The organism is Microbulbifer elongatus, assembly GCF_020524885.1.
GTDB lineage: Bacteria > Pseudomonadota > Gammaproteobacteria > Pseudomonadales > Cellvibrionaceae > Microbulbifer > Microbulbifer elongatus_A.
In genome coordinates this window covers 344018-401688 of sequence record NZ_JAIVKJ010000002.1, presented here as the reverse complement: position 1 = coordinate 401688, position 57671 = coordinate 344018, and the positions used below count along the sequence as shown (strand labels likewise).

At 57.5% G+C, this 57671-nt stretch carries 43 protein-coding genes and 1 tRNA gene (2 of these 44 running past the window's edge); 22 read left to right on the top strand and 22 right to left on the bottom strand.

The features are described 5' to 3' along the window. The 11 genes from LC059_RS09085 to LC059_RS09035 form a co-directional block, all read left to right on the top strand. A protein-coding gene (locus LC059_RS09085) for a lysoplasmalogenase (protein WP_226703531.1) crosses the window boundary here: on the top strand, positions 1-625 show its 3' portion. It extends 65 nt beyond the left edge of the window; only the last 625 of its 690 coding nucleotides appear in the window; its start codon lies off the left edge, out of view; its stop codon occupies positions 623-625. A 61-nt stretch (positions 626-686) separates the two neighbouring features. Beyond that, a complete protein-coding gene (gene yrfG, locus LC059_RS09080) occupies positions 687-1349 on the top strand; it encodes a GMP/IMP nucleotidase (RefSeq protein WP_226704111.1) in 663 nt (220 codons plus the stop codon). A gap of 251 nt (positions 1350-1600) precedes the next feature. Next, the gene (locus LC059_RS09075; protein WP_226703530.1) at positions 1601-1981 is read left to right on the top strand and encodes an RNA-binding S4 domain-containing protein; all 381 of its coding nucleotides are present in this window, start codon (positions 1601-1603) and stop codon (positions 1979-1981) included. Between the two features lie 283 nt (positions 1982-2264). Continuing rightward, positions 2265-3785 (top strand): S1C family serine protease, encoded by a 1521-nt coding sequence (locus LC059_RS09070; RefSeq protein ID WP_226703529.1) that lies wholly within the window; start codon positions 2265-2267, stop codon positions 3783-3785. A 37-nt stretch (positions 3786-3822) separates the two neighbouring features. Then, the gene (locus tag LC059_RS09065) at positions 3823-4275 is read left to right on the top strand and encodes a DUF4124 domain-containing protein (RefSeq protein ID WP_226703528.1); all 453 of its coding nucleotides are present in this window, start codon (positions 3823-3825) and stop codon (positions 4273-4275) included. Between the two features lie 132 nt (positions 4276-4407). After that, positions 4408-5286 carry an Hsp33 family molecular chaperone HslO gene (gene hslO / locus LC059_RS09060; protein WP_226703527.1) on the top strand — a complete coding sequence of 293 codons (879 nt, stop codon included), beginning with the start codon at positions 4408-4410 and terminating at the stop codon, positions 5284-5286. Positions 5287-5818: 532 nt separating this feature from the next. Continuing rightward, positions 5819-7366 carry a phosphoenolpyruvate carboxykinase gene (locus tag LC059_RS09055; protein WP_226703526.1) on the top strand — a complete coding sequence of 516 codons (1548 nt, stop codon included), beginning with the start codon at positions 5819-5821 and terminating at the stop codon, positions 7364-7366. 186 nt (positions 7367-7552) lie between these two features. Beyond that, positions 7553-8233: a D-Ala-D-Ala carboxypeptidase family metallohydrolase gene (locus LC059_RS09050; RefSeq protein ID WP_226703525.1), complete on the top strand. Its 681-nt coding sequence runs from the start codon at positions 7553-7555 to the stop codon at positions 8231-8233. Between the two features lie 29 nt (positions 8234-8262). After that, entirely contained in the window at positions 8263-8997 is a 735-nt protein-coding gene (locus tag LC059_RS09045; protein WP_226703524.1) for a D-Ala-D-Ala carboxypeptidase family metallohydrolase, read from the top strand. A 124-nt stretch (positions 8998-9121) separates the two neighbouring features. Beyond that, positions 9122-10246: an AI-2E family transporter gene (locus LC059_RS09040; protein ID WP_226703523.1), complete on the top strand. Its 1125-nt coding sequence runs from the start codon at positions 9122-9124 to the stop codon at positions 10244-10246. A 223-nt stretch (positions 10247-10469) separates the two neighbouring features. Then, complete coding sequence (locus LC059_RS09035; protein ID WP_226703522.1) at positions 10470-11018, top strand: DUF3833 family protein; 549 nt, start codon at positions 10470-10472, stop codon at positions 11016-11018. Between the two features lie 12 nt (positions 11019-11030). On the opposite strand, the gene LC059_RS09030 is transcribed toward LC059_RS09035, so the two are convergent. From LC059_RS09030 to glnA, 6 genes are all read right to left on the bottom strand, one after another. Then, on the bottom strand, positions 11031-11828 hold the full coding sequence (locus tag LC059_RS09030; RefSeq protein ID WP_226703521.1) for a hypothetical protein: 798 nt from the start codon (positions 11826-11828) through the stop codon (positions 11031-11033). Positions 11829-11957: 129 nt separating this feature from the next. Beyond that, complete coding sequence (locus LC059_RS09025; protein ID WP_226703520.1) at positions 11958-12296, bottom strand: zinc ribbon domain-containing protein YjdM; 339 nt, start codon at positions 12294-12296, stop codon at positions 11958-11960. 151 nt (positions 12297-12447) lie between these two features. Further along, on the bottom strand, positions 12448-13866 hold the full coding sequence (gene glnG, locus LC059_RS09020) for a nitrogen regulation protein NR(I) (RefSeq protein ID WP_226704110.1): 1419 nt from the start codon (positions 13864-13866) through the stop codon (positions 12448-12450). A gap of 49 nt (positions 13867-13915) precedes the next feature. After that, positions 13916-14998, bottom strand: a complete 1083-nt coding sequence (gene glnL, locus LC059_RS09015; protein WP_226703519.1) for a nitrogen regulation protein NR(II) — start codon at positions 14996-14998, stop codon at positions 13916-13918. Between the two features lie 309 nt (positions 14999-15307). Continuing rightward, a complete protein-coding gene (locus tag LC059_RS09010) occupies positions 15308-15982 on the bottom strand; it encodes a DUF4124 domain-containing protein (protein WP_226703518.1) in 675 nt (224 codons plus the stop codon). A 209-nt stretch (positions 15983-16191) separates the two neighbouring features. Beyond that, complete coding sequence (gene glnA, locus LC059_RS09005; protein ID WP_226703517.1) at positions 16192-17598, bottom strand: glutamate--ammonia ligase; 1407 nt, start codon at positions 17596-17598, stop codon at positions 16192-16194. 386 nt (positions 17599-17984) lie between these two features. Here glnA and thiI point away from each other — a divergent pair, with 386 nt between their 5' ends. Next, entirely contained in the window at positions 17985-19448 is a 1464-nt protein-coding gene (thiI, locus tag LC059_RS09000; RefSeq protein WP_226703516.1) for a tRNA uracil 4-sulfurtransferase ThiI, read from the top strand. Positions 19449-19541: 93 nt separating this feature from the next. Here thiI and ppc read toward each other — a convergent pair whose 3' ends face one another. Beyond that, complete coding sequence (gene ppc / locus LC059_RS08995; RefSeq protein ID WP_226703515.1) at positions 19542-22199, bottom strand: phosphoenolpyruvate carboxylase; 2658 nt, start codon at positions 22197-22199, stop codon at positions 19542-19544. 229 nt (positions 22200-22428) lie between these two features. On the opposite strand from ppc, the gene LC059_RS08990 reads away from it, so the two are divergent. Then, positions 22429-22515: transfer RNA gene (locus tag LC059_RS08990), tRNA-Leu, on the top strand. A gap of 194 nt (positions 22516-22709) precedes the next feature. On the opposite strand, the gene LC059_RS08985 is transcribed toward LC059_RS08990, so the two are convergent. From LC059_RS08985 to LC059_RS08970, 4 genes are all read right to left on the bottom strand, one after another. Next, positions 22710-23222, bottom strand: coding sequence for an energy transducer TonB (locus tag LC059_RS08985; protein WP_226703514.1), 513 nt, complete (start codon positions 23220-23222; stop codon positions 22710-22712). Beyond that, entirely contained in the window at positions 23215-25302 is a 2088-nt protein-coding gene (locus LC059_RS08980; protein ID WP_226703513.1) for an alpha/beta hydrolase family protein, read from the bottom strand. Before LC059_RS08980 ends, LC059_RS08985 begins: the two co-directional genes overlap by 8 nt. A 56-nt stretch (positions 25303-25358) precedes the next feature. Next, positions 25359-28148 carry a TonB-dependent receptor domain-containing protein gene (locus tag LC059_RS08975; RefSeq protein WP_226703512.1) on the bottom strand — a complete coding sequence of 930 codons (2790 nt, stop codon included), beginning with the start codon at positions 28146-28148 and terminating at the stop codon, positions 25359-25361. An 83-nt stretch (positions 28149-28231) separates the two neighbouring features. After that, positions 28232-33364 carry a hypothetical protein gene (locus LC059_RS08970; protein ID WP_226703511.1) on the bottom strand — a complete coding sequence of 1711 codons (5133 nt, stop codon included), beginning with the start codon at positions 33362-33364 and terminating at the stop codon, positions 28232-28234. A 420-nt stretch (positions 33365-33784) separates the two neighbouring features. On the opposite strand from LC059_RS08970, the gene LC059_RS08965 reads away from it, so the two are divergent. From LC059_RS08965 to LC059_RS08950, 4 genes are read left to right on the top strand one after another with little or no spacing between them, the layout of a single operon-like run. Next, on the top strand, positions 33785-34639 hold the full coding sequence (locus tag LC059_RS08965) for a MipA/OmpV family protein (RefSeq protein WP_226703510.1): 855 nt from the start codon (positions 33785-33787) through the stop codon (positions 34637-34639). A gap of 2 nt (positions 34640-34641) precedes the next feature. Next, positions 34642-35007 (top strand): DUF3019 domain-containing protein, encoded by a 366-nt coding sequence (locus LC059_RS08960; protein WP_226703509.1) that lies wholly within the window; start codon positions 34642-34644, stop codon positions 35005-35007. Beyond that, positions 35007-35759 carry a response regulator transcription factor gene (locus LC059_RS08955; RefSeq protein ID WP_226703508.1) on the top strand — a complete coding sequence of 251 codons (753 nt, stop codon included), beginning with the start codon at positions 35007-35009 and terminating at the stop codon, positions 35757-35759. Before LC059_RS08960 ends, LC059_RS08955 begins: the two co-directional genes overlap by 1 nt. Then, positions 35759-36958, top strand: a complete 1200-nt coding sequence (locus tag LC059_RS08950; protein ID WP_226703507.1) for a sensor histidine kinase — start codon at positions 35759-35761, stop codon at positions 36956-36958. The genes LC059_RS08955 and LC059_RS08950 overlap by 1 nt, the downstream gene beginning before the upstream one ends. 38 nt (positions 36959-36996) lie before the next feature. On the opposite strand, the gene LC059_RS08945 is transcribed toward LC059_RS08950, so the two are convergent. Both LC059_RS08945 and LC059_RS08940 read right to left on the bottom strand, forming a co-directional pair. Then, positions 36997-37554, bottom strand: coding sequence for a hypothetical protein (locus tag LC059_RS08945; protein ID WP_226703506.1), 558 nt, complete (start codon positions 37552-37554; stop codon positions 36997-36999). A gap of 2 nt (positions 37555-37556) precedes the next feature. Further along, positions 37557-38759, bottom strand: coding sequence for a TIGR03032 family protein (locus tag LC059_RS08940; RefSeq protein WP_226703505.1), 1203 nt, complete (start codon positions 38757-38759; stop codon positions 37557-37559). A 297-nt stretch (positions 38760-39056) separates the two neighbouring features. Between LC059_RS08940 and LC059_RS08935 the strand changes: the two genes are divergently transcribed. Together LC059_RS08935 and typA are read left to right on the top strand one after the other, a co-directional pair. After that, positions 39057-41543, top strand: a complete 2487-nt coding sequence (locus LC059_RS08935; protein WP_226703504.1) for a transporter substrate-binding domain-containing protein — start codon at positions 39057-39059, stop codon at positions 41541-41543. 414 nt (positions 41544-41957) lie between these two features. After that, positions 41958-43766 (top strand): translational GTPase TypA, encoded by a 1809-nt coding sequence (gene typA, locus LC059_RS08930; RefSeq protein WP_226703503.1) that lies wholly within the window; start codon positions 41958-41960, stop codon positions 43764-43766. 67 nt (positions 43767-43833) lie between these two features. Here typA and LC059_RS08925 read toward each other — a convergent pair whose 3' ends face one another. The 5 genes from LC059_RS08925 to LC059_RS08905 form a co-directional block, all read right to left on the bottom strand. Beyond that, positions 43834-46368, bottom strand: coding sequence for a TonB-dependent receptor plug domain-containing protein (locus LC059_RS08925; protein WP_226703502.1), 2535 nt, complete (start codon positions 46366-46368; stop codon positions 43834-43836). Between the two features lie 361 nt (positions 46369-46729). After that, a complete protein-coding gene (locus tag LC059_RS18055; RefSeq protein ID WP_226703501.1) occupies positions 46730-47194 on the bottom strand; it encodes an outer membrane protein in 465 nt (154 codons plus the stop codon). Between the two features lies 1 nt (position 47195). After that, complete coding sequence (locus tag LC059_RS08915) at positions 47196-47504, bottom strand: hypothetical protein (protein ID WP_226703500.1); 309 nt, start codon at positions 47502-47504, stop codon at positions 47196-47198. 262 nt (positions 47505-47766) lie between these two features. Next, positions 47767-48333 (bottom strand): glutathione S-transferase family protein, encoded by a 567-nt coding sequence (locus tag LC059_RS08910; RefSeq protein WP_226703499.1) that lies wholly within the window; start codon positions 48331-48333, stop codon positions 47767-47769. Between the two features lie 156 nt (positions 48334-48489). Beyond that, positions 48490-49236, bottom strand: coding sequence for a VIT1/CCC1 transporter family protein (locus LC059_RS08905; protein ID WP_226703498.1), 747 nt, complete (start codon positions 49234-49236; stop codon positions 48490-48492). 228 nt (positions 49237-49464) lie between these two features. Between LC059_RS08905 and LC059_RS08900 the strand changes: the two genes are divergently transcribed. Next, positions 49465-50592 (top strand): GGDEF domain-containing protein, encoded by a 1128-nt coding sequence (locus tag LC059_RS08900; protein ID WP_226703497.1) that lies wholly within the window; start codon positions 49465-49467, stop codon positions 50590-50592. Positions 50593-50739: 147 nt separating this feature from the next. Then, entirely contained in the window at positions 50740-51174 is a 435-nt protein-coding gene (locus LC059_RS08895; protein ID WP_226703496.1) for an Hsp20/alpha crystallin family protein, read from the top strand. A 48-nt stretch (positions 51175-51222) separates the two neighbouring features. Here LC059_RS08895 and LC059_RS08890 read toward each other — a convergent pair whose 3' ends face one another. Then, complete coding sequence (locus LC059_RS08890; protein WP_226703495.1) at positions 51223-51612, bottom strand: acyl-CoA thioesterase; 390 nt, start codon at positions 51610-51612, stop codon at positions 51223-51225. Positions 51613-51848: 236 nt separating this feature from the next. Between LC059_RS08890 and LC059_RS08885 the strand changes: the two genes are divergently transcribed. After that, positions 51849-53528 carry an NAD-dependent malic enzyme gene (locus LC059_RS08885; RefSeq protein WP_226703494.1) on the top strand — a complete coding sequence of 560 codons (1680 nt, stop codon included), beginning with the start codon at positions 51849-51851 and terminating at the stop codon, positions 53526-53528. Positions 53529-54047: 519 nt separating this feature from the next. Here the strand turns inward: LC059_RS08885 and LC059_RS08880 are convergent. The 3 genes from LC059_RS08880 to LC059_RS08870 form a co-directional block, all read right to left on the bottom strand. Beyond that, entirely contained in the window at positions 54048-55940 is a 1893-nt protein-coding gene (locus LC059_RS08880; RefSeq protein WP_226703493.1) for a DUF885 domain-containing protein, read from the bottom strand. A gap of 138 nt (positions 55941-56078) precedes the next feature. After that, positions 56079-56933, bottom strand: coding sequence for a mechanosensitive ion channel family protein (locus LC059_RS08875; RefSeq protein WP_226703492.1), 855 nt, complete (start codon positions 56931-56933; stop codon positions 56079-56081). 173 nt (positions 56934-57106) lie between these two features. Next, positions 57107-57671 carry the 3' portion of an NAD-dependent epimerase/dehydratase family protein gene (locus tag LC059_RS08870; RefSeq protein WP_226703491.1) on the bottom strand. It continues 452 nt past the right edge of the window, so only the last 565 of its 1017 coding nucleotides appear in the window; its start codon lies off the right edge, out of view — the gene reads right to left on this strand; the stop codon is at positions 57107-57109.

Here is a 57671-nt window from a genome sequence, read left to right as displayed (position 1 = left end):
GTTTCTGGTGGGCAGTGCGCTGTATATGGCGCTGGATGCCTCGGGAGTAGACGCTTCATGGATGGCCGGACTTAAGATCGTACCGATCCTCTCCCTGATTTGGCTCGCGGCCAGGCATCTCAACGGAGTCAGTCGCACCCTGGCATTCACGGCACTGGGTTTTTCCGCTACTGGCGATGTACTGCTGGCCATCCCGTTCCACAACCACTTTGTCTTTGGCCTGGGCGCCTTCCTGCTGGCCCAGCTGACCTACGCGGGCAACTTCCTGCGCGCAACGGAGTTTGGCAGCCGACGCTTCGCACTCCGCGGGGTGGCCATCGTACTGGCGGCGCTGTTGCTGGCCCGACAGGTACTCCCCGGCGCTGGTGAGCTGGCGCTGCCGGTGGTGTTCTACATTATCGCAATCGTGTTTATGGCGCTGTCGGCGGCGGCCCACCGCAGTGGCTCCTCATTGCTGTTCGCGGGCGCGGTGACATTCATGGTTTCCGATGCGCTGATTGCCATCAACCGCTTCGTGGATCCGGTCCCGATGGCAGGCACCTGGATCATGCTGACTTATTACGGGGCCCAGGCCCTGCTGGTGACCGGCCTGATCCGCGCAGATTTGGCGGACCGCTGGGCTTAGGGGCATAATGACCGGCGTTTTTTTGTACAGCCGCCCCCGGGGCAGGTAAGTGGATAGATTTATGCTGGACTGGAGCCGGATCGATACGGTGCTGCTGGATATGGACGGCACCCTGCTGGATCTGCATTACGACAATCATTTCTGGATGGAGCACCTGCCGCGGCGCTATGCGGAGGCCAACGGTATTCCGGTGGCGGAGGCGCAGGCGCTGGTTATCCGCATGACTGACGAGTTGCGCGGCACTCTGGACTGGTACTGCCTGCACTACTGGTCGGATGTGCTGAAGCTGGATGTGCAGGCGATTTACCGGGAAATCGAGGATCGCATTGCGCTGCGTCCGCATACAGACAATTTCCTGCGCAGCCTGCGCGAGATGGACAAGCGCGCGCTGCTGGTGACCAACGCACACCCGGATGGCCTGAGCCACAAGCTGGAGATCACCGGTATCGATCAGTGGCTGGATGAAATCATTTCTTCCCACGATCTGGGGCACGCGAAGGAAAGTACACTGTTCTGGCACTCACTACAGGAACGCCAGCCTTTCGATCCATCCCGCACCCTGTTTGTGGACGACAACCTGCATGTACTGGGCGCCGCGCGGGAATACGGTATCGAACACCTGCTGTGTATCCGCCAGCCGGACAGCAAAAACCCCGCGCGGGAGATTACCGAGTTTCCGGCGATTTTTGATTTTGACGAGATTGTGGGGGCCCGCAACTCGTAGCCCAGGCTTACGTTTTACCCAGTTGTGGCGGCCGGGCACTGGGTGGCGCTTTTCAGGACCGCTGTAGACCCATCCCTGGGCGCTGCGGCGGCGACGTGGCCCAGCCGCTTCAACGCGGCGCCTTCGGCCCTGTCGCCGACGCTCCTGAAAAGCGCCACCCAGCGCCCGACCTTCGCTTCAACTCATGCACTTCGAACCGACTTGAATCAGTCCTCGGGTCTTTTCAAATTCATCATTGATGTAGAGTTTTGATGGAAAAAGTACGTATCGACAAATGGCTCTGGGCCGCACGCTTCTTCAAAACCCGCAGTATTGCCAAGCAAGCAATCGAGGGCGGCAAGGTGCATGCGGAAGGCCAGCGAGTAAAAGCCAGCAAAGAAATCACAACCGGCGCCCAGCTGACCATTCGCCAAGGCTGGGATGAAAAAGTGGTGGAAGTAATCGCACTCTCCGACCAGCGCCGCGGCGCGGATATTGCGCAGACGCTGTACCGGGAAACGGAAGACAGCATTGCTAAACGGGAACAGTTTGCGGCCGATCGCAAAGCCAACAATGCGAACATTTCGCACGAGCGCCCCAACAAAAAGCAGCGGCGGCAGATTCATCGCTTCCTGCGGGAATCGCAGGACTGACTCAATCTTTCCACCCCACAAAAGCCGGACCCGGTTCGAGCCTCCGAAGCTACGGAGCAAAGAACTGCAGCGCTAAGGCTGGGTACCGGGTGGCCCTTTTCAGGAGCGTCGGCGACAGGGACGTCGCCGCCGCAGCGCCCAGGGATGGGTCTACAGCGGTCCTGAAAAGGGCCACCCGGTGCCCGGCCGCCACGGCGGGTCAATCAGAGCCGCTCGAACCACAGAGCACAAAGCCGCCAAAGTGCTAAACTGCCCCAAACTAACGAATAACCAAGAAGCCGCGATGAAACACCTGCTGACTCTCTGCCTGCTGATTCTCTGTTTCTCCCAGGCCGCCAGTGCCGACAACCGGGAACGTGAGCAGCTCAAGCGCTCGATCATCAAGATCTACACCACCGCCGCCGCCCCCGACTACTTCAATCCCTGGGCCCTGCTCAATGCCCAGCAACTGTCCGGCTCCGGCGCCGTGATCAAAGGTCAGCAAATCCTCACCAACGCCCATGTGATCGCCAATGGCAGCTTTATCCAGGTACAGCGCCACGGCGACGCACAGAAGTTTCGTGCGCGGGTCAAATTTGTATCCCACGACGCCGACCTGGCCCTGCTGACCGTCGACGATGAGAGCTTCTTCGAAGACACCCGCCCGCTGGCGCTCGGCGAACTGCCGGACCTGCAGGAGGAAGTGACCGTTTATGGCTACCCCATCGGCGGCAAGTCTCTTTCGATTACCCGTGGCGTATTGTCCCGCGTGGAGCACCAATACTACGCACACGCCGAGAGCTACCTGATGGCCGGGCAGATTGATGCCGCGATCAACCCCGGTAATAGCGGCGGGCCGGTGATCTCTGACGGGCGTATCGTCGGTGTCGCCATGCAAACCAACCACAGCAAGGGTGCGGAGAACCTCGGCTATTTTGTGCCGCCCAGTGTGATCAACCACGTGCTCGAAGACGCCAAAGACGGCGTGCACCAGGGCTTCCCCGAGTTTGGCGCGGTAACCCAGAGCCTGGAGAGCCCGGCGATGAAAGCCGCCGCCGGTCTCACCGAAGATCAAGAAGGCGCGCTGGTGGTGCGGGTATTTGAGGACTCTCCGGCGGCACAGGTGCTGGAGCCCGGCGACGTGCTGCTGCAGGTTGACGGTTTTGATATCGCCGCGGACCGCACCATCGAGTGGCGCGAAAACCAGCGCACCAACTACCACTATGCGGTGGACAAGTACCACGTGGGCGACAAGCTGCCGGTGCGCATCGCCCGCGCGGGTGAGATCCTGGATGCGGAAATCACTCTCGAGGCAACTCCGCCCTCGCGCTCACTGGTACAGGGGGAAAAGTTCGACCAGCGCCCTCGCTATTACATCTACGGCGGCGTGGTATTTGTGCCGCTGAACATGAACCTGATCAAGCGTTGGGGCAGCAACTGGCACTCCAAGGCGCCCATCGAGTATCTCTACGCGCGCAACCAGTGGTCCAGTCCCGACCAGCATGAACTGGTTGTTGCACTCAAGGTATTGCCGGCGCCGGTTAACCTCGGCTATCACGACTGGAAAAACTGGATCATCGAGTCGGTTAACGGCGAAAAAATTCAGGACTTCCAGCAGTTTGCACAGCTGATGGAAGCATCCCAGCAGGGCTTTGTGGAACTGAAAGACAGCGCCGGCTACCGCATGGTGCTCGATTCCTCCGCAGCTGGTGAACAACAGCCGTTTATCCTGCAGACATACCAGATTCCCGAGCGCCACTCCCAGGGGCTGTTCAGTACCCTGGCCGAACGCGAAGCGCCAGAAGAGTTGGGACAAGTGCAGTAATCCCGCAGCACAAAAGTTTTCATTGGGGGAAACAGGGATGTTGAAGCAACTGATCGCACTGGGCTCTATCGGCTTTCTGGGCTGCGCCCTGCTGGCAGTCAATGCCAGCGCAGGCGAGCTGTACCGCTGGGTAGACGCGGACGGCAAGGTGCACTTTGGTGACCGGCCGCCAGTGGAGGCCAAAGCAGAATCGCTGGAAGGGCAGCTGAAACCGATCAACAGCGCCGACCCCACCCGCAAGCAGAATTTTCCCGACAGCCGCCGCGCCGATCAGCTCGAGCGTGACTACGCCGCGCGCATGCAGTCCGAGCAGTCGAAAGCCCGCCGCCAACAGCAAGCTGCCTGTGCGCAGGCGCGCAAGCAGCTCAGTATCCTCAAGGGCCCGGTGTACTTTGTGGATGAGCAGGGCAATGAATCCACCATCAGTGAGCGGCAGCGTGTGGTCGAAGCGCGCAAGCTGGAGGCGCAGATACGCCAGTATTGCGGCTAATGGGTCCAACCGGAGGGCCCAACGAAGCCCTCGACCATCCCACCCCGACTGTCGCTATCCTATAAGGCCATCGTATTTGGGCGCGACAGGCACTAGAATCGCCCCCCAAATTTTTCTGCGAGGCACTCTCTCATGTCGGATCAGTTGGAACGCTTCATCTTCTCCAAGCACGATATTCGTGGCCAGCTGGTCACGCTTACCGATGCCTACCGAGAGGTGCTGGAGCACAATCCACTGCCACTACCGGTCAAGCAACTGCTGGGAGAATTCCTCGCCGCCGCCTGCCTGCTCTCCACCACGCTCAAGTTTGAAGGCATCCTGATGCTTCAGGCCCGGGGCGAGGGCGATGTGCCGCTGCTGGTCGCCGAGTGTACCCACCACAGCGATGTGCGCGGACTGGCACGCGTGGCAGAGGGCGCGGAGATCAAGGAAGGCGCTACCCTGCGCGAGCTGGTGGGCGAGCGCGGCGCACTGGTGATTACCGTGGATCCGCAGGAGGGCGAGCGCTACCAGGGCATAGTGCCACTGGAGAAAGACACCCTGGCGGAATGCCTGGAGGACTACTTTACCCAGTCTGAACAATTACAGACCCGCTTCTGGATCGAGTCCAGCGCAGACACTGTGGGCGGCATCATGCTGCAGGTACTGCCCGGTAATAACGCCGCCACCGAGGTGGAGAACAAAGACGCCTGGGAGACCGGGGTCCACCTTGCCTCTACGGTGACCGCCGAGGAGCTGCACAATCTGCCCCACGACGAGCTGCTGGTGCGCCTGTTCCACCAGATGGAGCCGGCGAGCCTTGGCACTGCGAATATCCGCTTCAAGTGCAGCTGCTCGGCAGAGCGCAGCGCCCGTGCGCTGATCGCCATGGGGCCGGAAGAGGTATATCAGTTGCTGGAGGAGCAGGGCGGCGAGATCACCGCGGACTGCCAGTTCTGCAACCGCACCTACCACTTTGACCGCGACAAGATCGAAGAGCTGTTCAACGCGCCGCCGCATACGCTGCACTGAATTAAATTTTGTGGCGGCGACGCTACCGGGTAAACCTGTGTGAGACACGAGCTAGGCGCCCCCCCTCAACCCATCCATGGGGCTCTTCCGCGAGGTCCCTCTCGCGGAAGGTCTCACAAAGGTTTACCCGGCATCCTCGCCTTCGCCCGAACGGCAACGAATCTTTACTCCTCGGAACGCGCCACAAGGGCGCGTTTTTCGTTTCCGACCTGCCCAATTTCATTCCTCAACGCACCCCCACACCAACCGGCGTTGAGTGTAGTAAAAACTACAGGACACCCAATATTCCCCGAAATTATGAAGTAAAAAAACTACATCACTATTTTGAATGAATTTTCGCGATTTTTTTCCCTGATAACGCCTTTTTAGCTCAAAAATTATACAGTTTTTCCTGTGAACAGAATTTGAAGTTTGCCATAATGCGCGCGCCAGCCTGCCTGGTCGCGGATTTGCTCGCGGGAGCATGTCGCGAGAATGGGCGGCACCCCCTACTATTTATTTCAGTGATACAACTTTCATGGGTAATAAGCGAATGGCACAGCAAAACGAGACGGTGCAGGCGTTCTCCAACCTTTCAGCAGCTCAACTGGTCGAGCAGGCGCTGCAGCGCGGCGAAGGCCATCTCACCCACACTGGTGCACTGCTGGCTGTGACCGGCGCCCGCACTGGCCGCTCTCCGGCAGACCGTTTTGTGGTTGAAGAGCCTTCCACTTCCGACAGCATCGAGTGGGGCAGTGTGAACCGCGCATTCCCCGCCGAGAAGTTTGACGCCCTGTGGGCGCGCGTCGAAGACTTCGTTGCCAGTCACGACAGCTTCGTTCAACAGCTGCACGTTGGCCAGGACGAAGACCACTATATCCCCGTGAAAGTCACCACCCAGACCGCCTGGCACAACCTGTTCGGTCGCAACATGTTTATTCGCGCGGAAAAGTACAACCCCAAGGGCAAGGAGGAGTGGCGCATTCTGCACGCGGCCAACTTCGAGTGTGACCCGTCCCGCGACGGCACCAATTCCGAGGGCTGCGTGATCATCAACTTTGCCCAGCGCAAAGTGCTGCTGGCTGGCATGCGCTACGCCGGTGAAATGAAGAAGGCCATGTTCTCTGTACAGAACTTCCTGCTGCCGGAAAAAGACGTGATGCCGATGCACTGCGCGGCCAACGTGGGCGAAGACGGCGATGTGTGCCTGTTCTTCGGCCTGTCCGGCACCGGCAAGACCACCCTGTCCGCGGACCCGGAGCGCTACCTGATCGGCGACGACGAGCACGGCTGGGCCAAGGGCGGCGTGTTCAATATGGAAGGTGGCTGCTATGCCAAGACCATCAACCTGAGCCAGAAGAACGAACCGGTAATCTGGGACGCAATCCGCTTCGGCGCCATTGTTGAAAACGTGGTGACCGACGACGCAGGTGTACCGGACTACGACGACACCAGCCTGACCGAAAACGGCCGCTGCTCCTACCCGCTGGAGCACGTGGAAATGCGCCAGTTGGAAAACCGCGCCGGCGAACCGAAGAACGTGATCTTCCTGACCTGTGACGTTACCGGTGTACTTCCCCCGGTATCCGTACTGTCCAAGGAAGCGGCGGCTTACCACTTCCTGTCCGGTTACACCGCACGTGTGGGCTCCACCGAGCTGGGCGCAGAGGCGGGCATTCACCCCACCTTCTCTACCTGCTTCGGCGCACCGTTCATGCCGCGCGCACCGCGTGAATACGCCGACCTGCTGATGAAGCGAATCGAGGACTTCGGCTCCAAGGTGTACCTGGTAAACACCGGCTGGACCGGCGGCTCTGGCGAGAAGGGCAAGCGCTTCCCGATTCCGGTAACCCGTGCGGTGGTTGCAGCCATCCAGAGCGGCGCCCTGGAAAATGCCGAGACCGTTCACCTGGAGACCATGAACCTTGAGATTCCGGTGGAAGTACCGGGTGTGGACAAGTCCTACCTGAATCCGCGCGACGCATGGGCCGACTCCAGCGCCTACGACGCCGCCGCCAGCAAGCTGGCCGCGCTTTTTGCGGACAACATCGAGAAGTTCGCCGTCAGCGACGAGATCAAGGCAGCGGGCCCCAAAGCGTGATGCACTAACTCCCCAGGTGGTGGCAACACCGCAACCGAAAGGCGATCTCCGGATCGCCTTTTTTGTGCCCGTCGCTCGCGTCACAGCTGGCTATAGTCTTAAGAGAGCCCTTGATTCAGGGGGAGTAAACGGACGTTAAGCCACACACCAGTTCAGTCACCCAACTAAGGCAATCAGGTTGTAGGCATGCCATTGGGCAACCCTTTCAACAGAGTAAAACGGCGCTACGAACACCTACCACCAAACCAGCAAACCAACTGGTGGGTCGTCGTGGGCGTCGCTCTGTTGCTGCTATTGCTACTTCTCCTGCTGTGGATCTACCTCTACTTCAAAGCCCTGGAAAAACCCTACGACGAGCTGAAAGGCTACCGGGTGGCCACCCATGCCAGCCTCAATCAGTTCCTGCGCGATCGCAGCAACCGCCAGGAGTTCGCACAGCTGGCGAGCTATCTGGATCAGGCGGGTGTGGCGGATGCCATCGAGCCGGAAACGCTATTGCGCCAGGGATCTGACTGGCTGGACATCAACGAGCCGCCCTTTGCGATCCCGCCAAAGGACTACTGGCCAAATATGGTCGCCACCCTGAAACTCATCCGCGACGAGCTGGTGCCCAGTATCGGCCCGGTGGATGTGGTGTCCGCCTTTCGCACCGACCGCTACAACCGCAAAGCCGGCGGTTCAAAAAAGAGTAAACACAAGACTTTCTGCGGACTGGACCTGGTACCGCGTTCGAATATCAGCCGCAGGGAGCTGATCGAAGAGCTGCGTAACCTGCAGGCGCGCCTGGGGCCAGAGAGCCATATGGGCCTGGGAATATACAGCGGGGTGCGCTTTCACGTGGATACCTGCGGGTTTCGCCGCTGGTAACTGTTTAAGATGTTTGAGTAGTCAGCAGTATGGATATCAAGGAAAGCGAAGACCACGAGTTTATCGACATCCACATCGAGCGGCGGCGGGTTATTTGGATCGTCGCCCTGGTTCTGATCGCCTCTCTGGTATTGCTGGTGCTCACCGTCGAGAAAGTGCGCGAGCTGGCCGAGCGTATCGTCAGCCCGGTGGAATATATCGAACCGGTACCGGAACCGGAAATACTCGATCCCGATGTCCCTCTCATATACAAAATCAAGGGCTACACCGCAGCCAGCGCCATCGCCTTCGAAAAATTTCTGGACGAAGGCGACCACCGCGCGCACTTCGACAAACTGGAACACTTCCTGAAAATCAATGATGTGGCCGATGTGGTACCGTCGTATGAACTGATGCGCCAGGGTACCGACTGGCAGAAAATAGGCGAGCCGCCGTTTGCCATTCCCCCGGAAGAAAACTGGGAGACCATGGTAGACACTCTCAAAGTACTGCGGGATTACATTATTCCCGCGATTGGCCCGGTACACGTACTGTCCGGTTGGCGAACTTCAGAGTACAACGCCAAGGCCGGTGGCGCGCGCACCAGTAAACACATGCATTTCTGTGGTCTGGATATGATTCCGGAAGACGAATACACGCGCAAACAGCTACTGCCCAAACTGCGCCGCATCCACAGGAAACACGGGCGCAAGTGGAACATGGGTCTCGGTATCTACAGCGGTATCCGCTTTCACGTCGATACCTGTGGTTATCGTCGTTGGTAAACCACGCATCACTCTGTTTTCATACGCTGTTCTGATAAGCTGTTTTCGCCGCTCCAACTGGCCGCATTGGCGGCCAGCGTTAGCGCGCTGATGCCAACCGATAACAACAATCAAGGACGCCCGGGTGCAGGAAAGACTGGAAAGACGCTCGTTTATTTTTACGCTGTTGCTGGTAACCGTCGCCTTCGGCTTCCTGTTGAAGCCCTTTTTCACGGCCATCTTCTGGGCCTGTGCGGTGGCGCTGATCTTTCACCCCCTGTACCGCTACCTGCACCATCGGTTCCCCTCTTGGCCCAACCTGACCGCGCTGGCCACACTACTGCTGTGTATAGTGGTGGTTGTGATTCCGGTGCTGGCAGTGGCGAGCTCATTCATCAGCGAGGTCGCTAACCTTTACCAGAAGGTGCAATCGGGTGAAATCAATCTCGGCGCCAAGGTAGAGCAGGTACGTTCGGCCTTCCCGGGAATTAACGCGACGCTCGAACGTGCAGGGCTGGACTTCGACGGCCTCAAGGAGCGCCTGCTCGGCGGACTGATGACCGCGGGCAGCCTGATCGCCAAGAATGCGCTGGCGCTCGGTCAGAATACTCTCAACTTTTTTGTCAGCCTCGGCCTGATGCTGTACCTCACTTTCTTCCTGATTCGCGATGGGAACTCACTGGTTGCCCTGCTGATCCGAGCGCTGCCGCTGGGCGATGAGCGGGAGAAACTGCTGCTGGCGAAATTTGCCGAAGTCACTCGTGCCACCATCAAGGGCAACCTGGTGGTCGCGGTTACACAGGGTACTCTGGGTGGACTTATCTTCTGGGCGCTGGGGCTGCCCGCGCCGCTGCTTTGGGGTGTTGTGATGACAGTGTTGTCGCTACTGCCGGCAGTGGGCGCGGCTATTATCTGGTTTCCCGCGGCGCTTTATCTCTACGCCACCGGCGATATGGTCAAAGCGACCGTGCTGATGATCTATGGTGTGACAGTGATCAGCCTGGTGGACAATATTCTGCGTCCGATTCTGGTTGGCCGCGACACCAAACTGCCTGACTACATTGTGCTGTTTTCCACAGTAGGGGGCCTACTGATGTTCGGCATCAGCGGTTTTGCTATTGGCCCGCTACTGGCCGCGCTGTTTATGGCCTTCTGGGAAATTTTCATGCGAGAATTTATTGCTGGAAACGAGCCGCTCATTCCACCCGACGAACAGTCACCACTGGAGCTACCCGACAAGTCGGGCCCTGCGAACTCCCCAGACGCCTGACCCCAGGGACCACTCTATCGAGTGCCTACCCCCTCTACCCCCTTGGGCACTCAAACGTTCTTCGGGCCCGCCAGCTGCGGCGGGCCACGGTTAGTCTCCGACTTCAGCCGCGAACCTATCTTGCCACCACCTACACTCATCCAAACTCCCTCAACCTTCGTAACGTGTAACTGGTCGTTCGCATCCATCCGTGAACTAACTTCACTGCTAGAGTCTTCACAACATGTACAGACAACTGCTTTCCCTGCTTCTTATCGCCATTCTGAATACCGCATGCAGCGGACCCGGCATTGAGCGCCACGCAGATCGAACGCCGAAATTTATTGCAGAAGATTTTTTCTCAGGCCCGATGATGGCTTACGGTGTGGTCAAAGACCGTGGGGGCAAGGTAACCCGCAAGTTCGTCGCCGAACTGAACGGAAGCTGGGAAAACGGACAGGGCTTACTGCGGGAGAAGTTTGAATTCGACGACGGAGAGATCCAGTACCGCAACTGGCAGCTTACACCGACCTCACCTTCCGCTTCCGGTCCAAGACAATACGCCGCCACTGCGGGAGACGTTGTTGGCACATCCACCATGTCGGTCGTAGGGGATGCGGTATTCATGCAGTACGTACTACAAATTCCATTTCGCGGCCGCACACTGAATATCAATGTGGATGATCAAATGGTTCTGGTGACGCCCCATGTTCTAATCGCCGAATCCGATCTCAGCAAATGGGGATTCAATGTCGGGGAAATCCAGCTCACCATCATCAAGCAATCCGATTAACGACCTGGTCGGCTACTTGTTTTTTTCTGCCTCCTGCAGAATAAGCGCCATTTCTGCCATCGGGGTCTGGTCTACGATGATGACACCTTCCGTTGCCCGGTCGAGATCGGCAATCAACAGGATGACGGTAGCGAAGGTAAGCGCAAGGGTCACCGCCAATTGTTTGGAGCCGGCACGGCTAACCCCAAACTGGAACCCTATTGTGAGCATCGCCAGCGCAGTCAGGAAATATAGCGTCAACCATATTGGCCCCGGGATTCGGTACTCGAGCCCGATCACAATTCTCGAATTGTGAGAGTTGATGATATCGGTGATCGGCTCCACGAAATGCCGCAAATAGGCCCCCTGATAACTCGTTGCCACGTGCTCTTCAACCATGGACCAGAGCTTGTCCTGGATGATCACGCTCTCGGCGAGTCCCTCCGGCGTGATTTCATCCTTGCGCGGATTGAAGTAGCGCAGCTCTGCATATTCAATCAGTAACTTCTGCGCCTCGCGTGCCGCACCGGGCTCAAGGAAACCCGCATGCAGGTAAGCGGTATGAATTGCGTTGACTTCATCCAGCAATAGCGCTTTTCGCTGGTTGTACCGGTCCGCGGTCATATTGAAAGTAAAGGCCAGCAAAAAAGCCAACAGCCCCAGGGTAGCCGTTACCGCACTGCCAATGGATGGCTCTTTTTCCGGGGCATGCGTGCGTATATAGCGGTTTCCAAACCACAGGCCCGCTGCCAGCGAGCCGACCACAAAAAAAACCGTAAAAATGTAAATGGCCGCCAGCGGAACGGAATGAAAGAAATCGTCGGCAAACATTGCAAGCTCCAAGACCTATGACTAAGTCTGGACCAGATTGCGAGTTCCTCAACAGGCGTCTGCTCAAGGGGCTTTAGTTAATGAGCTGGCGCGACTTGTTTGCCAATGGCTGGCGGCTCAGGCGTTTTCTCAGGCCTTTTTAACGAATTCCGATTTCAGCTTCATCGGCCCGATGCCATCAATTTTGCAGTCGATATCGTGGTCTCCGTCGACCAGGCGTATATTTTTCACCTTGGTACCAACTTTCACCACCAGCGACGAGCCTTTTACCTTGAGATCTTTGATAACGGTTACGGTGTCGCCATCCGCCAGCGGGTTGCCGTTAGCGTCGTTAATTTTCAGCGTATCCTCGGATTCGACAGCGTCGCCGCCCGACCATTCGTGACCGCACTCAGGGCACACGAACATATCGCGATCCTCGTAGGTATAGCTGGATTGGCACTGGGGGCAATTCGGCAGGTCACTCATGAGGGTATTTGTTCCACAACTTGTAAGTTTGTCTGACAGTAAAGCAGAGTTTTAATCCGCACTGTCAGGCTGAGTGCGCACTATACCCGCCGCAGACGAAAACGGGCACCCGCAGGTGCCCGTTCGATCAACTGAATTCAACAAAGGCCTGTCAGTCATCACCACCATTCATACCCAGCTCTTTCAGCTTGCGGGTCAAGGTGTTGCGACCCCAGCCGAGCAGCTCCGCTGCATCGCGCTTGCGACCAGCGGTGTGCTTGAGGGCGATCTCAATCAGCGCGCGCTCAAAAGCCGGAACCGCTTCACTGAGGATCTCTCGCTGGCCTGTGGCCAGAGCCTGGTCTGCCCACAGGCGGAGGGCTTTCTGCCAGTCCTGCGGCGCTTCGCTTGTGGCACCCTGATGGTGAAGTTCCGGTGGCAAGTCGTCGACCAGCACTTCGCGGCCGGAGGCCATAACGGTAATCCAGCGGCAGGTATTTTCCAGTTGGCGCACATTGCCGGGCCAGTCGAGGCCAGAGAGGTATTCCTCGGTTTCCTTGAGCAGAATCTTGGGCTCCACCCCCAGATCCTTGGCAGCACTGTTGAAGAAGTGGCGCACCAGCCGGGGAATGTCCTCGCGGCGATCGGCGAGGCGGGGAATGTGAATGCGGATAACGTTGAGGCGGTGGAACAGGTCTTCGCGGAATTTGTGTTCTTCCACCAAGCGTTCCAGATCCTGGTGAGTAGCGGCAATGATACGCACATCGACTTTTACCGGGGTGTGGCCGCCCACCCGATAAAACTCCCCGTCTGCCAATACCCTCAGCAGACGGGTCTGCGTCTCTGCGGGCATATCCCCGATTTCATCCAGAAATAAGGTACCGCCATTGGCCTGCTCGAAACGTCCGGCGCGCTGCGCACTGGCACCGGTGAACGCACCTTTTTCATGGCCAAACAGCTCGGATTCCATCAGGTCTTTTGGAATCGCCGCCATATTGAGCGCGATAAACGGTTGGTTCTTGCGCGGACTGTGGTTGTGCAGTGCTGCTGCCACCAGCTCTTTACCGGTGCCGGATTCACCGTTGATCAGCACGGTAATGTTGGAGTGGGACAGGCGGCCAATCGCGCGGAACACCTCCTGCATCGCCGGCGCCTCGCCGATGATTTCCTTGTTACCGGTGCCGTTTTCAATGATTACCGGCTCTTCCAGCTGCTGCTCGTTGGCATGGGCCAGCGCGCGGCGGGTAACGGCAACGGCCTCATCCACATCAAAAGGTTTTGGCAGGTATTCGAAGGCGCCCCCCTGATAGGCAGCCACCGCACTGTCGAGGTCCGAGTGCGCAGTCATGATGATAATCGGCAGGGACGGACGCTCAGCCTGGAAGCGCTGCAGCAGCTTGAAACCATCGGATCCGGGCATGCGGATATCGCTGATCACTACATCCGGAGATTCACTGTAAAAATCGTCCAGGGCGCGATCGCCGTTTTCGTAGCAGGTGGTGTCTATCCCGGCACGGGAAAGCGCGCGCTCCAGCACCCAGCGGATGGAGCGGTCGTCATCAATGATCCATACGCGATTGTTCATAGTCAGTTTCCGGCTCTGTGATTACGTTCTAATAATTCTGTTTTTCTGCCGCTCGTCAGTCGCTGGCCAGCGGGAGATATATTTGAAACTCTGTCTGCCCCGGCTGGCTTTCGCATTTGATGAGCCCCCGGTGCTGATTGATGATGTGCTGGGAAATGGAGAGCCCCAGCCCAGAGCCCTCGGCGCGCCCAGATATCATCGGGTAAAAAATTCGCTCGCGGATGTCTTCCGGTATACCGGGGCCGTTATCCACAATATCGATTCGACACACCAGTGCGCAGTGTCTGCGACCGATAGTGAATTGCCGCTGCACCCGAGTGCGGATGGTCAAACTGCCCTCCGCCAGACCCACATTTTCAGCAATGGCCTGCATGGCATTGCGCGCAATATTCAGCACCGCCTGAATCAGCTGTTCACTATCGGCAGGAATATCCGGGATCGACGGGTCATAGTCCCGCTTGATCTCCAGGGCGCCGTCGCACTCGGCCTCGACCAGCTGCGCGACCCGCTCGGTGATCGAGTGCACGTTGACCGGTAGCAACTTCACTGGCTGGCGCGGCCCCAGCATGCGGTCCACCAGATTGCGCAGGCGATCCGCTTCTTCAATGATGATCTGGGTGTACTCCGCCAGATCCTCTCCTTCCGGCTGCGTCAGGTCTTTCAATTCCCTTTGCAGCAACTGTGCCGCTCCGCGAATTCCACCTAGTGGATTTTTCACCTCGTGCGCCATGCCCCGCACCAGATTGCGGGTGGTCTCCTGGGCGGAGATCAATGCATCCTCACGGGCGATGCGCAACAGACGGTCCATGGACTGGACTTCGAGCAGCAGTAAACCCAGTTCGGTGAGCGGCGTCACCGAGTAGTCCACGGTGCACTCTTCAAGGTTGTGCAACAGCCACAGGGCGCGGCGCACGGTGTACTTTTCGCCGCTAGCCAGGGCTGAACGCAGGGCCTGCTCGGCAGAGCGGGATTCGCGCACCACTTCTTCCAGCGGCAGACCGATTGAACGGGTACTGGATGCCGCCACCAGATCTTCCGCTGCGGAGTTCAGGTAGCAGAGGGACAGATGTTCATCGAGCACCAAAACGGCCGAGGTAAGGTTGTCCAAAAGCAGGCGTAACTGGCGATCATTGAGCATTCAGGGGATCCGATTTCGTTCATTTCTTCGGGTCGCCTAATGGCAGTGCAAGAAGCAAACCAAAATGGCGCAAAAAACAGGACACGGGCGCGAAGGAACAGATTTCAGGGGCGCAGGCAAACGTCACACGATGATACTGCACCAAAACTGTGCATAGGGCAAAAAATAATCAGACCTGCAGTTCAGAAGAGGGCGTAATCAGGAAAGGATCAGAAGGGCGAAGGGAAGAAACAGAGAGAGCGAACAGGCCATGAGGGGTGACGCCTGGCAAACCCAGCGCCACCACAATGTCGACTTCTCAATATGGTATCAGCGCGGCTGTGGCCGGGGCGGCTTGGCGACACCCGGTGCCTGTGGCAATTTGGGCATCTGCGGCGCCTGCTCCGCAGGGAAATCCGGGACCTGACCGCCGGGACGCTTTACATGCACCTGAATGGTCTGGGATTGCGCCAGTGGCCGCCCTCCCGCCCCGAGTAAAACTGCCTGAATAGTGTGGGTACCCCGCTCCAGTGCAGAGATATCGAGGCTGGTACTGGAGGAAGTACCAGACCAGCGCTGGCCATCAATGACCGCAAAGAACTCGAAGCCATCCTCGGGAACGGGATTCAGCGCCACCTGCAGCACAATAAAGCGCTGGCCGGGGGGAATGGTGGCATCGTTTGCGGGGCTCACAATGGCAAAATTCACCGGCCCCTGGTCGTATTGGTCGCCACTCCGCTTTTTACCGCTATCCGGGGACAGCTTGCGGGTGCGTAGTGGTGGCTTCGGCCCAATCGGCTGTACGTTAATTGGGCCTATTTCCACCTTTTCCGCTTTCTCACCGGCGGGCGGGCTGTCGCTGAATGTCACGCGACCATCCGGGCCGACGATCTTGTAGACACTGCCGGACGAGCTATGCGACTTCTTGTCGTCGGTATCCGCGCCCTGCTGTGCCATAAGTGGCGCGGCCAACACCAGCGCCAATAGTGCAATCCACCTGTTCATGGGCTTTCCTGCCTCTCGCGTTCTTTCTGAGGTTGCATAGAAAAGGCTAGTGTACTCCTGTCGACACCACCGGCATAAAAAAAGCCCACATCCAGAGGATGCGGGCTTTCTCGTCATCTTTGCGCCGTTCTCACCCACTCTCTATGAAAAGAGCTGGGCGGCGGCACTCCGATGATACTCCGTTTTAAACGGAAGCGCCTGCGGCGTCTTTATACTGAATAGTACAGCTCGAACTCAACCGGGTGAGTGGTCATGTTCACACGCTGAACTTCTTCGCGCTTCAAGTCGATGAAGGCGTCGATGGCGTCGTCAGTGAATACACCACCTTCGGTCAGGAATGCGCGGTCCTGATCCAGGCAATCCAGAGCCTGTTCCAGGCTGGAAGCAACGGTCGGGTACTCGGCCAGCTCTTCCGCCGGCAGGTCGTACAGGTCCTTGTCGGCCGCGTCGCCAGGGTGGATCTTGTTCTTCACGCCGTCGAGGCCAGCCATCAGCAGAGCTGCGAAGGCCAGGTACGGGTTAGCGGTCGGATCCGGGAAGCGGGTCTCGATACGCTTGCCTTTCGGGCTCGGCACGAACGGAATGCGGATGGACGCAGAGCGGTTACGCGCAGAGTAGGCCAGGATAACCGGCGCTTCGAAGCCAGGAACCAGACGCTTGTAAGAGTTGGTGGAAGAGTTACAGATCGCGTTCAGGGCGCGCGCGTGCTTGATGATACCGCCAATGTAGAACAGGGCAGTTTCAGACAGACCCGCGTAAGCGTCGCCAGCAAACTGGTTAACACCGTCCTTGCTGAAGGACTGGTGTACGTGCATACCGGAACCGTTGTCACCTACCAGCGGCTTGGGCATGAAGGTGGCGGTTTTGCCGTAAGCGTGCGCTACGTTGTGTACCGCGTACTTCAGGATCTGAACTTCGTCCGCTTTCTTGGTCAGGGTGTTGGCGCCTACGCCGATTTCACACTGGCCAGCAGTACCCACTTCGTGGTGGTGCACTTCGATTTCCAGGCCCATGGCTTCCATGGCAGAACACATGGCAGCGCGGATATCGTGCAGGGAGTCGACCGGCGGAACCGGGAAGTAGCCGCCCTTGACGCCCGGGCGGTGACCCATGTTGCCTTCGGCGAAGCTGGCACCGGAGGACCAGGCCGCTTCTTCAGAGTTGATCTTGTAGAAGGCGCCGCCCATTTCGGCACCCCAGGTGATGTCGTCGAATACGAAGAACTCGGGCTCCGGACCGAACAGTGCGGTGTCGCCGTAACCGGTGGACTTCAGGTATTCCTCAGCGCGCAGTGCGATGGAACGCGGGTCGCGCTCGTAGCCCTGGCCAGTGATCGGGTCAACGATGTTACAGCGAATGATTACGGTCGCTTCGTCGGTGAAGGGGTCCAGGAAAGAGGTTTCGTCGTCCGGCATCAGGATCATGTCGGATTCGTTAATGCCTTTCCAACCGGCGATTGAAGAGCCGTCAAACATCTTGCCTTCTTCGAAGAACTCACCGTCAACTTCCTTGGACGGAAGAGAAACGTGTTGTTCCTTACCTTTGGTATCGGTGAAGCGCAGGTCTACCCATTTGGCTTCGCTCTCTTTGATCAGTCCTAGCGTTTTCGCTGACATTTCAGTCCTCCAAGAATGAAAAGTTATGTATTGCGCCAATTCGCTTTATCTTGTGGCAACAGACGAAGCAAGGAGTGTGCCAAATTGGGGCAAACTGGCTGCAGGCAGTATTTGGGATGCTGAATCCGGCCGCAAGCCCCGGTTTCCGGTCACTTGCTACTGGGGCACCTCCACGATAGTCACAACTTTGGTGCCCCAAAAGGCTGTATTGCACCAATTTAGGGCTGAGCGGTCATGCTGGGCACCAAAATGGTGCCGCAAGCAAAATGCTGATACCGAGTTTATAATTCGCCACCTTTTCCGGGAAGCTGTCTGGCTCCGTCCAGACATCGCTCTAGCCAGATATTTCCCGGCCTCAAATTCAACCGCGGTTCCGGCACAAACACATGCACTTCGTCGTCAAATTTTTCCCAGAAATCACCATCAAGAGCAACCCAGTGCGCAAGCGCATGTCGCGACAGCTGGCAGACAACCTGCGCAAGCTGATGCGACAACTGGACGACCGCATCAAGGTACAGAAAGACTGGGAAAAGATCGACGTTACCGCACCCGATGCAGTATCCCATCTTTCCGAGCGCATTGAAGAGGTACTGGCGCACACTCCCGGTATTGCCAACTTTGCGCGTGTCCAGCAGTTCCCCCTGGGGGACCTGGACGACATGTACCAGAAAACCCTGTCGGTCTGGGGCGACAGGCTTGAGGGCAAGACTTTCTGCGTGCGCGTAAAGCGCACCGGCAAGCACGACTTCCAGTCACTGGACGTGGAGCAGTATGTAGGCGGCGGCCTGAACACCAATACCAAAGCCGCCGGCGTGAAGCTCAAGAACCCGGATATCACCGTTAAGCTGGAAGTCCGCCACGACAAACTGAACGTGATCGAACAATTGCACCAGGGCCTCGGCGGCTTCCCGCTGGGCACCCAGGACCCAGTACTGTCGCTGGTATCCGGCGGTTTCGACTCCACCGTATCCAGCTATCTGACCATGAAGCGCGGTATTCGCACCCACTTCCTGTTCTTTAACCTGGGCGGCCGCCAGCACGAGCTTGGGGTCAAGGAAGTCGCCTTCTACCTGTGGGAAAAATATGGCGCTTCCCACCGGGTCAAATTTATTACCGTACCCTTCGACGAGGTGGTGGCGGAAATTCTGGAGCAGGTCGACGACTCCTATATGGGCGTGACTCTGAAACGCATGATGCTACGTGCCGCCTCCGCGGTGGCCAAAGAGCTGGAAGTGGACGCCGTGGTAACCGGCGAGGCCATCGCCCAGGTCTCCAGCCAGACTCTGAAAAACCTGGCGGTGATCGACAGCGTCACCGACACTCTGGTACTGCGCCCGCTGATCACCTCCGACAAAACCGACATCATCCGCACCGCACGGGAGATCGGCACCGAAGAGTTTGCCGCGAACATGCCAGAGTACTGTGGTGTGATTTCGGTAAAACCCACTACCCGCGCGAAAATGGAAAAAGTCGTACACGAGGAAACCCGTTTCGACTTCACCGTCCTCGACCGCGCCATCGGCAATCGGGTGATGCAGAATATCGACGAGGTGATGACGGACCTGGGCGAAGATGCGCCGCCGGTGGACATCGTGGCCGAACCCGGCAGCGCCACCATCATCGATATCCGCCACCCCACCGAGGAAGAAGTAAATCCATTAGAGCTGGACGGGGTCGAAGTGGAAACCATTCCGTTCTACCGTCTCAGCACCGCGTTCCAGAAGCTGGAGAAAGAAAAGCACTACCTGCTGTACTGCGAGCGCGGCGTGATGAGCCAGCTGCATGCGTCGCATCTGCTGGATGAGGGGTATCGGAATGTAGGTGTGTTCCGGCCAGAAATTAAAAAGTAATTTTCGCTGGAAGCTTTTTAGTAAAAAGCCAGTTAGTAAAGCCAGTTGCGGCGGCCATTCCTGACCGCTGCAACCCAACTCTCAGAAATAACCTTAACCAGTATTACGCATTCCCGCTGCAATACCGGCAATGGTCACCATCAACGCACTTTCCAGTACCGGGTCTTCTTCGCGCGTGCGCAGGCGCGCCATCAATTCCGCCTGCAACAGGTGCAGCGGGTCGGTGTAGGGGTCGCGAACGCGGATGGACCAGCGCATTACCGGATTGTTATCCAGCAGACTTTCACGGCCAGTGAGTTCGCTCAATGCGGCAACGGTACGCGCGAGGCGGCTACGAAGCTCCACACCAAGACGCTGCTGCTCGGGATCGTCACTCAGGCGCTCTTCATACCACAGCGCAACACGGGTATCTGACTTGGCCAGCACCATCTCCAGCATGTCCACCACCGTCTGGAAAAACGGCCACTGGTCGCTCATTTCACGCAGGGTCTCCGGCGCTTTTTCCAGGCCGGTTTCCAGCGCCGCGCCAGTGCCGAGCCAGGCGGGCAGCATCAGGCGCATCTGGGTCCAGGCAAATACCCAGGGGATCGCACGCAGGGTTTCCACACCGCCGCCGGGTTTGCGCCGCGCCGGGCGGCTGCCAAGCGCGAGTCGACTCAGCTCGGTTTCCGGCGTTACGGTGCGCAGGTAGGAAACCAGTGCCGGATCGTCCTGAACCACTTCGCGATAGGCGCCCACAGAAGCCTGGGTCAGGCGGTCCATTTCCGCGCGCCACTCCGGACGTGGTTCCGCCGGTGGCAACAGGGTGGCCTCCAGAGTTGCGGCAACATACTGCTCCAGGTTGTAAGCGGCCACCGACGGGCGCCCGTATTTCACGCGGATCATTTCACCCTGCTCGGTAACCCGGATACGGCCAGCCACGGACCCGGGCGGCTGCGACAGCAGCGCCATGCGCGTGGGCGAGCCGCCGCGGGAAATGGAGCCTCCGCGGCCGTGGAACAGGGTGAGCGGGATACCGCGCTCCTGGAAGATTCCGGTCAGCGCCTCCTGCGCGCGGAACTGCGCCCAGGCAGCGCCGAGGAAGCCAGCGTCCTTGGCGGAGTCGGAATAACCGATCATCACTTCCTGGCCGGACTTGACCCGCTCCCGATAAAACGGAATTTCCAGCAAGGCGCTCATGGTGTCGCAGGCATTGTTGAGATCGTCGAGAGTCTCGAACAATGGCACCACGCGCATGGGCGCTTTTACGCCGGCAATTTTCTGCAGCAGCATCACGGCGAGCACATCGGAAGAGGTTCTCGCCATGGAGATCACATAGGCACCCAGACCTTCCGGGCCCTGCTCCGCAATCACCTTACAGGTGTCGAGTACCTCGCGAACTTCGTCGGTACAGAATTCACTGTCAAAGAACGCGCCGTTCACCAGCGGGCGACGATTTTCCAGCTCGCTCAATAGGAACTTCTGCTTCACTTTTTCACCCCAGCTGGCGTAGCTGCCGAGATCGAGGAAGCGGGTGATGGCATCAATCGCATTGGCGTGGCGAGTGGATTCCTGGCGGATATCCAGGCGCAGCAGGGTGATACCGAAGCAATTCAGCCGGCGCAGGGTATCTTTCAGCTGGCCGTCGGCAATGGCACCGAGGCCAACCTCTCGCAGGGAGCGATCGATAAGGCACAGCTCTTCGTACAGCTCGCTGCCGCTGGAATAGATCTCACCCTCTGGCTCTGCCTCACCGTTTACGCGCGCTTCCATCAACTCCCGGGTATTGCGCAAGCGATCGCGCACTTCGCGCAGCAGCACCCGATAGGGCTCCGCGCTGGCGCCAGTGCGCGCCAGCAGTTCTCCGCAGGCACGGTGCATGGACAGGTCGGCAAGGAGGTTTTCCACATCGCGCAGATACAGGTCGGCGGCCATCCAGCGCGCCAGAGTCAGCACCTGCCGGGTCACTTTTGCCGTGACATTGGGGTTACCGTCGCGATCGCCACCCATCCAGGAGGCAAAGCGGATCGGCACCCAGTCGGACGGCAGCGGGTCGAGGCCGGCGAGCTCCAGCTCCTTTTCGATATCCCGCATACCCCGGGGCACTGCCTGCCACAGGGACTGCTCGATGGTGGCAAAGCCCCATTTAGCTTCATCCACGGGGGTGGGGCGCTCGCGGCGGATTTCGTCGGTGCTCCAGGCGGAGAGGATCTGCTCACGCAGCAGGCGGCGCAGGTGGTCGGTTTCTTCCGGTGTACAGTCCGGGCGATCCAGCCCCGCAAGCAGGTCGGCAATCCGGTCGTACTTTCGGATCAGGGTGCGGCGGGTCACCTCGGTGGGGTGCGCGGTCAACACCAGCTCTACGGAAAGGTCGGAGAGCACCTGCCGAATCTTTTGCTGATCCACATCGGCATTTTTCAGTTCGGTGAGAACCTGACGCAAGCCGCGGTCGGTATCAGGATCCCCGGGGAAACGCTCGTGCTGGCGGCGCAGGCGCTCGCGGTGGCGCTGCTCGGCCAGGTTGGCCAGGTTCAGGAACTGGCTGAAGGCCCGGGCGACTTCCAGCAGGGTTTCGTCGTCAAGCGGGTCGAGCAATTCCCGTAGTTTTCCTACAGGCATTTCACCGTGGCTGCGACTCTCCACAGCCACCTGACGGATGGTCTCCACGGTCTCGTACAGCGCATCGCCGGCCTGGGTGCGCAACACGGTTCCCAGCTCTTCACCCAGCAGGCGAACATCTTCCCTCAACGGCGCATTCTGGTCTTGATCCACGAAACTCCTCCCCCTTGTCGGAACAAATTTGCCAGCTATTTTTACATATTTTGCTGGCGATTAAGATGCTTCAGCGGCCAATCTTGTAATTTAACTACAAGAATCGAACAGAAAGCGGTCAACTCAACGCCCCAGGGGACCAGGAAAGCACCAAACAGTCACAACTGACAATTGACTGACGAAACAAAACCGCCATAATGCGCAGCCTCAGCGGCAAGCTCCGCTGTGTGCCCAGGTGGCGGAATTGGTAGACGCGCTAGCTTCAGGTGCTAGTGACCTAACGGTCGTGGAAGTTCAAGTCTTCTCCTGGGCACCATCTCTTCTCTCTGTATTTCTTTTTCCCAACTTCTTTCTCTTTTTCCCGATCGTGTTATCGCGAGCAAGCACTGTGCCCAGCATTTGCAGCCAATCCGCGTGCGCGCACAAAAAAGCCCGAGCGCTTGCCCGGGCTAAAATGGGGATCCGGCAGCCGCGGCTGCCGTTATATCTCGACCAAGAGAATTTCTGTTTTTATCGATCGGAGCCGGAATCTGCTTCGCAGCTTCCTTCCTCTGTATCTTCTTCCGCGCCTTCTTCGCACTCTTCAGGCTCGAAGTAAAACGCATAGCGCCATTCTAGGTCCGGCCACGACTGGTCTGAGGGTACAAACTGCCAGTTGTTGATGGAAGCCATGATCGGGCCGGCATAGGCCATGACTTCATCGCTGGACTTGGCCTTCACGGCGACGTCGGAGACACTGCCGTCTTTCTCCACAGTAAAAGAGAAATACAGCGCTCCTTCGATCTTGTCTTCAAACGCCTGCTCCGCCTGTTCGTCCTCCGAGTAATCGGGACGCTCGTAATACCAGAAAGATAATCCTTTATCTTTGAATTCCTGCTGCATCCCGCGGCGGTAGGCATTGTTCAGCGCATTCTCGCACTCGCTGTGACTGTCATAGGCGGAGCAATCCGGGCGCTGCCAATCCAGGCTGAATGGCTGGCTGGCAGCGACAAGGGAAGCGGCGGCAATCAACGACTTAACCACGCTTTACCCCCTCGTAGTACTTGTACTCCAGGCCAATAGCACCTTCAGGAACACAATCCTGACGCGGCGGGTCGGTAGGCTTGCGATCACCGATATGACGGTCCATAAAGTCGATCATGCGGCAGTAGATTTCCAGCTGACTGTCCGTCTCGCGCGCACCGTGAGCGGCGCGTGGCGCAACCAGGGTTTCCAGCGCATGATTTTTCTCTGCCAGCGCATCACGCATGGCCACATAGTGGTCCCAGTGTACGCGTACGTCGCGCTTGCCCTGTACCAGGAACACCGGCGCTTCGATGCGATCCACATGGGTCAACGGCGACTGCGCCGCGCGCTTCTCTTCAGTCGCACCAGCGGCTTCCAGCAGGTATTCACGGCCGCCCTTACGCATCTGAACATCACCGGAGTGCATAAAGATATTCAGGTCGTAGACGCCCACGTAACCGATGCTGCACTGATACAGATCCGGCTCCTTTGCCACCCCCATCAGTGAGGCGTAACCGCCGTAGGAAGCCCCGTAAATGCAGATGCGGTCCCGATCAGCAATACCAGACTGGATCGCCCAGTAGGTTGCATCGGTCAGGTCGTCCTGCATTTCCAGGCCCCAATGGCCGTACCAGTCATACTCGAAGTCGCGACCGTAACCGCCGGAGCCGCGGTAGTTGACGTGCATCACTGCGTAGCCGGCGTTGGCGAACAGAATACTTTCGCGATCGAAGCGCCAGTAGTCACGCGGGCCGTGCGGGCCGCCGTGGGGCAGGATGATCAATGGCAGCTTCTTGGGATCCTTACCCACCGGGAGGGTCAGGAAGCCGTTGATCTCCATACCGTCACGGGCGTTGAAGCGCACGGGGTGGGTCGCAGGAATGTTCGCGGGATCGATCCATTCGAAGGGGTCAGCAATAAATTTCAGACTGCCATCGAACTGGTTGTACAGGTAGTACTTGCCCGGATCGCGGTCACCGCGCACGCTGACCACCCACTCATTGTTGTCAGCGGTGCGGTTGACGATGCTGACATACTGACTGGGGAAGGTGCCCTGCAACTTCTTGTGGGTCTGGGCGTAGTGGTTTTTCTCGTCGATGTACACCACTGTCGGGTAATCGTAGTTGACCACTGCGCCCCAGGGATTACCGTCGTCATCCCGTGCGATCGCATCGTAATCCACCTTTGGGTGGCGGTAGACGAGTGTGCGCTCACCGGTTTCGACATTGACCCTGTAGAGCCCCTTGGTTGGCGCCTCGATGGTGTCGGTGTACCACATTTCCTCGTCGGAGCCACGCACCCATCCTTCTGGCAGATACAACCCCTTGGACTCGTCGTAGACGTTCTCGTCCCAGCCACCACTCGCATTACGGGTGGCTACCACGCGGTTCTTGTAGCTGGAAGGCTGGTAGCCCACCCAGTGCGTGATCTCTTTATCTTTGTTAAAGATTGGGGTCGCGGAACGAATCGGCGAGCGGGCGATACGCAGGCTCTTGCCGGTATAGATGTTCAGCTTGTAAATGTACAAGTAGGGAAACTTAAGACCGGTCCCGGACGGATACACCGCCACGCGGAAGTGGTTCTTGTCGATTTTGCCCTGCAGCATGGCACCCTCGCCACCGCCGTAGTCATCGGAGCCGCGCCAAAGGATATCCTTGCGGCTACCATCGACATTCATGCCGGCGATAGCGGCTACACCGTCGCCTTCGGAAGTGGCGGACTTGAAGGTGAAGTGGAACAATACCCGCTCGTTGTTGGCCCATCGAAAGCCGGTCACACCGATATTGCCGTCGATCGCCAGTACCGACTTCACTTTCATGGTGCGGCGGTCAATGATTACACCGTCGGTCAGACCGTCCTCGCGGCGCATGCCCGCGGCAAAGTGACGACCGTCCGGGGAGATACGGATATTGGTATAAGTGGGCGGACGGAACAGGTCTTCCAGTGCCACCTCGGATTCCATCGACAGCTCCGCGCCGTCTTCAGCCTGAGACTGCTTGGCCGCGGCAGCTTGCTGCTCTGCCAGTGCCGGAGCGATCCCCGGGATAGCAATTGCTCCCGCCAACAGGCTGGCGATCAGAGCTTGTTTCATTTTCATTTTTCTCTCCTGTGGCCGGCGCCCTGACGGGCGCCGACCGGCACATCAACAGGACATCAGTTACTCAGGAAGTAGCTGAAAGACAGGTTTACACTGCGGCCCAGCGCACTCTGCAGGTGGCTCCAGTAGTAGGGCCAGCGCTGACTGGTCTCATCGCGGTTCGGCATGGCATTGGTCAGGTTATTGATACCCATGCCCACGGTCAGACGGTCATCCACTTTGTAGTGACCGGTCAGGTTGGCGGTGTAGTAGGGTTCCAACTGCTTGGTGCCGATGAAGTTGTCGACACGCCCCTGGCGCTGGATCAACAGGCCCGCACCCACGGATTTGAACGCACTCAGCGGGTTGCTCCAGCTTACGTTGAAGCTACTGCGAGTCGCTGGCAGCGACTGGCCGGGCAGGCCGGTACGCAGGTCAATGGGCTCGTCGCCGGAAAAACGCAGCCAGTCGTGGGACAGGGTATTGACGTAGTTCATACCCACTGCGAAGTTGCCGTAGCGGACGGACTCAAAGCGGGCAGACGCACGGATATCCAGCCCTTCGACCTCACGGTATTCCTGGTTTTGTGGTTCGATGGTGATTTGCTGGACAAAGCCACTGGCATCGCGGTCGACACGGTCATAAATGTCCTGACAGAAGCGGCTGCCGCTGGGCAGCGCGCCCGTAGAACACTGCCACTCGCTGTTCATCACGTCGAACGCTGACTCGGTTACCACCAGGTCATCAAGGCGCACCTTGTACCAGTCTGCTGACACCGCAACGTCATTGGTGGGGGTAAATACCAGGCCGAAACCGATGTCTTCACCCTTCTCCTCTTTGAGGTCCTCTTTGCCGCGACGAGTGGCCAGTACTTGATAGGCCGGGCAGGAACCGGTGAACGCTTCGCCGTCGAAGCAGTTACCCGCAACCAGATCCTGGACAAACAGGTAACCAGTGGACTCACCATAGATGTTGAACATATCTGGGGCGCGGAACGTCTGCCCCCAGTGACCACGCAACATCACCAGATCGCTTGGACGGTAGACGAACTTCGCCGTGGAAGTGCTGCGGCCACCGATCGCACTGGAGTCGTCGTAACGGTCCATGCGTGTGGCCAGGGTGATTTCCAGGTTTTCTAGCACCGGCACCAGGAATTCAGCACCAACCGCTGTACGGCTGCGGCTGCCGCCGGCCTCTAGAGCACCAACACCCATCCAACCCGCACCTTCAAGGTTTAGGGAACGCTCATCGGGGTCAATACCCGTAGACTGCCTGGACCAGTCTGCAATCACCGCCATAGTGATCGGGTTGTAAAGCTTGCCGCCGAAATCAGTCAGGTCACCCACCACCTTCGCGCTAAAGCTATCTGCGGAAGACATACCAAATGTGGTGGACTGGCCAACCAGGCTGTCACGGTCGGCGGACGCGTCGCGGAAAATGTTATTAACGAGATCGTTTTCGTAGAAGCTTTCACTCACCTGATAAATATTGGTCGCCAGCTCCTGTGGTGCACCAGCTCCCTGCAGAATCCAGTCTGCTACGACTTCCTCACGCAGGGCGTCAATGCGCTGCTCGATGTTGTAGCGGGCCTTGGAGTAGCCAATATCCCAGTTCCAGATACTGTCACCCAGGGCCAGATCGCCCTGTATACCCGCCATCAGGGTCCACATCTCCTGGTCGTAGGTGGAGTCACTGAAACCCAGATCCTGGGAGAAAGAGCGCTGTACCGTCACAGCCTTGGTGAAGTCACTGTTGTAGACCTGACCCTGCCATACACCAATCGGCGCCCGGCTCGCCACCTGCTGCTTGGATGCCAACACAGTAGCAAACGCACTGATGTTGTCCGTAATCTGGTAGCGTCCATCGACAAACATCGAGGAACGCTCCTGCTCACCGGCCATAGCAATGCCGGCGCTGCCATCGAAGTTACACACGGTGGAGCCGTTAGCATTGGCGCTCTGCGCCGTGATCATGCCATTTGCAGCACAGTCGTAGCCGTCCGGGGAAACATATCCAGACTCTGCGCTATTCAGCGCACTCTGCTGGAGCACATTGATACCGGAAGTGACGAAAGGCACTTCGTCCAGGAACTCAACTTCATCAGCAAAAACCGGGTTGGTGGAAAACGTCTCCATACTGAAAGTGACGGAACCACGGTCAAACGCCTTGCCGGTAATAAATGAAGTCTGCTGGCCAAAACCGTAACCGTCTTCGAATACTCCTACGGTGCTGGTAACTGCGGTGCGCTCCATGTCACGCACGGTAATGATGTTGATCACACCGCCAACCGCGTCGGAGCCATAAATAGCCGATGCGCTGCCACTGAGTACCTCTACCCGTGAGACTGCAGACGTGGGAATAGTGCCGAGATCGGCACCATTCTGCTCGCCACCAAAGGGCATCGGATAGTCGGCGATGCGGCGACCATTGACCAGTACCAAGGTACGGCCCGCGCCAAGTCCGCGCAGGTTGGCCTCGGTAGCGCCGACGGTAAAGCCACTGAGGAGATTGGAGCCGCCCTCACGGTAGCCGGTGTTTTCAGCGAGCGAGTCAATCACGTCTGCCACTGTCAGCAGACCTTTCTCTCGCATTTCCTCGGCATCGATAACCGTCATGGGGTCAGCGCCATCAAAGCCGGTGCGGGGAATCAGGGATCCGGTCACCATAATGGTTTCAACAGGTTCTGACGGCTTTACTACCAGGCTATCGTCGCCCGCCTGAACTTCAGCCGTCGAGCGCTTTTCTTTTTGCTCTTCTTTGCTTTCAGCACTCGGCTCTGCAGAGCCCTGCTGAGCCTGTAGCGGCATGCTGGCGGCAAGGCCGAGCACTACCGCAACGCAAAGTGCGAGTTGATTTTTTTCAAACATTTTCAATTCCTGTGGACCTGGGTCCATGCGAAATTTCTGGAATAAACGGTGGTCGGGGGCGCAGACGCGCCCCCTGTTGCGAGTTACAAGCTGCGCGAAATCGCGAAGTGTCCGCTCAAGCCATTTTTGTCGGTGTCACCACTGTGCACACCAAGACCGGTCTTGATAGTCCACAGCTTGTATTTACCGTCGACACCGAAGTCGATGTTGAAGCCGGTACCAGATACATCGCTGTTGAACACAACACCGTTGGCGTGCAAGTCATGCGCATCGTGATTGCTGCTGTCCGCAACGCTAAAGGTGGCGTACGGCATGGCAAATCCATCACTTAACTTGAAGGACTTGCGCATGCTCAGGCCAAGGCGAGTGGTCGACGTGCTACCCAGGTTGTAGGCGTAGTCAAAGTTGCCATCGGAGGAAGTAAACCCATCGATTTCAGACTTCACATCGCTCCACTGGGCAAAGGATGTCATCGCAATGCCGGACTCCATCAGATAAGTCCAGCCACCTTCCAGGCTGTAGCCCTTCGCCTGACCGGAGGTCATCGCGGCGGAGTCGTAAGCGCGGACGTTCGCGTCGAAGTCCACCTGCTGATACATGGCGCTCGCGTAGAAATCGCCCATGCTCAGGGTGCCGTTCAGTGCGAAGGTCTCGGTATCCAGAGCCGCGCTGGACTGCTGTGCCAGCTGATTGCCGTCGGCGTAACCTTTACCCACCATCGGGCTGATGGAAAGCCAGGTACCGCCCAGCTTGGTGTTGTAGGTGGCACCGGCCATGTGGTTGCTCAGCAACTGGGTGTAGGCCAGGTCCTGCCCCTTCACGTCCCCACGGCTTGCCACATCGCTGTCGGTGTGGAAAACACTGGACCAGGCATGCAGGCCTTCCACGCGGCTGCTTTCGCTCATATTGGCCGCGCGCTCAGAATCGAAGAACGCCGATGCGGAGCGGGTCCAGAAGCTTTCGGCCAGGTGGGACACGGAACTCGCCGCAGCACCCAGGTTGGAAAGGCCGGCGGTATAGGCAATTACCCAGTTGCCGTTGCCGTCCTGCTGCATCTCTGCTTCGAGGATGGTGTCGGCAAAGTCGCCACCCAGTGCGGCCAGAGAAACGCTATCCACGTTCTGCTCGCCATTGACGGTGAGGATCGCACCGGTGGTCTGCGCGCCCTTGCTCTGGTCGGTCACGTTCATCGCAACACGCAGGTCACCCGGCTGGGTGTCACCGGCCTGGTTCAGCAGGTCCACGACATTCAGGTCACCGTTGATGGTGATGTTGTCGCTGGCAGTGGAGCTGACATCCACCAGGAAAAGGCTGCCAACGCTCTGGATGTTGGCAAAGGTCACGTCACCGTTGATGGTGAGAGTGTCACCCACCTGATCATCCAGACTGGAAATGGTGACGTAATTCGCGCCGCCGGAGTAGTTGACCATGGTGCCCTGAGCACCCAGCTCGATCGCGCTGTCTCCAGAGAAAACGATATCGCCCGCTTCGTTGATGAAGGTATTGCGGCCGGCGCCCATGTCGATGGCCGCGTCGTTCAGGGTGATTCTGCCAACGCCAGCAATGTTGCCGCTGTTGTCGTAGCGGAAGCCATTGCGCAGCACATCATCGCTGTCGCTGGTGATGATGGAGCCTGTGATATTGCCGCTGTTTAAAATAGTGTTCGGGAAAACTACTCCGGTTTCCAAATCCAAGTAGTCTTCACCAATCAATTCAATTGCAACACCACCTCGACCAGTATTGATATTGCCGCTATTAACGACAAACCCTGGTACAGCTACGCTAGATACTTTAATACCGGTGCTATTGTCCCCGGTAGAAACATTGCCGTAGTTTCGCGCATAGGCGGAGCTACCGGTTACAGCGATGCCAGTAGAATCATCACCAACCTCGATATCGCCGGTATTGATGGTGGCCGCATAAATCGCGTAAGTGTGCATACCAACGCTGTCGTCACCCGCAGTGATTGCACCTTCGTTTTGGGCAAATGCCTGCACAAAACCCACGGAGCGCATACCGTAAGAATCATCGCCCACTGTGATGGAACCGTTCTGGCCCTGCATTGCAGCGGATACAAACAAAGCGCCGGCATCCATACCGGAAACTCCGTCACCACCAACGATCGAGCCTTGGTTGATCAGGGTCGACTGGTTGCCGCTGTAGATGCCTCCCATGCTGGCCATTCCGGCTCCACCCAAGACGCTCGCGCCAGTAACCAGATCGCCGCTACCAATGGTAATGTTGCCGCCGTTGTAGCCCAGGCTGGCATGGGCGCCGGAAACACCGATACCGATGGCACCGTCTCCCATACTGATATCGCCGGTATTGCTGGCAACCGCGGTGTGGTAACGGCCGAATTCCGGCGTCAGGAAGAGCCCGGTGGTGTTATTGCTCGCCGCGATACCAATGGCGTTATCGCCGGTATTGATGCTGCCAGTATTCAATGCGCGTGCGTAGGCATCCCAGCCACGCTGTGTATTGGCCTGCATGCCCACGGCGGCTTTACCTAGGGTAACGTCACCGGCGGTAATCACCTTGCCGCTGCCGACAGTCACTTCACCTTCGTTGGTCACATAGGCGGATCCACCCACCGAGGACGCGCGCAGGCCGGTGCCTACATCGCCAGTGGACACAATACCGTTGGCGGTGTTGTAAACGCGGTTGGTGGAGAGCGCCTCGGTCTGGCGGCTGTTGGCATGGATACCGTAGACACCCTGCAGACGGACAGGGTAAGCGCCTACATCTGTCTGCTCACCCACGGCAAATACACCGTCACCGACGCTAATGGTGCCGTCGTTAACCACGGTAGCCTCACCAAACAGCGCACCTACCGAAATGCCGGTAGACATGTCGCCGAGCGCGATCTCGCCCCGGTTAACCACATTGGTATCGAACAGCTCGACATGATCGCGGATCTCGATCTTGTTGTATTCCCACGCGTCTTCGGCGTCCAGCTCGCCCGACTCAACCAGCGCTTTGTCAGCCAGATAGCGCTCGTAATTGCGCTCGTTGACCATGTCTACCGCGGCCTGACCTGAGTGCACATAGGTCATGCCTTGGCCGCGGCCACTGGCATTGCTTGCGGAAACGCGGATTCCGTATGAGCGGAACTGGGTCGGATTGGTTTGTAGCTGGCCGTCATCGTTGTAGCTCAGCAATTCGCTGGCATCCACATCGCTGCTGATGCGTCCGGTGTTCACCACATTGGTGTCGCCACCGAAGCCACCCCAGGTTGCATTGACATACTCACTATCAAAGCCGTGGTATACCTCCAGCGAATCCATCTTTGGATCCACAAAGCCTGGGTTGAGAATGTAATTGTTTACCTCAATACCCTTACTACCAGCGCCGATATTGATGTCGCCGCTGTTGATCACGGTGGTGTCGGATACGCCCTCGGTGTGGATACCGGAGTTGCCGTCACCAACTTCGATCACGCCATCCGCGCGGTTTTCGATAAAGATGGAACCGTAGCTCGCCGCCAGGATGGCATCGGCACCGGTGGCCGCGGATACGTCGATGGTGCCGGCGTTGGCAATGGCGATATCACCGTGGTCATCGACAAAGCCGTGACCTTCCACTTTCTCGTGTCTGACCTGGTGCTGGGCCTCAATGTACTTGGTGCCCAAAGCCATACCATAGTAGGTATCACCCTTCACGAAGTCCGGATCGGTAGTGCCGGGCGCCTCGCCTGGTGCAAACACGACTTTGGCACAAATAGGAGTATCGTCGCCAGACGGCACATTGCCCAGCAGACAGTCTTCGTTGACATTGCCATAAAAAGTCTCGAAGCCTGCGTGAGTAGAGGCGGAAATACCTGCACCACCCTCGCCTGCGCCGACACTGATGTCGCCGGAGTTAATCACGGTGATCTCGTCACCAGAAGGGTTGTGCGCTTCGATACCGATGCTGCCCTCGCCAACACTGATCGATCCGGTATTGGAAATCTCGATAATGTTGTCGGCAGCGTCGGCGCTATAGATCTTCGCTTCTACTGTTTCTTTGTTGTGCTGGTAGTAGCCAATAACGATACTTCCCCTTGGCGGGGAAACTTCGTCGACCTTCACCTCGTAACCGTAGCTGTAGACCAATTCTGCCTTGGCCTCACTACTGGCACTGATACCGGCGGAGTCGGCGCCGACACTGATATCGCCGCTGTTGGTGATAGCAATATCACCTTCTACGGTTTGTGCGCGCATACCATAAGAGATGTCGCCGCCCTCGATGCTGCCCGCATTACCCAAATTGATATTGCCGGTAGTAGTCTCTGCATCGACACCAATGGCCGCTGCTTTCGCGTACTGCATGCCGCTCTGAACAAACAGCTCGCGACCCTCACCGTAGAAGGCAATATCGTTTTTACCGTCATCATCGATATCAACGAGCTTTTTAGAGACAGTGTGCTCAGATAGATATGCGCTCGTGGCGTAAGCCACGGCTACACCGCTGCCCACGGTCACATCACCGGTGTTTTGGATCTGGATGTTCCCAGCTTCGGTTTTCGCTGAAATTGCGGCGCTGTCCTCAAGATCAAGCCCTTCCGGGGCCACGATTAAGGAAACCACATCCTCTCGACCGGGCTCAAAGATACCGTTAGAGACGTCAACACCCTGCGCCGCCATGTAGTCGACAATGTCATCGGCACTCACGCCGGCACTGAAGGCCACTTCCGAGCCGTCGACCTTATTGCTGTTGGCGGTACCGTCTACACGGTAGTAGCCAGTATATTCAACCCCGCTTCGCATCTCTCCGACATAACGCACTGCGACGTCTTCAAAGTCGGTGTAGGACAATGAGTCGGGATCGATAGCATTGTCACCGGCGCTCGCGTCTATATCGCCGTGGTTCTCAATCACGATGGAACCTTCGGCTGCAGACATGGCGCCCTCTGCCGGTGCTGCGCTGACGAGGATACCGGTTGCGGTACTGCCCTCGGCGACGATCACCTCGATTTCACCGGGCGTCACCTCGCCGTCAACAACGGTAAAGTCCTTCACTTCATATTCAATGGTCGCATCGAACTCACCACCGCACTGTACGGCGCCGGTGGTAAATTCGGTGGAAATCGGGTTGCAGGCACCTACCTGCTGGGCGTAGGCGTTGTGCCCGGGTGCACCCACCGCAATCGCGGTCACGGTGGCAGAAGTAAACAGAGCCTTGCGGACCGCAGAGGTCAGCTGACTCGGGTTGCTGGGAAAGCCTTTATTATTGGCCATCGATTCTCTCCCCAAGTGGAATGGTTGCGTAAGCACGTTGTTATCAGAAGTTTTTCAGCGACCGATAAAACCACGGGGCGAATCAAGGTCTCCAAGGGTTTCACGTAACAGTTTGTAAGCGCACCAGCCCGGGGCGCGGCCCGCGGTGAGCCGCCCCCATTTGGGGCAGCCGGCAGCGAGTTCAATACACTGTGATTTTGGGAAGTACGGACCGACTAGAACCGACCAGAAGGTCGGAATATTGCTGCAGGCAATTTGTTTGACAAACGTCCACTTTGGCGAAAATAAAACCAGAAAATAACGTTTTGTAACAGATTGTAAGGAATGCAATGCAGCTGTGGAGCGGCCGGTTACGCTGTGATACAAACGTTCAAAATACAAGCAGCACAATAGTAATAACACCACGCCGCCGCTCACCAGATGACCAGAAGTAAACGATTATTCCAGCTGATTTTGCTCGGCGCTCTTGCCCTTGGCTTTGCGCAAGCCTCGGCCGCCAATCCGTCGGAAGTGGAAGCATCCGAGTGGGAGGTCAGCCTCGCCACGGGCCGCGGCTTCCTGGAAAACCCACTCGCCGGAAAGGGGGATGCCGAGACCTATTTTCTCCCATCCTTCAGCTACTACGGAAAACGTTTCTTCGTTAGCAACCTGACTGCTGGCTATAGCCTGCTGGAGAACGAACACGTTTATCTGGATCTGGTGGCGCGCCCCAACGACGATGGGCTTTTCTACCAGCTGGACAAAAACAGCGCAGCCAGCAACGGACTGGTAACAAACTGGTTCACTCATGCTCAGATAACCGACGCCGAGGACCTGGAGCGCAAAGTCTCTGTCGTCGGCGGTCCCAGTGTGACGCTGGTATCCAAGTGGGTAGACGTGTCCTTCTCCTGGCTTCATGACCTGAGCAATGTGCATCACGGCAGTGAAACCCATTTGAGCTTGGACAAGCAGTACCCGCTGTTCGGCGGTGCCTGGGGTTTCGGCGTGGGCGCGATAAAGAAAGATGTAGACCTGGTGAGCTACTACTACCAGTTTACGGAAGAAGAAGCGGATATTTTCTACAACCGCTACCTGCTGAGATATCCCCTTGCCGACGCCACCGACACCTACGCAAGACTGCACTTCTCTTACCCACTGGGTGAGCGGTTTGAACTACGGTTGGCGGCGCGCTATAGCGACTACGATGAAGCGGGAAGAAATCTAAACATCCTCGAAAACCCGCACACCCTCAGCTGGTTTGCCGGCCTGCAGTACTCATTTGGCAGCAGGCACTGACCATGAATCGGACAATCCTCATATTGTTCCTGACTCTGCTGCCCAGCTTGGTAATGGCCGCGGAATTACGCGTTACACCCAGCATGTGCGCACTCGACGATGAGGAGCGCCAGTGTAGCGTTTTGGTCAGGCTTGCTTTCGACGCAGACGACGAAGCTCGCTACTGCCTATCCATTATTGGCCAGGGCCAGGTGCGCTGCTTCTGGGGCGACAATGACGACCTGAAAGTGTACGTCAGCAGTGCCGACGATATTCGGTTTCAGGTGACCGCTGACGAGAACGGAAAAGATATAGCCAGTGCTGTGCTCAAGGTTGCCCAGTACCAGCCCAAGCGCCACCGCCGACGTTACGGCTGGGGACTTCTGTGATGAAAGCCATGATTGATTCCGCCAACGCTGCACCGCCCATTGAGGGAGAAAGCGCACCCAGTAAATACCGGATTCTGCTGCTCGAAGATGACGAGCAACTGGCAGAGCTGATTGTGCGCTTCCTCGCTGAACGCCAATGTGAAGTGACCTATGCCGCCAGCGGCAGTGATTTTATGAAGGCGGTACACCACAAAGAATACGACCTGATCATTGCGGACGTCGTCCTGCCCGATGCCAGCGGCTTCCGCTTGCTGGAACAGTTTCGCAGCCAGTTGCGCTGCCCGCTGATTTTCCTCAGTGCGCTCAGCTCCGTGGACGACCAGGTTGCGGGATTGCGCCTAGGCGCCAACGACTACCTGGTGAAGCCGGTCGACCCACACCTGCTATGGGCAAAAATTGAGACCCACCTGCGTACCACTAACAGCCAAGTACCTACCAGCTCCAGTATTGTGTTTGGCCCGCTCAACGTTGACCTGGTGAGCCGCCAGGCTGAGGTAAACAAGCAACCGCTCCCACTCACCACCAACGAGTTCGACTTGCTGCAGATTTTTGCGGAGCAACCGGCACGCTTGCTGAGTCGCGAGTACCTTTTCCGACGTGTTATCGGGCGGGAGTTTGACGGGCTCGATCGCGTGATCGATATGCGTGTGAGCCGCTTGCGCAAAAAGCTGGATGCCATCGCCGACGGTGTTGCCATCCAGTCTATTCGCGGCCGCGGCTACTCCCTCAATACGGTTCACAGTACTTCCTGATGCGCCTGCAGATGTTGCGCATGGTCAGCGTGCTGGCGCTGGCCCTGGTGGTGGTTTACTCGTCCGTTGCAGCGCTATACAGCCTCTACTCAACGGCCCCCCAGGAATACACCATCAGTGCCGCCCAATTGGCCGAAGCACTCGAACGGGGCGATGCCCCCCTGGCCCAGAGTTATCCCGCGGACGCCATTCACTTTTCCAACGTACTGCGGCAGCGCCTGAATAGCGGTGAAGTTGTAGGTCTGGATGCTGGTGATGGGCAAATTCTGTTTTACCATCGCAGCGGCAATACGGTACTGGAGATCGGACCCTTCCCCCACGAGCCGGCGCACAGCGTTACCCAGTGGCGGTTGCTGTTTATTGGCGCCATGCTGGTGGTTTTACTCTTGCTGGTCTGGCCCATGTTCAGCGACCTGAATCGACTGCAAAATCAGGCCATTCGCTTCAGCAAGAAGCCCTTCCATATCCCGGAACAACTCAGTCGCCGATCCCCCATTTTCCCTCTGGCGGAAACCTTTCGCCGTATGGCCAACATCGTAACCGGCCACTTCCAGATGAATCAGGACCTGGCGCGCACCATCGCCCACGAAATCCGTATGCCTCTGGCGCGGATCAAATTCCAGCAGGCGCTGTCTGCGAGCGACTCAGAAAGAGAATCGGAAAGCGCACAGGTCATTGACCGCGCTACGCGCGACATCGAACAGCTGGTGGAGAAATACCTGAACTTTGCCCAGGTCGAGGTGCACGAGCAGTTTCTCGCTCGAAAGCTCAACGAGCTGGAATCGTTTTTTGCCGACCTGGGCTCCCATCTTGAACACCAGTGTCCGACCCTGGAAATTGCCTATTATTTTCCCGATGAACATGCCTGGCTGGAGCCAGACTCATTGACCATCGCGATTCAAAACCTGGTGGTTAACGCGGCAAAATACGCGCGCGACAGGGTCGATATTCGCTTTGAATTTGATAGCGTGAAGGGTTATTGCAGCCTTGCCGTGGAGGACAATGGACCGGGGCTGGGCGGTGACGCGCTGGAGCTCACGGACGCCTTTACCCGCTCCGCCACAGATGACCAGGGATACGGCCTGGGCCTGTATATCGTGAAGAAAGTAATGATGTGGCACGAAGGCGAGTTGCGCCTCGACCAGTCTCCCAACCTGGGCGGCACCCGCGCGACTCTTCGCTGGCCCAACCGGGCGTGACCCCGCTCAGCCCTGAGCGCGCGCGTAGCGACGAGAATTTACCCGCTCTGGGCGACGTCCTGCGCAGAGAGATTCTCTGTCACCGACTCATCGAATTTTCGCCCATACACTGGATCACCATTGGGCAGGAAGCCCACGGTAAAGAATCCGATTTTGTTGCCCGCTCTTAGCACACTGCGGCGGGTGAGCTTTCGGTTCTCCGGCACCACGATGATGCCTAGCGGCTTGCTCGGCAAGAACCTGGGCTCCCAGGCCTTTAAGATGGTGTAACTCTGCGCGAGCATCTCCCGCCACATCAGGTAAATGCGATGGCCGGGCTGAACGAATTTTCGGTAGAAATAGTATTGCTGCCGGTCCAGCGGCGCGCGGTCTACATACACGGAGGTAAGGGCGGTGATGACGCCATCGCGCACCACTGCTACCACCACCTGGTTAGCACGACGATTCAGCTCACGTTCCGTAAGACCTTTTGGCAGCGCATTGTTGCGCTGCCAAAATTCGATCACCGCCCGAATATCTTCGGAGGTTAGCCTGCGGTAGACGTCCAGTAGCTCGTAACCGTTGTAGTCCGCTACCCGCTCGTATTTCCCCTGCATTTTTAGTTAGCGACTGTGCTGGCCGAGGTTCCCGTAGCGTCCTCGTAGGTCACCATGGTCAGGTTTTCCTTGCTCTGCTGGCCAATCCCCATCGGGCAGCGCACGCCGGGCAGCACGGTCAGGTCGAACAGCTCGGTTACCGGGCCATCCAGGCGAATCCAGTGGTCCACGGTGCCGGTCTTAAGGTTGATAAACTGCACGCCGCACCAAGCCTCGGAGTCCTTGTCGGCGAGGTTCTGATCCAGCTGCAGGCCTTCAAAGCGCTCGTAGCGCGGCTTGGAAAGGCCGACGATGGCGTGGTCGCCGTGAATCTGAAGGCCGCGCATAAAGCCCGGGCAGAAGGTGTGCGGCACGAAGGATTTGGTTTTGAAATCCACATAACCCAGGTAGCCGGTACCGCTGTTCAATACCCACAGCTTGCCATTGGCCCAACGCGGCGAGTGCGGCATGGACAGGCCTTCACACACAATCTCGTTGGTCTCGACGTCGATAATGATACCGCCGTTGTCGCGGCGCTCGCGCCAGCCGTCGATGGTGTCGGACTTGCACACTGCGGTGACGTATTTGGGTTTGCCGTCCACCATTGCCAGGCCATTCAGATGGCAGCGATCTTCCGGCACGATCTTGCTGATGAACTCCGGCTTCCAGATCACGCGGAAGCTGTGGGTCAGGCTCGGCTCGGCCAGGCAGTTGTACTTGGTGTTGACGAAAATGATCTTGCCGTCTTTCTGGATACCCAGCTCGTGAATATCCACCTCACCGGTGAACTGCGCGTTGCGCGGTACGTAACAGGCGTCGAAGATCTTGTTGGCCACCTGTCCCGGCTGTAGCACGTTTTCAAAACGCCACACCTGGTACAGGCCGCCCATATAAATGCGCTTGCGGTTGCCCACAATGCCCATGGCGCGCTGGAAAATACGCTCATGGAATGACAGTTTGCCGCCGGGCTCGGCACCGACCATGTAGACACGGCCGGACTGGTACGAAGTAAAGGCGATAGAAAGCTGGCTCTGGTGCATCCACTGGGCGAGGCCCGAGGAACAAGACTTACGCACCGGCTCGGGCTTGGCCTTTTGCGGCTCACCGGCGGTGGGCTCGGTCGGTTCGGTGGCTTCAGTAGATTGTTGCGGCTGCTGCGCGGTGTTTTCTACCTGATTGTCTGCCGGCTGCACTTCGGCTTCGGCGGTTACTTCTGCGTCACTCATTTCGATACCACGGTGTTGCTTTTAGGCCCGCAGGTGCGGACTCGGTCATTATTCTCGCTGGCCAGTTTTCAGCCACATGAGACTTTACCGCGGCTAACAACGTGACCGGCGAGATCAACTGTAACAGTTTGTAGCAAGCGCAAACTGGCGACTCGACTCCATGGAGAACATCAGTCATCGGCACTGCCTCGCGCCACTTCGCCCCACCCCACAAGCCAAATTGTTAGCCATCCACAGGCGGACTGGGCCCCTATGACTAAACTAAAAATATTCGTTTAAGTGATGTGGAAAGGGCAGATGCGAAAGTACCTGCGGGCATTCACAGGTCTCTGTGTGCTCTGCGTATTGATTGCGGTGGCGGGTTGCGACCGGCCGGCGGAAAATTCGACCAGCCCGCGAAACGACGGAGCCGAAGCTCGGGAAAAGGGGCCCGCCGGCACTGAACCTGCCGAAGCGCCCCCGTCTACCGTGCCTATCGCCGAGGCTGCCAAGCAAGCAACCGAGGCAAAAGAAGCGCAGGAGACGCAGGATTCAGAGGAGACAGCGCAGGAAAGCCAGCCCGGCACCATATTCACCGGCGAACCGGCGGAAAAAAATGACTTGCGCCCGACCGCGGACTGGGCGCCGGACACTACCGGTGAATACCCCATTGGCGCGTTTAATAACTACATCGAGAAGGGCGACCTGGACGCGCTTCGCAAGCGCGGGAAGCTGCGTATTCTTATCGACGTCGCCAATACGGATTCGCTCCACCGCGCGGCAACCCAGCAGGACATCGAGATCGAACTGGCAAAGCAAAAGGCCGAGATTTTGGGGCTCGAACCTGTCGTATTGATCGTAAACAGTTTCGATCAGCTCATCCCCAGTCTCATCGCGGGAAAGGGCGATATGATCGCCAACAACCTGGTGCCAACCCAAGAGCGCGCAGAACTCATTGATTTTACCCGCCCGCTGGGATCGACCCACGATACCTTGATATCCAAAACCGATATAGCTGAAGTCAAGCCCGGAGACGATTTGGCAGGCAAAACCCTTGCCGTAACCAGGGGCACCGTATTCGAAACGCGCGGGCGCGAGCTGGCGAAGCAGTATCCCGGATTAAAGCTGGAGGTTGTAGAAAAAAATTACGTTGAGCTAGCGCTTGATGTAGCACTTGGGCGTATCGACTTTACGGTTATTGATGAGCAGATCTTCGACCTCGTTCACCAGTTCCGTGAAGACCTAAAGAAAAATATTGTGTTCGAAAGGGAAGACCCGCTGACGATTGGCATCCGCAAGAATTCACCACAGTTAAAAGAAGCATTGAATGCAGCAATACGCGACATCAAACTCACCAACCCCTACACACGCCACCTGGGTGACCTGGATAAAATCAAGGAACGCGGCGTATTGCGCGCGGTAACCCGCAACCACCCGGGCACCTATTTTATGTGGAAGGGAAGGGTGATGGGTTATGAATATGAACTTCTGCAAAAATTTGCCAAGTCCCTTAATGTGCGACTTGAAATCATCGTCGCACCCACGCACAAAGAAATTTTCACCATGGTCCGGGATGGCAAGGCCGATGTGGCGGCAAGCCTGATTTCTGCGACCAAGGCGCGGGATGCAGCGGGCATGGATTTTGGGCCGCCCTACATGAAGGAAGCGGTATCCCTGGTTGGCCGCCCCGACGACAAGATCGAGAAATTGGAAGACTTGAATGGCCGCAGCATTCATTTGTTGCGCTCAAGTAGCCAGTTCGAACTGTTGATGGAGCTGCTCGCAGAGCATCCCGAGTTAAAGGAACTCAAGATCGACATCACCCTGGTGCCCGAGGAGCTCACCATCCCACAAATTCTTGACCGCGTTGCGGACGGGGAATATGACCTGACCATCGCCGACGACATAACCGTACGCCTGGAGCACCACTGGCGCGATGATGTGGTCAACATTTTCGACCTGCATGTTGAAGAGAATAACTATGCGTGGATGGTGCGCGAAAGCAACCCGAAACTACTGGAAGCGGTGACCAAATTTTTTAACGATCCCAAGATCGTCAAACTGCGCGAAATCCTATACCACAAATATTTCGACGAGCCGAAACGCACCCGTGACGAAATCAAAACGTTGAGTGAAAAGGGCGAAATATCGCCGTTTGACAAACTCGTGAAAAAATATGCTGATGAATACGACTTCGACTGGCGTCTGGTCGTGGCGCAGATGTTTCAGGAAAGCACCTTCAACCCCAAGGCCAAATCCTGGGTCGGGGCGCGGGGCCTGATGCAAGTAATGCCCGATACCGGAAAGCAGGTTGGCGAAAAAAATCTGTTTGACCCAGAAACCAGCGTGCGCGCTGGCCTGAAATATTTGAATTGGCTACACCGCAAATTTGAAGACAAGGGCATCAGCCCGGAAAACAAGATGTGGTTTACCCTCGCCTCCTATAACGCCGGGTTGGGGCACGTCTACGATGCGCAGGACCTTGCAGAAGAGAAGGGCTGGGACCGAAAAGTCTGGTTCAATAATGTGGAGAAGGCCATGCTGCTGCTTTCGGAGAAAAAATATTACTCCAAGGCGCGCTATGGATACGCCCGGGGCCGAGAGCCTTATGACTACGTGCGCAAGATTTCACAGCGCTTCCGCACCTATGCGGCATTACTGGAGGCCTACCAGCGGCAGCAGGAAGTTGGCGCCATCCACTGTGCGATTGCGTCGGCCTGGCCCGAGTGGCTACGTGACTCCCCGGGACGCTGCGCCCCGACATTAATCGGGGTGGTGAATCAGCAGGCAAGCCTTTCGCCTTGAAAAAAAGCGCAGTCAATACCGCTCACTCGACAACAGTCCGCATCGGGAACAGTGACCAGCCGTTCAACCATATGGCACGCTGACGGGAACTTGTTGCTTTTATTTGGCCAGATAGAGCACCAATGACCGTTCTGCATCACATATAGGCTGTAAAACCCTAAGTTATTCATCGAGGGCGCCCCGGCTTTGCCCTGCGCCAGGGCTAAAAAAGCGCCCTCTCAATCCCGAAACCGCACAAATTTCCGCCAATTCGACTCCCAATTGCCACACTTCACCTCTATAATGCGCGCGCCTTGGCCGGATAGCCGCTGTTTTACCCCTCAGCCCAGCCCCCGCCTAACAAAATTCTCCGGTGTGGCCACACTCTAGAAGTGAGCGCCACGCCCAATCACGCATTACGCCCAGAGGCCCCTAGTGATAGACAATCTTCGCAATATCGCGATCATCGCCCACGTTGACCACGGCAAAACCACCCTGGTAGACAAGCTGCTGCAGCAGTCCGGCACCCTCGACCGCCGCAGCGCCGACTCCGAGCGCGTGATGGACTCCAACGACCAGGAAAAAGAGCGCGGTATTACCATCCTCGCCAAGAACACCGCGATCCGCTGGAACGATTACCGCATCAACATCGTGGACACCCCCGGGCACGCCGACTTCGGCGGTGAGGTAGAGCGCGTACTGTCCATGGTGGACTCGGTACTGCTGTTAGTAGACGCGGTGGACGGCCCCATGCCGCAAACCCGTTTCGTGACCTCCAAAGCCTTTGAACAGGGCCTGAACCCGATTGTGGTAATCAACAAGATCGACCGCCCGGGCGCGCGTCCGGACTGGGTGATGGATCAGGTGTTCGACCTGTTCGACAGCCTCGGCGCCACCGAAGAGCAGTTGGACTTCCCGGTCATCTATGCCTCCGCACTGAACGGTATCGCCGGTCTCGATGAGACCGATATGGCCGACGACATGACGCCGCTGTTCCAGATGATCGTCGACAAGGTTGAACCGCCCAAGGTTGACCTGGATGGCCCATTCCAGATGCAGATCTCCGCACTGGACTACAACAGCTACGTAGGCGTGATCGGTGTCGGCCGTATCAAGCGCGGCACCCTGAAGCCAAACCAGCAGGTAGTGATCCTCGACCGCGACGAGAACAAGCGCAAAGCCAAGGTGCTTCAGGTCATGGGTTACCTGGGCCTGGAGCGCGTGGAAGTAGATCAGGCCAGCGCCGGCGACATCGTATGTATTACTGGTGTAGGCGACCTGAACATCTCCGATACCCTTTGTAACCCGGACCACCCGGAGGCTCTGCCGGCACTGTCAGTGGACGAGCCCACCGTGAGCATGACCTTCCAGGTGAACGACTCTCCGTTCGCCGGCAAAGAAGGCAAGTACGTTACCTCGCGTAATATCAAGGACCGCCTGGACCAGGAACTGATTCACAACGTGGCACTGCGTGTAGAGCAGGGCGATTCCCCGGACAAGTTCAAGGTATCCGGCCGTGGTGAACTGCACCTGTCGGTACTGATCGAGTCCATGCGCCGCGAAGGTTTCGAGCTGGGTGTTTCCCGCCCGGAAGTAGTACAGAAGATCGTAGATGGCGAGGTACAGGAGCCCTACGAGCAGGTAGTGATCGACGTTGAAGAGCAGCACCAGGGTCCAATCATGGAAGAGCTGGGTCTGCGCAAGGCCGACCTGACCAACATGGAACCGGACGGCAAGGGCCGTGTGCGCCTGACCTTCATCGTACCGTCCCGCGGCATGATCGGTTTCCGTAACCAGTTCCTGACCATCACCAGCGGCTCCGGCATCATGACCAGCATCTTCGACCACTACGGTCCGGTGAAGCTGGGAGACGTGGCCAAGCGTATCAACGGTGTGCTGGTCTCCATGACCAAGGGCAAGACCCTGGCCTACGGCCTGTTCGCACTGCAGGATCGCGGTCGCCTGTTCCTGGGCCACGGTGAGGAAGTGTATGAAGGCCAGGTGATTGGCATTCACTCCCGCGGTAACGATCTGGTGGTTAACCCCACCAAGGCCAAACAGCTCACCAACGTGCGCGCCTCCGGTACCGACGACGCGCTGACCCTGTCACCGCCCATCCGTCACACCCTGGAGCAGGCGCTGGAGTTCATCGAAGACGACGAACTGGTGGAAGTGACTCCGGAAAGCATCCGGATTCGCAAAAAGATCCTGCAGGAAAACATGCGCAAGCGTGCGAAGAAGTAATTCTTCGGGAAAATAAAAAAGCGCCCCTCGGGGCGCTTTTTTTTAACCTCCAAAACAGCGAAAAAGTTTAGAACTCATAACCGGCTTTCAGGTAGTAGAAGCCACCACCAATACCGTAGGGCGAAGTCTCGTAGTACTGGCCACCCAGTACATTGTTCGCTTCACCGACGATGGAGCCATCGATCTTTCCGCCCTTTTCATCAAGCAGGTTGGATGCACCGGCAGTCAGGAAAATGGATTCGGTTGCCTGGTAGGAAGCCTCCATATCCAGGGTAAATGCAGAACCCAGCTGCTCACCAAACCAGTCGGCGTGTACCCCTACATACTCACCATAAAAGTTTGCACGCACGAAGGCGCTGAACTTGTCCCAGTTTTGCGCCATGGTGAAGGAAGCCCGGTGCTCAGGCAGCCCGCGCTCCAGGCGCACCGCTTTACAGATCTCGCCCTGGTTATTCAAAAAGGCACCGCCACAGGTGGCGTCACCGCCATTTACCTCGGTCTTGGTCCAGTTGTAGGCCAGGCTGAAGTCCGTAGCACCGCCCATCAGCTCCGCACCGTAGGTTGCCACCACATCGACACCGGTGGTTTCGGTATCGAAATCATTGGCGAAATAGTTGATCTGTCCGATCAGTTCCGGGTTGGGCACGCCAGCTAACGCCATTGCCGTGCGCTGGGCATCGGTGGGGGCGGCGTTATCGGTCAACGCAATGCGGTCTTCCACCTCGATGTAAAACGCATCGATGGTCACATCGACAGCACCCGCGGACATCACCAGACCGGTAGCGAAGTTAACGGACTCTTCCGGCATCAATTCGGCTTCACCCAGCTTGGTAGCCGGCAGGGTCTGCGCCTGGGTTAGTTGACCGCCCACGATGGAAGTCTGGGTATTCACCACAGAGGCCTGGCCCATGGTCGGTGCGCGGAAACCGGTGCTGTGGGAACCGCGCCAGGCGATGTTATCCGTCAACCGCCAGTTAAACGCCAGTTTGTAGTTGGCGGTATCGCCGAAGGTGTCGAAGTTCTCGTAGCGTACGGCGCCGCCCAGTAACAGGTCATCGGTAACCTGGTTTTCGACATCCATATACAGCGCGTAGTTGCTGCGCTCTGCGGTGCCCGCGGAATCAATGGAGAAACCGGCAAAACCGTGGGAGCCGATGTTGAAGCCTTGCTCCGCCAGCGGTCCTACCTGCCAGGACATGCCCTCACCGGCAATGATCTGGAATGACTCTTCACGCCATTCGGTACCCATGGCCAGGCTCACAGAATCGAACTGCTTTTGCAGGTCGAAGTTCAGGGTCTTTTCCAACTGGATGTAGGCACCGGTATCGAAATTGCGCTTGCTGTCCGGACCAAACGACGGGTTGATGGTGTTGTTCAGACCAAACTTCGCCTCGTTGCGACCAACGGAAGCACTGACGTCATAGCCCCAACCCTGCATGAAGCCATCGCCAAAGTCACCGCGGCGACCCGCGGTAATCGAGGTGTCGGTAATATCGCCAACAAAGCGCGGGGTATAACCGCCAGGAATCATTTTGTTGAACACAAAGCAGTTGTCATCGGCCGTCAGCCCCGACGCCACCATGTCGGAGCCATCGTCCACTGGTGTGGTGCGGTAGGCATCGCAGCTCGCCGCATTGCCATCCAGTGCGCCCACAAGTCGAACCCCGTCACCGTCGGTATATACGCCTTCACGGCCATTCGGGTTGCGGTAATAAAATCCGCCGTCAACCATGCGGTTGGAATAGTTGGCAAACGCATAGATTTCGCTGCCGTCTTTCAGGTCGATGCCGAAATTACCAAACAGGGTCAGGTCATCTTCGATCTTGGGTGAACCCCAGATTTGCGCCGGCTCCGGCACTGCGGTATTACCGGCGTCGATCATTGCCTGCGCATCCGGGCGCTGTACAGAACGCGAGGTATCGTCAGCGTTCTTCAACTGGAAGCTTAAATTCAGGAAACCGGAATCGGTCATGGGCATGCCATAGTTGCCCGACATGGTCGTGGTCTGGCCGTCCCCTTCAAAAAACTCGCCGCTTTTGATTTCCAGGGAACCGCCCTCGGCGTCGTCCTTCAGCACGAAGTTCATCACCCCGGCAATGGCGTCGGAACCGTACTGGGCCGCCGCACCATCGCGCAGCACTTCAACCTGCTTGAGCGCGATGCTCGGGATCACAGAAATATCGGGACCCTGGGCACCATCGTTCAGGCCACCGCCCTGGAAGGCAATGACAGAAGCGCGATGACGGCGTTTGCCGTTCACCAAAATCAGGGTGGAATCCGATGACAATCCGCGCATGTTGACCGGGCGGATCATCGACGCAGCATCGCTAATCGGTTGGTCATGCACGTTGAAGGAGGGGACTGAGCCTTTCAGCAAGTCGAGCATGTCGCTGCTGCCAGATTTGGCCAAGTCATTCGCGTTGAGCACATCCACCGGTACCGGTGACTCGGTCACGGAACGGGGTTTGGTTCTGGACCCCACGGTAACTACTTCTTCAATCACTTCCTGGGCATCGCCACTGGTCTGCGCAAATGCAGGCATTCCCAGGCTACCGGCCAGCGCCACCAGGGAAAGCGAAGTAACTATTTGTTGGACCTTCATGGTTTCTCTCCAATTAGCATTTATTATTTTTTGGCGCGAAATTTCATTTAATTTTTAAGGATGGATTAAATTTTCGCAGTGATCACAAAGAGTCAAAAAATTCCGTTGCGAACGAAATTATTGGAATGCATTCACGCTGTGAAGTCTACCGAAAAGCTCCATACGGGCTTCGCGATAAAATCAGTAGATCCAGAAAAAGGAGCAGGGGCAAGAAAGCCAGAAAAGACAGGTTTAAATTCCAGTCGCGATAGAAAAAAATCCTGCAAAAAAGTATGTGCAAGCGCCTGAAGAAACATTTCCGTCAACAATAAAAAAACGGGCCTGGATAGCCCGTTTTTTTATGTCTGTGACAACGCTTACATCAGAAACGGAAACGGGTACCGATTTCCGCAATGAAGCTGCTCATTTCCACATCAAACTGTGCGTCGAACAAATCGGCGTTTACGGTAATGTCATCGGTCTCGCGCCAGCGCAGGCCACCAAACAGGGTTACCTGTTCAGAAAGGTCATAGTTCACGCCGCCCATGATCTGGTAGGCAAAGACGTCGTCGCTATCGTCGATGATACCGACATCCGACGGTGAGTAAGTTACATCCACACTGGCACTACCGATACCAGCCCCCACATAGGGCTTGAGTGCGGTACCCAGGTCAAAGTCGTAGTAGAGATTGGCAAACAGGTAACTGGTGTCGAATTCACCGCGCCCGTCCGCGACCAGGTCGGCTACGCTGACGCCGAGATTTCCTGGAGCACCGGTCACCAGCACTCCCGCATCCTCGGCACCCAGATCGATACCGGCCGCACTTACACCGCCGTGGGAGGTCACATCATTTTGAGCGCGCGTACTCGGCCTCCAGGCGCAACTGACCCAGTTGATAGCCCAGGGTCAGGCTGTAAGCGGTACCGCTGTCGACACTGGTATCCCAGCCCACATCAGTGCCCGCGGGCAGTGCGACGCCAGCGGGAATTGAGGTACCCGGACCGGTGACAAACTCGCTGTTAAACGAACCGCTGGTAGCGGTGTCGTCCATATTGCTGTAGCCCAGGTTACCGCCCACATAAAAATCTTCAGCCTGGGCTGCAAAAGAAAATGCGCTGACAGCAATTACACAACACAAATGATTTTTCGTAAACATGCCGTTCTCCATTCACTTTGATAAGTGGTGTGGAGTACGGGCACTGATAAAAACTGGATCAAAGATTTTGGCCGCGGATTTTTGAATCGTGCGGCATTAGTAATTTTTTGAAAAAACTACGCGCCGCTCTGATCCGCTTTTCCTGTTTTACCGTAACAGCGAAATCGAGCCAAGTATTCGACTCTCACACCAATCCCTTGCGCGCGGATTTTTGCGCGCGAAAGAGATCGGTGAAAGTGTCAGATAACTACTGCAGAAAAATTCAAACAGAGGGCGGCGCCGTGGCCGCGAAGGAGGGGTCGTCTACGGCCAACGCCAGCAGGCGTTGCAGATTGTCATGTGCATCAACTGAAAAACGATTGCGGAACTGCCCCCAGGCTACGCCCACCGCAACGCGGTAATCGGCATCGTTCAGGTTGCCGGCTAGCGGTAGCGGAGCGGAATTCAGCTCGAAAAGAATCATCTCGATCCGCTTCTGCTGTCGAAGGGTGTACTTGTTCGCAGCGATATCAATTCCACTGCGCTCCAACAGGAAGAGATTGATTGCCGCATCTAGCAGGGTGTTGGCCAGGCAATATCGATCCAGGTCTTTTGCATCGGGAATAAATGTCTCCCCAGATTTTTCGCGCACATATTTCACAATGGAGGTGGAGTCGGTGAGCTTCACGTCACCATCTTCCAGAAACGGAACACGCAAAGTGGGAGTACCGGGATTTTCATTGGTGTGAATATCCAGTTCCACCATTTCCCACTCGAGGCCTGACTGCATCAGCGCGATGCGACAATGGCGTACAAATGGTGAGGTCAAGCTGCCAAAGAGTTTTATCACGTAACTGATCCCTTGTTTCTCTTGTTTTTTAACCGTCTTCGCTGGCCATCAGCACACGCGGGCTGATGGCCCCGACTAGTATACAGACGCACAGACGCTGGCAAACCGGCAAAGTCATTTGGCGCTCGCCGATCACACCATAAGGTACCCCTAAAACTACACCAGTGCCCCCAGGAGTTTGCCAACAAAGTAGGCCACCGCCGCGGCGAAGATGCCCAGGGCAAAGGTGCGCATTCCGGCACGCATGAGCGAACTGCGGTGCACCCAGCCTTTGACCAGGCCAATCAGAAAAAACACCAGCGCGGCCAGCACGGTGCTCAGAAGAAACTGCCGCGGCATGGATAATTTACTGAAGAGGAACGGCAACAGCGGCACCATACCCACGGCAACAAAAGAGACAAAGGTCCACCAGGCAGAGGCCACGGGATTCGGTGGGATATCGGACAGGCCGTACTCTTCTCGCAACATGGTCTCTATCCACAGCGAGCGGTTGGCAGTGACTGTGCCAACGATATTTTCCAGGCTCTCGCCACTGAACCCCTTGCGGGCGAAGATCTGCCGAATCTCCTCCGTCTCCCCCTCCGGCACCAGCTGAATATGTTGCTCTTCGGTGCGCCGCGCGAGTTCTACCTCGGACTTCTGCGCATTGACCGCTTCATAGTTACTGACCGCCATGCTAACGCCGTCAGCCAGCAGGTTGGCCACCCCCATGACCAGTACCACGACAGGTGAAAAGCCGGCACCAAAGGCACCGGATACAATAGCGAAGGTCGTGATACAGCCATCGATGGCGCCGAGCACCGCATCCGACAGATGACTGGGCGTCGGTGACTTGTCCAACCGGCGGGCAATATTGTCCGGGTGGTGTTCGCGCTGTAATTGGTGTCGACGGGTATTGCCCATTGTGTCAGCTCCTGTGTCCAGCCCTGTATCCTGCTTGGTGGTGCTCGTGGAGCGCACACTCCCGTGCATCCACCTCGATAGTGAGAATGTCGTCACAAATCTGTAGCAGTTGTCCCATGCTGCACTCTGCGCCAATCCCGTTCGCCTTTACTATAGCCCGCGGGTGTCCCGAAGCCGGGGCGAGGATCAATCGGCCGATGGAGCTGGCCGGCAAGTACCACCGAGCTTATGGAAATCGCAGCACAGCAGAACAGAAACGCGGCAAATCGCGACACTCCTAATTCGGACGGCTCCAGCAGCGCAGACCCAATAGCCCAGGTGCGCGGCCTCGACCTGCGCCGTCGCATCCAGGCCTCCGGCTATATGCTGATCTTTGCCTTTGCCATTACCGGTGCCATGGGTGTGATCGCGCTGATGGGCGCAGACCTGCTTCTTGCCACCACCCTGTTCGGGGTAGCGGGGGTCATCCTGCTGGCCTATATCGGTGTGAATGTGGCCGGACCCAGCCGCAAAACGCCGGTGCTCGTCGGTGTGTTATTGCTGGTACTGTATTTCTACTTGCTGCTGTCTGGTGGAGTAAACAACACCGGCTTGATGTGGGCGGTGATGCTGGTACCCGGGTTCATCAACCTGTACGGCTACAAATGGGGCACGGTGACCCTTGCCGGGGTGGGCGCTGCCACCGCGCTGATTCTGTTCTATCCGGATTTCCCCGGCCTGCTGGCGCAGTACGACACGGCACACCGCGCACGTTTTATCGCCGTGTTCGGCGCGCTCACCGCCCTCACCGCAATCCTCGACAGCAGCCGCCACCAGACGCAGCAGATGCTGCATCGACTGACCGCGGAACTGGAGAACCACGCCTGTACCGACGCCCTCACGGGGCTTTCCAACCGCCGCGAGGCCTACAAGGCGATCAATGAACTGGAACGGCGCAACCGCGAACTGGCCGGGCGCTATACGGTGCTGATTGGCGACCTCGACAGCTTCAAGGCCATCAACGATACCTTCGGACACAGCTTTGGCGACCGCGTACTGCGGGATGTGGCCAATGTCCTGCGCGAAAATACCCGCGGCGACGATATCGTCGCGCGCTGGGGCGGGGAGGAGTTTCTGATCCTGCTGCCCAACACCGATGTGGAAGGCGGCGGTGTGCTGGCGGAAAAACTGCGCAGCAAGGTTGAGGCACTGAGCGAAAGCTACGCCGAAGACGTACGTATATCCATCAGCTTTGGCGTGGCGGAGGGCGGTACCGGTACCGAGCAGCCCGGCCACGGCCAGTTGCTGGCGGAGGCGGACTCCCGCATGTACCGCGCCAAAACCGGCGGTCGCAATCAGGTGGTCAGCGCCGGCTAGGCAGTGACCCAAGGCCCTCCCGGGTTCGCTCACCACACTCCCTTCGACTACCGCTCCGGCGCCGCTCTCCCTACTATATAGACGCGAAAAACCCGGTGGTTGCGGCGCTTGCCGCAGCTACCGGCAACGTTTCGGGAGGTGAGAGTCATGAAACTGATACCCCGTGACACCATGCTCAATTTCGACGATTTCGTAGAGCAGTTTTTCAACCCAGGACAACCGAGAAGTGAATCCCGCAGCGGCTTTTTCTCCCCGCGTGTGGATGTTCACGAGCGCAAGGACAGCTACGAAATCAGTGCCGAAATGCCCGGTATTCGCAAGGAAGACCTGGATGTGACCCTGGAAAACGGCGTGCTGACGCTGGAGGCCGAGGTACACGAGCAAAGCCAGGAAGAGGGCGATGAGGAGCATCGCGTACTGCGCCAGGAGCGCCGCTACGGGAAATTCACCCGCAGCTTTAACCTCGGCGAGGACATCAAAGAGGAAGATATTGATGCCACCTTCAAGGACGGTGTGCTCACGCTGACGATTCCCAAAGCGGAACCGAAAAAGCCGGTGAGTCACCGCATCCAGATCCACTAAGCGAAATTTGTGCAACCCGAATGCCGGCGACCAGCCGGCATTTTTGTGTCAGGTGATGTGCTGCTGCAGCTTCTCTTTCACGTCCCGCGGAATCGGCGCCTTGGTCTGCTGCTCATAGTCGAAGTGCACCATCACGCAGTCGCCCTGCGCCACCAGCTGGCCCTTCTGCCACACCTCCTGGTGAATGGTCATCGAGGTGTTACCCACCGCGCTCAGACTGGTGCGGATCTCCACCGGTGAGTACAGATAGATTTGCGCGACGAAATCCACCTCCATTTTCTTAAGGATGAGATTCCATTTATTCAGCGCCAGGTCCGGGTTGAACAGCTGGAATATGGGAGTGCGCCCCTGCTCGAACCACACGGGTACCACGGTGTTGTTGATATGCCCGAGGGCATCGGTCTCGCTGAAGCGGGGCTCTACCTGATAAGTGAACATCGCACTTTCTCTCATTGGCTCATGTTAATAAACGCGAGCGCAGATTTAATCAGCCGTCAGCGCCATCATCCAGTAATCATCTGCCATAAATCGCACAGAACCCGGACAAATGTTTGCATTTGCAATCCAATGCGGCATATCTGGTCAAGTGCGCGTAAAATCTGCGGCCAAATCCGCTACCCTGAGTTTCACAGTCCGCCCTCGAACAGCGGCCATTTGCCGACCAGAAAAGATTTATGAGTCAAAAAGATAAGCGCCCCCTTTACATTCCCCACGCCGGCCCATCCCTGCTGGAAATCCCGCTGCTGAACAAAGGCAGCGCCTTTACCCTGCAGGAACGCATCGAGTTCAACCTTATCGGGCTGTTGCCGAATAATGTGGAATCCATCAGCGAGCAGATCAGACGCGCCTATCACCAGTACGAGCAGTGCCGCACAGACCTCGAGCGCCATATCTACCTGCGCGCCATTCAGGACGACAACGAGACCCTGTTCTTCCGCCTGATCGAGCAGCACATCGAAGAGATGCTGCCAATCATCTACACCCCTACCGTGGGTGCGGCCTGTGAGGAGTTCTCCAATATTTACCGCAACCACCGCGGACTGTTTGTGTCCTACCCGGACCGCAAACATATGGACGACATTCTACGCAGCGCGACGAAAGAGAACGTAAAGGTAATTGTGGTCACCGATGGTGAACGCATCCTCGGCCTCGGCGACCAGGGGATCGGCGGCATGGGCATCCCCATCGGCAAGCTGTCCCTGTACACCGCCTGCGGCGGTATCAGCCCCGCCTATACATTGCCGGTCACCCTGGATGTGGGCACCAACAACCGCACCCTGCTGAACGACCCGATGTACATGGGCTGGCGCAACGAGCGTATTTCCCAGGAGGAGTACGACGCGTTTATCGAGGAGTTCATTGCGGCGGTAAAACGCCGCTGGCCGAAGGTGCTGATCCAGTTCGAGGATTTCGCCCAGACCAACGCCATGCCGCTGCTGAACCGCTACCGCGACAAGGTATGCTGCTTCAACGACGACATTCAGGGCACCGCCTCTGTCGCCCTCGGAACCATGTTGGCCGCATGCAAGGCAAAAGACGAAAAGCTGTCCAAGCAGCGTGTACTGGTAGTTGGTGCCGGTTCCGCCGGCTGCGGCATCGCCGAACAGGTGGTGGCGGCAATGATCAACGACGGCCTGAGTGAGGCCGAGGCCCGGGCGCGGATCTTTATGTTCGACCGTTACGGGCTGGTGACCAGTGACATGAAGGGCCTGCATGACTTCCAGGCAAAGCTGGCGCAGGATCCGGAAACATATCCACAGGCACCGGAGTGGGATCTGGAAAACCTGATCACCAAGGTCAAGCCCACCATGCTGATTGGTGTCTCCGGCCAGGGCGGCCTGTTCACCCAGCCGGTGATCGAAGCGCTGCATAAAGGCTGCAAGCGCCCTCTGGTAATGCCCCTGTCCAACCCAACCTCCCGTGCCGAAGCCACCCCGGAGGAAGTACTGACCTGGACCGGTGGCGAAGCCATGGTTGCTACCGGCAGTCCGTTCGAGCCGGTGGAGCTGGCTGGTAAGAAATACCCCATTGCCCAGTGCAACAACGTGTACATCTTCCCCGGTATCGGCCTCGGTGTTATCGCTGCCGGCGCCAACCGCGTTACCGAAAATATGCTGATGGCTGCGTCCAATGCGCTGGCGGAGAATGCACCAGTGGTGAAGAAGGGCTCCGGCGCCCTGCTGCCGTCGCTGTCGGATATCCGCGAGGTCGGCAAGGCGATTGCCAGAGCTGTTGGCAAACAGGCTCAGGAGGATGGCGTCGCCCCGGGAATTACCGAGGAGAAGCTGGAAAAAAACATCGAGAAAAATTTCTGGTCGCCCAACTACCGTCGCTATCGGCGCCGGGCTTTCTGAGGCCTTTTTCTTACTAAGGTCCGCGGCCCAGAAAAGAAAAAGCCACCTTGGGGAAGGCGGCAAAAAGGAGCCAACTCTAGAACCGCCCAGAGGGGATAAAGCGGCTTCGAGAGAGATGGGAATGGGAGAGGGCGTCCCTGCCCTTTTCCACCCCGGATTGCGACCACCCACTGCAATCTGTTTTGAAGCGCTGCTTTTCTCCAGACGCTTCTGTCGGTTTTCCATTGCCGACACCTAGGGCTCTTCGCCCAAATTTCAGAAACGCCGGTACACACCCTGTTCCATTCTGACCATGATTCGATTCGACTTGTGAATCGTTGTGGAAATGTTTACGGACATCGGGCGTAACTGGATTCAATATTTTTTCTAATTGTTGCCTGCGGTGCCAATAGTCACTCATGGCTCACCGCGGCGGGATTTCAGACATCCAATTTCTGCGGCTAGCGTATACAAAACCTGGCTTTTTGCAGGCAAAAAAATAGCGGGCGCCAGGCCCGCTATTTCTTCACGCAAGTCGGATTAGCTTTTTACGCTATCGATCCAATTGTTTACACGTCTCTCCAGCAGCGGCAGTGGCAGCGCACCGCCACCCAGTACTGTGTCGTGGAAGGCGCGGATATCGAACTGGTCACCCAGCTCTTTTTCCGCCTTGCTGCGCAACTCTTCGATTTTCAGCATACCGATTTTGTACGAGGTGGCCTGGCCCGGGTAGGTCAGGTAGCGGCGCACCTCGGAGCGCACAGCGCCCTCGGGAATTGCAGAGTTTTCCAGGAAGTATTCCACCGCCTGATCCTGGCTCCAGCCTTTGGAGTGCATACCGGTATCCACCACCAGGCGGATAGCACGCCACATTTCCGCCGTCAGGCGGCCAAAGTCGCGGTAGGGATCTTTAAACTGGCCCATCTCCTTGGAGAGTTTTTCCGAGTAAAGCGCCCAGCCCTCGATGTACGGGGTAAAGTGGGCCTGGGTACGGAATTGCGGGATATTTTCCAGCTCCTGGGCGATGGAGATTTGCATGTGGTGACCGGGGTTGCCCTCGTGATAGGTCACAGTCTCCATATCCGCCATGGACAGAGCGCTCATGTCAGACATATGCACATAGTAGGTACCCGGGCGCGATCCGTCCGGGGTGCCAGATGAGTAGTGCTGAGCGCCACCGGGTACTTCGCGGAAAGGCTCAACGCGCTTCACGACCAGCTTCGCTTTGGGCAGGATACCGAAGTATTCCGGCAGCTTCGCTTCGATATCGGCGAGGTAGCCCTCAACTTCTTCGAGGTACTCTTTACGTCCCTCATCGGTGTTCGGGTAGTAGAACTTGTCGTCGGTACGGATGTAGGTAAAGAATTCCTGCAGGTTGCCGTCAAACTCAACCTGGTCCTTGATGGCTTCCATTTCCTTACGAATGCGCGCCACTTCGTCGAGGCCAAGCTGGTGCACTTCGTCAGCGGTCATCGGCAGGGTGGTGTAGTGGGCAAGGCGGTTGGCGTAGTACTTTTCGCCATCCGGCAGATTGGAAACTCCTCTGGGTTCCTTGTCCGCGTTTGCACGGTCTTCCTTCAGCCAGGCGATGTAAGCATCGTAGGAAGGCTTCATTTCGCCGGTGAGCGCTTTCGCCGCCTGCGCCTGCAGGTCCTTCGCGGTCGCCTCGTCGATGGTGCCGGCGTCTTTCAGTGCGGCGATCTTCTTCTTGGCATCCGCCATCAGCGGAGCGTCGTCGCCCTCACCGAAGGGCTGGCCGGTAGTGACCTTCTGTGCGCGCTCAATCGCCAGATCGTAGGCGAACTGCGGCGGGCGGATTCCCTTGTCGGCGGAACCCTGGGCGCGCTCGAGCAGCTGGCCCAGTGCGGTGCTGATACCACCGATACGGGTGATGTAGTCACGCATATCCTGTTCGGTATCCACCTTGTGCTGGTTGATCAGGAAGGTGGGGAACTGAGCTTCCGGGCCACCCAGCTCGCTGGCAAAGTAGCTGTGATCCCAGAACGGCTGGTTAGCCTTGGACTGCTCGTACTGCTGGATCCACAGGTCGTAGGACTCTTTGCCCTCGGCGGTCAGCTTGTCGTAATCGAACTGTTCTTTCATCTCTTCGACGGTGGCTTTCTTCCAGGCCAGCTCGCGCTCGTCGGCGGCCTTGGTCATATCGTCGATCTTGCTGTACTGCTCCTTGCGGCCCAGGTAGCTGAGCTGGATGGGGCTGAACTGCAGCTGTTCTTCGAACTTGGCATCGAACCACTCGGTCAGGCGCGCGGTTTCGTCCTGCTGCTGGTCTTCCTGCACCTGGGGCTGCTGGGCCGCCTGCGCTTCTGCCTGAGCGGCCGTCGCCGCCTGCTCGGTATTCTTGTTGGGTTCTTCTCCCTGCTGACAACCCGCAATCGCGGAGGCTATCACCAGGCTCAGGAGCGCCTTGCGCATAATTATTAACCTCTATCTCTAAATGGCTCGTGAAATTCAGAATGGGTAACGTAACCGGGGAACATCGCACACTCAGGGCAAGTGGTCGATACCGCTGCGACGAATTTACCGCCGCGCGGGATCAGTGGTGAGCGACGCTCACTGCTGCTCGAACACTTCCGTGTTCGCCAGCTTTTTTTCGGCACCATTGACGATATGCAGCTCCCGCTGCGGAAATGGAATGGTGAGGCCTTGCGCCTCCAGTGCGGGCTTGAGCTTTTTCATCAGTTCCCAGTACACATCCCAGTACTCCTCGGTTTTCACCCAGGCACGCAGGTGCAGGTTTACCGAGCTGTCAGCGAGGGCACGCACGGCGTAGGCGGGCTCTGGTTCCTGAAGAATACGCGTCTCTTGCGCCACCAGGTCGCGCAGCACGCGCATACCGGTTTCGATATCGTCGCCGTAGGCGATGCTGGCGATAATCTCGATCCGCCGGCTGGCGTTGCGGGTGAAGTTGGTCAGCGTCTCGCCCCACACCTTGTCGTTGGGAGCGGAGATGCGCAAGCCGTCCGGTGTATCCATCTCGGTGGTGAACAGGCCAATCTTGCGCACAGTGCCGATGATACTGCCGAACTGGATGGTCTCTCCCACCCGAAAGGGGCGCAGCCCAAGCAGTACAAACCCGGCGGCAATACTCTGCAGGGTGTCCTTGAGGGCAAGGCCGATGGCCAGACCCGCAGCACCCAGCAACGCAACCAGGGAAGTGGTATTGGCGCCGAAAATGTCCAGCACCACCAAACCACCCACCACGTAGGTGCCCCACACGGCGAGGGTTTCCAGTACCGGCACTAGGGTCTCATCGATACCGCGCTCGGTCAGCCGGTTGACCGCACGGGATACCAGCTTGCCCGCGATCCAGGTCACCACCAGCGCAAGCAGCGCCCACAGGATATTCAGGCCAACACCCATGACCACCGGCCACAGCTCTTCCAGTTGTGCTTTCAATCCATCCACAGATCGATCCCCCGATTCAGAAATTTAGTGCGAAGCATATGACAGGCAGGGCACGCAGCGCTACGGCGCCCCGGAGAAGAAGTAGTGCTGCACCAGCTGCAGTACCAGCAGCGCCATCACCAGAATAAAAATAATATTTTGACGATTCATAAGCGGTATCTGTGAAGCTCAGGTCAACCCGGCTGGGCTTGAGGCAGCTTCAGCAGTCCCTCAGCCACCAACCAGTCCCTAGATTCCCGCAGCATATCCGCAAGCGGGACCGAATTGCGATAACCCAGCTCACGCTCTGCCCGCGAGCAGTCCGCCAGGGCACGGCTGGTCAGCATACTCGCCTTTTGCGGCGTTATCGCCGGTTCGCGCCCGCTAAAGCGAGAAAGCAAATCGGAAAGTGCGGCGATGGCGTGTAAGGCAAAAGCCGGTGTGGTACGCCGGGGTGCGGGCACGCCCACAAGATCTGCGATCAAGCCGAAAAATTCCAGGAAGCTCGCATCGGTGCCGGCGAGTATGTAGTTCTCACCGCAGCGGCCGCGGTGAAACGCATTGATATGCGCGCGCGCCACGGCGCCCGCATGGCAGAAGGAACCCGCCCCGGGTGGAACCCCCGGCAGCTTGTTTTCCGCGAGCATGAAGAAAGTCTGCGCCCAACTGGAAACATCGTATTTACCGACGATGCCGCAGGGGTTTAGAAACACCGCATCCAGCCCGCGGGCAATTTGTTCCCGCACCGCGAGCTCTGCG

Bases quoted from the DNA above. Each gene is read 5' to 3' on its own strand.
- yrfG (WP_226704111.1), top strand. From the start codon at position 687: ATGCTGGACTGGAGCCGGATCGATACGGTGCTGCTGGATATGGACGGC.
- LC059_RS09075 (WP_226703530.1), top strand. From the start codon at position 1,601: ATGGAAAAAGTACGTATCGACAAATGGCTCTGGGCCGCACGCTTCTTC.
- LC059_RS09070 (WP_226703529.1), top strand. From the start codon at position 2,265: ATGAAACACCTGCTGACTCTCTGCCTGCTGATTCTCTGTTTCTCCCAG.
- LC059_RS09065 (WP_226703528.1), top strand. From the start codon at position 3,823: ATGTTGAAGCAACTGATCGCACTGGGCTCTATCGGCTTTCTGGGCTGC.
- hslO (WP_226703527.1), top strand. From the start codon at position 4,408: ATGTCGGATCAGTTGGAACGCTTCATCTTCTCCAAGCACGATATTCGT.
- LC059_RS09055 (WP_226703526.1), top strand. From the start codon at position 5,819: ATGGCACAGCAAAACGAGACGGTGCAGGCGTTCTCCAACCTTTCAGCA.
- LC059_RS09050 (WP_226703525.1), top strand. From the start codon at position 7,553: ATGCCATTGGGCAACCCTTTCAACAGAGTAAAACGGCGCTACGAACAC.
- LC059_RS09045 (WP_226703524.1), top strand. From the start codon at position 8,263: ATGGATATCAAGGAAAGCGAAGACCACGAGTTTATCGACATCCACATC.
- LC059_RS09035 (WP_226703522.1), top strand. From the start codon at position 10,470: ATGTACAGACAACTGCTTTCCCTGCTTCTTATCGCCATTCTGAATACC.
- LC059_RS09030 (WP_226703521.1), bottom strand. From the start codon at position 11,828: ATGTTTGCCGACGATTTCTTTCATTCCGTTCCGCTGGCGGCCATTTAC.
- LC059_RS09025 (WP_226703520.1), bottom strand. From the start codon at position 12,296: ATGAGTGACCTGCCGAATTGCCCCCAGTGCCAATCCAGCTATACCTAC.
- glnL (WP_226703519.1), bottom strand. From the start codon at position 14,998: ATGCTCAATGATCGCCAGTTACGCCTGCTTTTGGACAACCTTACCTCG.
- LC059_RS09010 (WP_226703518.1), bottom strand. From the start codon at position 15,982: ATGAACAGGTGGATTGCACTATTGGCGCTGGTGTTGGCCGCGCCACTT.
- glnA (WP_226703517.1), bottom strand. From the start codon at position 17,598: ATGTCAGCGAAAACGCTAGGACTGATCAAAGAGAGCGAAGCCAAATGG.
- thiI (WP_226703516.1), top strand. From the start codon at position 17,985: ATGCACTTCGTCGTCAAATTTTTCCCAGAAATCACCATCAAGAGCAAC.
- LC059_RS08980 (WP_226703513.1), bottom strand. From the start codon at position 25,302: ATGAAAATGAAACAAGCTCTGATCGCCAGCCTGTTGGCGGGAGCAATT.
- LC059_RS08975 (WP_226703512.1), bottom strand. From the start codon at position 28,148: ATGTTTGAAAAAAATCAACTCGCACTTTGCGTTGCGGTAGTGCTCGGC.
- LC059_RS08970 (WP_226703511.1), bottom strand. From the start codon at position 33,364: ATGGCCAATAATAAAGGCTTTCCCAGCAACCCGAGTCAGCTGACCTCT.
- LC059_RS08965 (WP_226703510.1), top strand. From the start codon at position 33,785: ATGACCAGAAGTAAACGATTATTCCAGCTGATTTTGCTCGGCGCTCTT.
- LC059_RS08960 (WP_226703509.1), top strand. From the start codon at position 34,642: ATGAATCGGACAATCCTCATATTGTTCCTGACTCTGCTGCCCAGCTTG.
- LC059_RS08955 (WP_226703508.1), top strand. From the start codon at position 35,007: ATGAAAGCCATGATTGATTCCGCCAACGCTGCACCGCCCATTGAGGGA.
- LC059_RS08950 (WP_226703507.1), top strand. From the start codon at position 35,759: ATGCGCCTGCAGATGTTGCGCATGGTCAGCGTGCTGGCGCTGGCCCTG.
- LC059_RS08945 (WP_226703506.1), bottom strand. From the start codon at position 37,554: ATGCAGGGGAAATACGAGCGGGTAGCGGACTACAACGGTTACGAGCTA.
- LC059_RS08940 (WP_226703505.1), bottom strand. From the start codon at position 38,759: ATGAGTGACGCAGAAGTAACCGCCGAAGCCGAAGTGCAGCCGGCAGAC.
- LC059_RS08935 (WP_226703504.1), top strand. From the start codon at position 39,057: ATGCGAAAGTACCTGCGGGCATTCACAGGTCTCTGTGTGCTCTGCGTA.
- LC059_RS08925 (WP_226703502.1), bottom strand. From the start codon at position 46,368: ATGAAGGTCCAACAAATAGTTACTTCGCTTTCCCTGGTGGCGCTGGCC.
- LC059_RS08915 (WP_226703500.1), bottom strand. From the start codon at position 47,504: ATGTTTACGAAAAATCATTTGTGTTGTGTAATTGCTGTCAGCGCATTT.
- LC059_RS08905 (WP_226703498.1), bottom strand. From the start codon at position 49,236: ATGGGCAATACCCGTCGACACCAATTACAGCGCGAACACCACCCGGAC.
- LC059_RS08900 (WP_226703497.1), top strand. From the start codon at position 49,465: ATGGAAATCGCAGCACAGCAGAACAGAAACGCGGCAAATCGCGACACT.
- LC059_RS08895 (WP_226703496.1), top strand. From the start codon at position 50,740: ATGAAACTGATACCCCGTGACACCATGCTCAATTTCGACGATTTCGTA.
- LC059_RS08890 (WP_226703495.1), bottom strand. From the start codon at position 51,612: ATGTTCACTTATCAGGTAGAGCCCCGCTTCAGCGAGACCGATGCCCTC.
- LC059_RS08885 (WP_226703494.1), top strand. From the start codon at position 51,849: ATGAGTCAAAAAGATAAGCGCCCCCTTTACATTCCCCACGCCGGCCCA.
- LC059_RS08880 (WP_226703493.1), bottom strand. From the start codon at position 55,940: ATGCGCAAGGCGCTCCTGAGCCTGGTGATAGCCTCCGCGATTGCGGGT.